The 57,671-nt window shown below is 44.7% G+C and carries 53 protein-coding genes and 2 pseudogenes (1 of these 55 running past the window's edge); 25 read left to right on the top strand and 30 right to left on the bottom strand.

What is annotated here, in order from left to right; all coding sequences use genetic code 11:
* Together EPL05_RS23060 and EPL05_RS23055 are read left to right on the top strand one after the other, a co-directional pair.
* Positions 1-583 carry the 3' portion of a hypothetical protein gene (locus tag EPL05_RS23060; protein ID WP_128536348.1) on the top strand. The gene continues 782 nt to the left of window position 1, outside the view, so only the last 583 of its 1,365 coding nucleotides appear in the window; its start codon lies off the left edge, out of view; its stop codon occupies positions 581-583.
* Positions 584-677: 94 nt separating this feature from the next.
* On the top strand, positions 678-1,463 hold the full coding sequence (locus EPL05_RS23055; RefSeq protein WP_128536347.1) for a TerC family protein: 786 nt from the start codon (positions 678-680) through the stop codon (positions 1,461-1,463).
* A gap of 153 nt (positions 1,464-1,616) precedes the next feature.
* Here EPL05_RS23055 and EPL05_RS23050 read toward each other — a convergent pair whose 3' ends face one another.
* Both EPL05_RS23050 and EPL05_RS23045 read right to left on the bottom strand, forming a co-directional pair.
* Entirely contained in the window at positions 1,617-3,893 is a 2,277-nt protein-coding gene (locus EPL05_RS23050; protein WP_128536346.1) for a Tex family protein, read from the bottom strand.
* Positions 3,894-4,029: 136 nt separating this feature from the next.
* Positions 4,030-6,207: a hypothetical protein gene (locus EPL05_RS23045; RefSeq protein ID WP_128536345.1), complete on the bottom strand. Its 2,178-nt coding sequence runs from the start codon at positions 6,205-6,207 to the stop codon at positions 4,030-4,032.
* 181 nt (positions 6,208-6,388) lie between these two features.
* Between EPL05_RS23045 and EPL05_RS23040 the strand changes: the two genes are divergently transcribed.
* Together EPL05_RS23040 and EPL05_RS23035 are read left to right on the top strand one after the other, a co-directional pair.
* A complete protein-coding gene (locus tag EPL05_RS23040) occupies positions 6,389-7,222 on the top strand; it encodes a transporter (RefSeq protein ID WP_128536344.1) in 834 nt (277 codons plus the stop codon).
* A 14-nt stretch (positions 7,223-7,236) separates the two neighbouring features.
* A complete protein-coding gene (locus EPL05_RS23035; RefSeq protein ID WP_128536343.1) occupies positions 7,237-7,893 on the top strand; it encodes a metal-dependent transcriptional regulator in 657 nt (218 codons plus the stop codon).
* A 14-nt stretch (positions 7,894-7,907) separates the two neighbouring features.
* Here the strand turns inward: EPL05_RS23035 and EPL05_RS23030 are convergent, their stop codons facing one another.
* Together EPL05_RS23030 and EPL05_RS23025 are read right to left on the bottom strand one after the other, a co-directional pair.
* Positions 7,908-8,141 carry a hypothetical protein gene (locus EPL05_RS23030; protein WP_128536342.1) on the bottom strand — a complete coding sequence of 78 codons (234 nt, stop codon included), beginning with the start codon at positions 8,139-8,141 and terminating at the stop codon, positions 7,908-7,910.
* A 105-nt stretch (positions 8,142-8,246) separates the two neighbouring features.
* A complete protein-coding gene (locus EPL05_RS23025; RefSeq protein ID WP_128536341.1) occupies positions 8,247-8,465 on the bottom strand; it encodes a zinc ribbon domain-containing protein YjdM in 219 nt (72 codons plus the stop codon).
* A gap of 191 nt (positions 8,466-8,656) precedes the next feature.
* Here EPL05_RS23025 and EPL05_RS23020 point away from each other — a divergent pair, with 191 nt between their 5' ends.
* Complete coding sequence (locus EPL05_RS23020; RefSeq protein WP_166727798.1) at positions 8,657-11,119, top strand: TonB-dependent receptor plug domain-containing protein; 2,463 nt, start codon at positions 8,657-8,659, stop codon at positions 11,117-11,119.
* Positions 11,120-11,200: 81 nt separating this feature from the next.
* Here EPL05_RS23020 and EPL05_RS23015 read toward each other — a convergent pair whose 3' ends face one another.
* A complete protein-coding gene (locus EPL05_RS23015) occupies positions 11,201-12,184 on the bottom strand; it encodes a pyruvate dehydrogenase complex E1 component subunit beta (RefSeq protein WP_128536339.1) in 984 nt (327 codons plus the stop codon).
* A gap of 126 nt (positions 12,185-12,310) precedes the next feature.
* Between EPL05_RS23015 and EPL05_RS23010 the strand changes: the two genes are divergently transcribed.
* Positions 12,311-14,206 (top strand): DUF4153 domain-containing protein, encoded by a 1,896-nt coding sequence (locus tag EPL05_RS23010; RefSeq protein WP_128536338.1) that lies wholly within the window; start codon positions 12,311-12,313, stop codon positions 14,204-14,206.
* Here EPL05_RS23010 and EPL05_RS23005 read toward each other — a convergent pair.
* The 8 genes from EPL05_RS23005 to EPL05_RS22970 form a co-directional block, all read right to left on the bottom strand.
* The gene (locus EPL05_RS23005) at positions 14,185-14,904 is read right to left on the bottom strand and encodes a peptidoglycan DD-metalloendopeptidase family protein (RefSeq protein WP_128536337.1); all 720 of its coding nucleotides are present in this window, start codon (positions 14,902-14,904) and stop codon (positions 14,185-14,187) included. The two genes, EPL05_RS23010 and EPL05_RS23005, sit on opposite strands and share 22 nt — an antisense overlap.
* A 5-nt stretch (positions 14,905-14,909) precedes the next feature.
* A complete protein-coding gene (gene rbfA / locus EPL05_RS23000) occupies positions 14,910-15,290 on the bottom strand; it encodes a 30S ribosome-binding factor RbfA (protein WP_191192138.1) in 381 nt (126 codons plus the stop codon).
* A gap of 232 nt (positions 15,291-15,522) precedes the next feature.
* The gene (locus EPL05_RS22995) at positions 15,523-16,749 is read right to left on the bottom strand and encodes an FtsX-like permease family protein (RefSeq protein WP_128536335.1); all 1,227 of its coding nucleotides are present in this window, start codon (positions 16,747-16,749) and stop codon (positions 15,523-15,525) included.
* A 3-nt stretch (positions 16,750-16,752) separates the two neighbouring features.
* Positions 16,753-17,388, bottom strand: a complete 636-nt coding sequence (locus tag EPL05_RS22990; protein ID WP_128536334.1) for an MBL fold metallo-hydrolase — start codon at positions 17,386-17,388, stop codon at positions 16,753-16,755.
* 94 nt (positions 17,389-17,482) lie between these two features.
* Complete coding sequence (gene gldD, locus EPL05_RS22985) at positions 17,483-18,064, bottom strand: gliding motility lipoprotein GldD (RefSeq protein ID WP_166727797.1); 582 nt, start codon at positions 18,062-18,064, stop codon at positions 17,483-17,485.
* Positions 18,065-18,068: 4 nt separating this feature from the next.
* The gene (locus EPL05_RS22980; RefSeq protein ID WP_128536332.1) at positions 18,069-18,860 is read right to left on the bottom strand and encodes a shikimate dehydrogenase family protein; all 792 of its coding nucleotides are present in this window, start codon (positions 18,858-18,860) and stop codon (positions 18,069-18,071) included.
* A gap of 85 nt (positions 18,861-18,945) precedes the next feature.
* On the bottom strand, positions 18,946-21,144 hold the full coding sequence (locus EPL05_RS22975) for a tetratricopeptide repeat-containing hybrid sensor histidine kinase/response regulator (RefSeq protein WP_128536331.1): 2,199 nt from the start codon (positions 21,142-21,144) through the stop codon (positions 18,946-18,948).
* A gap of 152 nt (positions 21,145-21,296) precedes the next feature.
* On the bottom strand, positions 21,297-21,947 hold the full coding sequence (locus tag EPL05_RS22970) for a class I SAM-dependent methyltransferase (RefSeq protein WP_128536330.1): 651 nt from the start codon (positions 21,945-21,947) through the stop codon (positions 21,297-21,299).
* Between the two features lie 147 nt (positions 21,948-22,094).
* Here EPL05_RS22970 and EPL05_RS22965 point away from each other — a divergent pair, with 147 nt between their 5' ends.
* The 3 genes from EPL05_RS22965 to EPL05_RS22955 all read left to right on the top strand — a co-directional run bounded on the left by EPL05_RS22965 (position 22,095) and on the right by EPL05_RS22955 (position 24,625).
* On the top strand, positions 22,095-23,327 hold the full coding sequence (locus tag EPL05_RS22965; protein WP_128536329.1) for a glycosyltransferase: 1,233 nt from the start codon (positions 22,095-22,097) through the stop codon (positions 23,325-23,327).
* A 15-nt stretch (positions 23,328-23,342) separates the two neighbouring features.
* On the top strand, positions 23,343-23,909 hold the full coding sequence (locus tag EPL05_RS22960) for a Crp/Fnr family transcriptional regulator (protein ID WP_128536328.1): 567 nt from the start codon (positions 23,343-23,345) through the stop codon (positions 23,907-23,909).
* A 68-nt stretch (positions 23,910-23,977) separates the two neighbouring features.
* Positions 23,978-24,625, top strand: a complete 648-nt coding sequence (locus EPL05_RS22955; RefSeq protein ID WP_208394822.1) for a hypothetical protein — start codon at positions 23,978-23,980, stop codon at positions 24,623-24,625.
* Positions 24,626-24,819: 194 nt separating this feature from the next.
* Here the strand turns inward: EPL05_RS22955 and EPL05_RS22950 are convergent, their stop codons facing one another.
* The 9 genes from EPL05_RS22950 to EPL05_RS22910 form a co-directional block, all read right to left on the bottom strand.
* On the bottom strand, positions 24,820-25,668 hold the full coding sequence (locus EPL05_RS22950) for a transglutaminase-like domain-containing protein (RefSeq protein ID WP_128536327.1): 849 nt from the start codon (positions 25,666-25,668) through the stop codon (positions 24,820-24,822).
* A gap of 4 nt (positions 25,669-25,672) precedes the next feature.
* On the bottom strand, positions 25,673-26,395 hold the full coding sequence (locus EPL05_RS22945; protein ID WP_128536326.1) for a peptidase: 723 nt from the start codon (positions 26,393-26,395) through the stop codon (positions 25,673-25,675).
* A 25-nt stretch (positions 26,396-26,420) separates the two neighbouring features.
* The gene (locus tag EPL05_RS22940; RefSeq protein ID WP_128536325.1) at positions 26,421-27,404 is read right to left on the bottom strand and encodes a transglutaminase family protein; all 984 of its coding nucleotides are present in this window, start codon (positions 27,402-27,404) and stop codon (positions 26,421-26,423) included.
* 108 nt (positions 27,405-27,512) lie between these two features.
* On the bottom strand, positions 27,513-28,448 hold the full coding sequence (locus EPL05_RS22935; protein ID WP_128536324.1) for an alpha-E domain-containing protein: 936 nt from the start codon (positions 28,446-28,448) through the stop codon (positions 27,513-27,515).
* 89 nt (positions 28,449-28,537) lie between these two features.
* On the bottom strand, positions 28,538-29,986 hold the full coding sequence (locus EPL05_RS22930) for a circularly permuted type 2 ATP-grasp protein (protein WP_128536323.1): 1,449 nt from the start codon (positions 29,984-29,986) through the stop codon (positions 28,538-28,540).
* Positions 29,987-30,357: 371 nt separating this feature from the next.
* Entirely contained in the window at positions 30,358-31,089 is a 732-nt protein-coding gene (locus EPL05_RS22925) for a hypothetical protein (RefSeq protein WP_128536322.1), read from the bottom strand.
* Positions 31,090-31,208: 119 nt separating this feature from the next.
* On the bottom strand, positions 31,209-32,867 hold the full coding sequence (locus tag EPL05_RS22920; protein ID WP_128536321.1) for an FAD-dependent oxidoreductase: 1,659 nt from the start codon (positions 32,865-32,867) through the stop codon (positions 31,209-31,211).
* A gap of 19 nt (positions 32,868-32,886) precedes the next feature.
* The gene (locus EPL05_RS22915; RefSeq protein WP_128536320.1) at positions 32,887-34,290 is read right to left on the bottom strand and encodes an ATP-binding protein; all 1,404 of its coding nucleotides are present in this window, start codon (positions 34,288-34,290) and stop codon (positions 32,887-32,889) included.
* The gene (locus EPL05_RS22910) at positions 34,287-34,763 is read right to left on the bottom strand and encodes a group II truncated hemoglobin (RefSeq protein WP_128536319.1); all 477 of its coding nucleotides are present in this window, start codon (positions 34,761-34,763) and stop codon (positions 34,287-34,289) included. The genes EPL05_RS22915 and EPL05_RS22910 overlap by 4 nt, the downstream gene beginning before the upstream one ends.
* Before the next feature lie 460 nt (positions 34,764-35,223).
* Between EPL05_RS22910 and EPL05_RS22905 the strand changes: the two genes are divergently transcribed.
* The 7 genes from EPL05_RS22905 to EPL05_RS22875 all read left to right on the top strand — a co-directional run bounded on the left by EPL05_RS22905 (position 35,224) and on the right by EPL05_RS22875 (position 40,903).
* The gene (locus EPL05_RS22905; RefSeq protein ID WP_128536318.1) at positions 35,224-35,538 is read left to right on the top strand and encodes an ArsR/SmtB family transcription factor; all 315 of its coding nucleotides are present in this window, start codon (positions 35,224-35,226) and stop codon (positions 35,536-35,538) included.
* Between the two features lie 97 nt (positions 35,539-35,635).
* Complete coding sequence (locus EPL05_RS22900; RefSeq protein WP_128536317.1) at positions 35,636-36,112, top strand: VOC family protein; 477 nt, start codon at positions 35,636-35,638, stop codon at positions 36,110-36,112.
* Between the two features lie 5 nt (positions 36,113-36,117).
* Entirely contained in the window at positions 36,118-36,480 is a 363-nt protein-coding gene (locus tag EPL05_RS22895; RefSeq protein ID WP_128536316.1) for an iron chaperone, read from the top strand.
* A gap of 7 nt (positions 36,481-36,487) precedes the next feature.
* Positions 36,488-36,982 (top strand): SRPBCC family protein, encoded by a 495-nt coding sequence (locus EPL05_RS22890; protein ID WP_128536315.1) that lies wholly within the window; start codon positions 36,488-36,490, stop codon positions 36,980-36,982.
* A gap of 64 nt (positions 36,983-37,046) precedes the next feature.
* A complete protein-coding gene (locus EPL05_RS22885; protein ID WP_128536314.1) occupies positions 37,047-37,862 on the top strand; it encodes a helix-turn-helix transcriptional regulator in 816 nt (271 codons plus the stop codon).
* Between the two features lie 76 nt (positions 37,863-37,938).
* On the top strand, positions 37,939-38,316 hold the full coding sequence (locus EPL05_RS22880) for a VOC family protein (RefSeq protein WP_128536313.1): 378 nt from the start codon (positions 37,939-37,941) through the stop codon (positions 38,314-38,316).
* A gap of 163 nt (positions 38,317-38,479) precedes the next feature.
* Positions 38,480-40,903, top strand: a complete 2,424-nt coding sequence (locus EPL05_RS22875) for an AsmA family protein (RefSeq protein WP_128536312.1) — start codon at positions 38,480-38,482, stop codon at positions 40,901-40,903.
* Positions 40,904-41,274: 371 nt separating this feature from the next.
* Here EPL05_RS22875 and EPL05_RS22870 read toward each other — a convergent pair whose 3' ends face one another.
* Entirely contained in the window at positions 41,275-42,549 is a 1,275-nt protein-coding gene (locus EPL05_RS22870; RefSeq protein ID WP_128536311.1) for a DUF3472 domain-containing protein, read from the bottom strand.
* 32 nt (positions 42,550-42,581) lie between these two features.
* The gene (locus EPL05_RS22865; protein ID WP_128536310.1) at positions 42,582-44,621 is read right to left on the bottom strand and encodes a beta-galactosidase trimerization domain-containing protein; all 2,040 of its coding nucleotides are present in this window, start codon (positions 44,619-44,621) and stop codon (positions 42,582-42,584) included.
* A gap of 4 nt (positions 44,622-44,625) precedes the next feature.
* Between EPL05_RS22865 and EPL05_RS22860 the strand changes: the two genes are divergently transcribed.
* Both EPL05_RS22860 and EPL05_RS22855 read left to right on the top strand, forming a co-directional pair.
* Positions 44,626-45,249, top strand: coding sequence for a 2OG-Fe(II) oxygenase (locus EPL05_RS22860; RefSeq protein WP_208394821.1), 624 nt, complete (start codon positions 44,626-44,628; stop codon positions 45,247-45,249).
* An 81-nt stretch (positions 45,250-45,330) separates the two neighbouring features.
* On the top strand, positions 45,331-46,518 hold the full coding sequence (locus EPL05_RS22855) for a PQQ-dependent sugar dehydrogenase (protein WP_128536309.1): 1,188 nt from the start codon (positions 45,331-45,333) through the stop codon (positions 46,516-46,518).
* 39 nt (positions 46,519-46,557) lie between these two features.
* On the opposite strand, the gene EPL05_RS22850 is transcribed toward EPL05_RS22855, so the two are convergent.
* Positions 46,558-46,776 (bottom strand): PEP-utilizing enzyme, encoded by a 219-nt coding sequence (locus EPL05_RS22850; protein WP_394342748.1) that lies wholly within the window; start codon positions 46,774-46,776, stop codon positions 46,558-46,560.
* Between the two features lie 472 nt (positions 46,777-47,248).
* Between EPL05_RS22850 and EPL05_RS22845 the strand changes: the two genes are divergently transcribed.
* A complete protein-coding gene (locus EPL05_RS22845) occupies positions 47,249-47,521 on the top strand; it encodes a helix-turn-helix domain-containing protein (protein WP_128536308.1) in 273 nt (90 codons plus the stop codon).
* Positions 47,522-48,275: 754 nt separating this feature from the next.
* On the opposite strand, the gene EPL05_RS22840 is transcribed toward EPL05_RS22845, so the two are convergent.
* Both EPL05_RS22840 and EPL05_RS22835 read right to left on the bottom strand, forming a co-directional pair.
* Positions 48,276-50,534 carry a PAS domain-containing sensor histidine kinase gene (locus EPL05_RS22840; RefSeq protein ID WP_128536307.1) on the bottom strand — a complete coding sequence of 753 codons (2,259 nt, stop codon included), beginning with the start codon at positions 50,532-50,534 and terminating at the stop codon, positions 48,276-48,278.
* Positions 50,535-50,893: 359 nt separating this feature from the next.
* Positions 50,894-51,514, bottom strand: coding sequence for a sensor histidine kinase (locus EPL05_RS22835; RefSeq protein ID WP_243837362.1), 621 nt, complete (start codon positions 51,512-51,514; stop codon positions 50,894-50,896).
* Between EPL05_RS22835 and EPL05_RS24130 the strand changes: the two genes are divergently transcribed.
* The 6 genes and pseudogenes from EPL05_RS24130 to EPL05_RS24535 all read left to right on the top strand — a co-directional run bounded on the left by EPL05_RS24130 (position 51,513) and on the right by EPL05_RS24535 (position 56,019).
* Positions 51,513-51,665, top strand: a complete 153-nt coding sequence (locus EPL05_RS24130; RefSeq protein WP_166727796.1) for a hypothetical protein — start codon at positions 51,513-51,515, stop codon at positions 51,663-51,665. The two genes, EPL05_RS22835 and EPL05_RS24130, sit on opposite strands and share 2 nt — an antisense overlap.
* Positions 51,666-51,944: 279 nt before the next feature.
* Positions 51,945-52,196 (top strand): hypothetical protein, encoded by a 252-nt coding sequence (locus EPL05_RS22830; RefSeq protein WP_208394820.1) that lies wholly within the window; start codon positions 51,945-51,947, stop codon positions 52,194-52,196.
* Complete coding sequence (locus tag EPL05_RS22825; RefSeq protein ID WP_128536305.1) at positions 52,193-53,359, top strand: acetate/propionate family kinase; 1,167 nt, start codon at positions 52,193-52,195, stop codon at positions 53,357-53,359. Before EPL05_RS22830 ends, EPL05_RS22825 begins: the two co-directional genes overlap by 4 nt.
* A gap of 25 nt (positions 53,360-53,384) precedes the next feature.
* Positions 53,385-55,769: a phosphoketolase family protein gene (locus EPL05_RS22820; protein WP_128536304.1), complete on the top strand. Its 2,385-nt coding sequence runs from the start codon at positions 53,385-53,387 to the stop codon at positions 55,767-55,769.
* Positions 55,732-55,857: pseudogene (locus EPL05_RS24565) on the top strand (hypothetical protein); the annotation flags it as partial. The gene EPL05_RS22820 and the pseudogene EPL05_RS24565, both read left to right, overlap by 38 nt.
* A gap of 33 nt (positions 55,858-55,890) precedes the next feature.
* Positions 55,891-56,019, top strand: coding sequence for a hypothetical protein (locus tag EPL05_RS24535; RefSeq protein ID WP_262708211.1), 129 nt, complete (start codon positions 55,891-55,893; stop codon positions 56,017-56,019).
* A gap of 270 nt (positions 56,020-56,289) precedes the next feature.
* On the opposite strand, the gene EPL05_RS22810 is transcribed toward EPL05_RS24535, so the two are convergent.
* The 3 genes and pseudogenes from EPL05_RS22810 to EPL05_RS22800 all read right to left on the bottom strand — a co-directional run bounded on the left by EPL05_RS22810 (position 56,290) and on the right by EPL05_RS22800 (position 57,519).
* Positions 56,290-56,538 carry a DUF6799 domain-containing protein gene (locus EPL05_RS22810; protein WP_166727795.1) on the bottom strand — a complete coding sequence of 83 codons (249 nt, stop codon included), beginning with the start codon at positions 56,536-56,538 and terminating at the stop codon, positions 56,290-56,292.
* Between the two features lie 164 nt (positions 56,539-56,702).
* A pseudogene (locus EPL05_RS22805) lies at positions 56,703-57,061 on the bottom strand (heavy metal translocating P-type ATPase); the annotation flags it as partial.
* A 50-nt stretch (positions 57,062-57,111) separates the two neighbouring features.
* Entirely contained in the window at positions 57,112-57,519 is a 408-nt protein-coding gene (locus EPL05_RS22800; RefSeq protein ID WP_128536302.1) for a hypothetical protein, read from the bottom strand.
* Positions 57,520-57,671 lie beyond the last annotated feature (152 nt).

The raw sequence follows: 57,671 nt of genomic DNA, 5'->3' as shown, positions 1-57,671 counted from the left end.
TAACAGATTTGGCGCTGTGGTGCTACCAGATCTTTCGGGTAAGTCTTTTATCAAAGTATCGTATGGCAACCTGATTGCCGGGCAGCTTTCAAACCCGCAAAATGAGATAGATTTGCGATTTGATGATGGTCACACTTCAACGGTAGAATCGTTTAACAACGGAAAAATAAGCATGGCCTACACCAAAATAAAATTGGGCAGTGCAAATAATGTAGACACTGAACTTAAGTTCTCTTCTATGAGTATTGACAGGCTTAAGGGATCTATTGATGCGAACATAAAATACGGCGACGGGCTCAGAATAGGCACTATTGATAAAACAGTAAAAAATATTAATGTTGATGCCCAATTCTCCAAAATTACCTTCGACTTCAAACAGCTTGAAAACGTGAACTTTGATGTTACTGTAAAACTTGGCAGCTTTAATTACGGCGATGACCGGGTAAAATTAATCTCAAAATCTCCATCGGATGACGACCACGGATTTTCGTCTACCAAAACATACAGAGGGTATATAGGCAACGCCAATTCCTCCAATAAAATAGTTATCAACGCCAGTTTTACAGGCATAAGCTTTAATTAAGCTACTTAAATAGCAACAAAAAACAGGTTTTTGCAGCACCCTTGCCATAATAGGCAGGGGTTTTGTTATTTTAGTGCGCATACAAATTTTACCCATGGAAATATTTACCGACCCGGAAGCGTGGATATCATTGATCACCCTTACTGTATTAGAGATCGTTCTTGGTATCGATAACGTCATATTTATCTCTATCCTGTCGGATAAATTGCCAAAAAGCCAGCAGGCCAAAGGCCGCCGTATGGGTTTGGCTGGCGCCATGATCACCCGCGTATTATTATTGCTCTCCATTACCTGGGTAATGAAACTCACCGCACCGCTGTTTAGCTTAGCCGGCCTGTTAGGCACTACCGACCCCGATTGGGTTGAGAAGCTCGCCATCTCCGGCCGCGACCTGATATTGATCATCGGAGGTTTGTTCCTTATCTATAAAAGCACCGCCGAAATTCACCAAAAAATAGAGGGCGAGGAAGAAGATGCTGATAAGGTAAAGCCAAAATCGTTTTGGGCAACCATTGTGCAGATTATGCTGCTGGATATCGTTTTCTCTTTAGATTCGGTGATCACCGCTGTAGGTATGGCGCAGCACGTAGAGATCATGATAGCCGCTGTAGTGGTAGCCGTGGGTATTATGATGTGGGCGTCAAACAGCGTTGCAGCGTTTGTAAACAAGCACCCTACCGTAAAAATGCTGGCCTTATCATTCCTCTTATTAATAGGGGTATCGCTGTTGGCGGAGGCCTTTGAGCAGCATATCCCTAAAGGGTATATTTACTTCGCCATGGCCTTCTCTATATTGGTAGAAATGCTGAACCTTAAAATGCGTGCAAAACGAGCGGCTAAAAGTGCAAAAGGAATAAAAGTGGTTCCAACGAAGAAGTAAGGATATATAAAATTCAAAAAAACTGTCATTGCGAGCGCAACGCGGCAACCTCATAGGACGCTCCGATAGGCAAAGCAGCCGTGTGCGCGGGCATGCTGAGATTGCCACGTCGCTATCACTCCTCGCAATAACAATGTTGTAAAGGTAAAGAGCCTACTTAAACTTGTTCTTCAGCGCCGCCAGCTTGCTCATCATATCCATCTCCGGTTCGGGTGCCGGTTTAGTAGCGGGATGTTGAACAAACGGTTTTTGAGCAGGCCTTTGTTGTTCACGTGGCTTGTTTACAGCAGGTGCTTCACGTTTTTCATTCTCTTTCATGGATAGCGAAATGCGCTTGCGGTTTGCATCGACCTCGGTAACGGTAACCTCCACCTTTTGATGCACTTTAAGCACTTCGTTAGGGTCTTTAATAAAGCGGTTGGTTATCTGGCTTAAATGCACCAAACCATCCTGATGTACGCCTATATCTACAAAAGCGCCAAAATTGGTGATATTGGTTACAATGCCGGGCAGTTTCATCCCTACCTTCAAATCATTAATACCATTTACGCCATCGGTAAAACTAAATGCCTCGAATTGCTCACGCGGGTCGCGGCCGGGTTTGGCCAGCTCGGCGATGATATCATTAAGGGTGGGTAAACCTACCGCATCTGAAATATATTTTTGCAGGGGGATAGATTTGCGAAGCATGTCGTCGCCCATCAAGTCCTGCACTTTGCAGTTCATGTCTTTAGCTATTTGCTCCACCAGGGCATAACGCTCGGGGTGTACGGCGCTTGTATCCAAAGGATTTTCTGCCCCGCGGATACGCAGGAAGCCGGCTGCCTGTTCGTATGCTTTATCGCCAAGGCGGGCCACTTTTTTCAGCTCGCTGCGGCGTTTAAAAGCGCCGTTTCGGTTGCGGTACTCTACAATGTTCTGCGCCAGTTGCGGACCAAGGCCGGATACATACGCCAGGATCTGTTTGGATGCAGTGTTCAACTCCACCCCTACGGCGTTTACGCAACTAACAACCGTATCATCCAGCGACGTTTGCAGTTTATTTTGGTCCACATCGTGCTGGTATTGGCCCACACCGATTGATTTGGGGTCTATCTTTACCAGTTCCGCCAATGGGTCCATCAAACGGCGGCCGATAGATACGGCGCCGCGCACGGTAATATCCTTATCCGGGAACTCATCCCTTGCCACTTCTGATGCGGAATAGATGGATGCCCCACTTTCGTTCACCATTACAATAATAGCGCCCGGCAGGTTAAGATTGCGCACAAACACTTCTGTTTCGCGGCCGGCGGTGCCGTTGCCAATGGCAATAGCTTCAATATTGTAACGCCCGAACAAGTGCTGAACGGTTTTCTCCGCTTCTTTTGCCTGGCCTGCGCCGGTATGCGGGTAAATGGTGGTGTTCTCCAATAGTTTGCCCTGCTCATCCAAACAAACCAGCTTACAGCCGGTACGGAAACCAGGGTCGATAGCCATGATGCGTTTCTGCCCTAATGGCGCGCCTAACAAAAGCTGGCGGGCGTTCTCGGCAAATACGCGGATAGCCTCTTCGTCGGCCTTCTTTTTTGTAAGCAGGCGGATCTCGGTTTCCATAGATGGCTTCAGCAGGCGCTTATAGCTATCGCTAACGGCTAAACCAACCTGCGATGATGTTGCGTTCCGGCCTTTAACAAACTCGCGCTCCAGCAGGTTAAGAGCGTCGTCTTCGGTTGGTTTAATATCCAGCCAAAGGATCTCCTCTTTCTCGCCTCGGCGCATAGCCAGTATCCGGTGCGATGGTGCCGATTTAACGGGCTCCGTCCAATCGAAATAATCCTTGTATTTGATGCCCTCTACCTCTTTACCATCGGCCACTTTAGATTGGAAGGTGCCTTTCTCGGTAAACAGTTCGCGCATTTTTGCGCGGGTTTCTGCGTGTTCGCTAATGTACTCAGCAATAATGTCGCGGGCACCGGCCAATGCTTCTTCGGTATTTTTTACGCCCTTCTCCTCATCTATGTATTTACCCGCTTCCAGTTCCGGGTCGAAATTCTTTTGTTCTAAAAGCACATCTGCCAGCGGCTGCAGGCCCTTTTCGCGAGCCGCAGTTGCGCGGGTTTTGCGTTTAGGGCGATAAGGCAGGTAAATATCCTCCAACAACACCATAGTTTCGGCAGCGTTGATCTGCGCCTCCAATAACGGGGTAAGCTTGCCCATATCGGTTAGCGATTTCAGGATGGCTTCGCGGCGTTTATCCAGATCGCGCAATTGTTGTACGCGGTCTCGGATGGCGGCCACCTGCACCTCATCCAGACTGCCGGTTGCTTCTTTACGGTAACGGGAGATGAAAGGCACGGTTGCACCTTCGTCTAACAAAGCTATAGTTGCGCTTACCTGCTTACTGCCAACAGAAAGTTCCTGCGCTATTTTAAGGTTGTATGATTCCATTATTTGGGATTACGCCGATTTCTTTTTTGATTTCACAGATTTTTTGTGATGCCGCAGATATTATCGGGATTGCGAAGTTGGGGGAATTGCAACGGATTTCAAAAAAAGATTGCCAACAAAAAAGGGGGAGTTTTCATTAATTGTCGAAGTAAGAAAAAGAATAGGGTTCACTATGTTTTGTTTTTAACAGCCCTTTCGCCTTTAGGTAGGCCATCCATTCTTTTGCACGGCCAGAAGCATGGCATCCGTTGGAGTTACCTGAATTGCATAATTTCCCGGGATAACCTAAGTGTGTTTCAAACTTCAACTCCAGCAGTTTAATAACGGCATAAACCTCATTATCTAATTTCCACCCCCCCCCGCCGCCCACAAACGCGGTAATTACGTTGTATTTTAAAATATCGTATATTTTATCGTAGTTCAGCGTTTGGTTTGGATTATGATAATCAACCCCAGCCTTTTTTAAATAGTATGCGTAAGTCTCGTATTCGCTGCGGCTCCTGAACACGCTTAGAAATTCTTTTCGCACATTTGCAGAGTTGAAATCTTCAAGAAAAAACCCAAAATCACGGTCCATAAAAGAGTACTTTTCCCCAGCCCATTTAAAATTAAAGTGTTCCACAAGGCAAAATGCCGTATCAATTTGTTTATAATTGATCTTGGCGAATAACTTTGATATACTGTCGTTCCTTGCTGTTGTGTCTTTAGCGTTTTTAATAGTCGCCTCAAATGCTTTCGCCAGGTTTTTTATCTCTGCATCATAATTTCCACCATTGTATTTTTGGGTTTCGGGCAAAAGTGCTTTTGGCGCTTGCACTATACCAATAGCTAAACGTTTCTGTTGCTCTATCTGCTCGTCGGCAGATGAAAGCCCTTTTAATGCTGCGAGGGTTTTTGCGTTTCCGTTGTTAAATTTAGCCAAGTAAGTATAGCAGAAACCGGATATCGATAAATTTCTGAATAGGGCGGTCTTTTTTAGGAAAAGGCTAAGCTGGCTCTTATCCGAAATTATTTTACCCCAATTTTTAGAATACCAGGTATCCAGCACTCTGCCCGAGGAATAATTTAAATTAGAAACAGATTCGTAAACCAAACTCCAATATTCCAATGCGGTTAGCTCGTTTGGCGTCAGCGAATTTATCATTGCATCTTCCATCCTTCGCCTTTTTTGAAATGACAACTCCTCGTTAAACGCGAAAATTCTTTTTTGCAAGTCCGCCGATCCAGAGAAATCAATCTTATTCTCCCGGCAATACTTGGTTAATAACGTCAATTGCTTAAGAAACCTATAGGGGGGCAACGCATAATTTGCCGAAATATTTGCTTTGTAATACACAGAGGTCAATGCCGAAACTTTTACCGGGTCGCAGTTTGTTAATTTAATAAATGCATTCATTGCAGTCGAATCGGTTTTAGACAGTAACATTTCAAAATAAACGGCCTCCGAGCTTACATTTGCCACCTTCAGCCCGCTGTTTACAAACCTGTGTTGCGCTAAATCCCATTGAAAAGCCTCATAGTTTTTAGCAAAATAGATCAGTAAGTTTTCCCTTGACGGGGTATAAAAATCCGTTTCTATATGGTGCGTTATTTCGCCCTTCTCGCTTTTTACGCCAATATCAACCCCAGTAAGCAATTGCAGTAGGTTGATGTAATCGGCAGCGTCATTATGGTATTCATCAAAACGATACCGGTTGCGGTAAAGTGCTGCCGCTATTTTGTACAGCGCGTATGGGTCGTGTTGACCAATGATCAGGTCTATATTGCCGCCCTTTAGCCAGGGGAGATTTAATAGCCTGCCAGACGCGCGATTTAAATCGCCGCGCCGAAGGTGAGTTATTTCCAGCGCTTCAAATTCAACACCCCGTTGCACCATTGGGGTTAGCAGAAATACCGAGGCATCTTTATCAAACTGAATTTTATTAAAATTGCCATTTAAAAAGGCAAGCCAATTAGCGGAAGAAAGTTTGTTCCCTAAGGTTATCTCACTCGGTAAAAAAGAAACATTCTCCTCAATCAGATCTAACGCTATCGAACCCTGCGTTGGCTTCAGGATATGGTATCCTAAAAATCGGGTTAATTGGTTTAAACTATCCAGATAGGGGGTAATAGCAAAAAGGGCATGCATATCGCCACGCCTTAGTTCATGGCCAATACTATCCAATCGGCTGCCGGTAAATGGCGGGGCTTGTTTAAACGACCGTTCAACCGCTTCCTTTAGAAAAGGCAGTTTCGCAGTGTCTTTTATTGTGATCTGCGCCATACAGCAAACCGGCAGGGCTATTAAGGCAAGTAGGTTTAGTAATGTTTTCAAAGGTGGTTAAGGTGTTGGGTTAAATATACTAAATGCAAGCGGATTTGATTTTTATAGGTCTGTAAACAGTAGATGAAAAGTTTAGTTATTTTCCATAAACAAACATATAAAATTAGCCTTGACTAATTTTATATGTTTGTTTATGCTAATTTATAATTAGCTTTGTTTCAAATCTATCACTATGCGCATTATTAATTTAGTCCTTTTATTCTGTTTTACCGCCTCGCTGGCCAGAGGGCAGTCTGATACCGTTAAACATAAATACACTTTGTTTAACCCGGTTCCGCGCGATAAAATGAAGGAAATGGAAACCGATCGGCCGGATGTTACCGAAAGCGCTTATACCGTGGAAGCCGGGCACTTCCAGGTGGAAACGGACCTGTTTAAACAGATCCGCGTAAAGGCTGATGGCGTGCAAAGTATCCAAACCGCCTACAACGTTGCCAACTATAAGCTGGGCCTTACCGAAAAGATGGATATTCAGTTGGTGGTGCCAACCTACGTGATAAATACCACCCGGGATGTTGCCACGCAAAACATCACCGATAAAGCAAAGGGATTTGACGATATCACCCTGCGTTTTAAGTACAACTTGTGGGGTAGCGGTGGAGGCAATTCAGCATTGGCGATCCTGCCTTTCGTATCGCTGCCGACATCTTCATTTGCCAGTAATGGCGTACAGGGGGGTATAACATTCCCATTCGCATTGGCCGTGACCGAAAAAACCAGCTTCGGCGCGCAGGCTACCATCAGTTTTGTAAAGGAGGATAACAATCGCTATTATACCAATATGCTTTACTCCTTCACCTTTGGGCATCCGCTGTTTAAACAACTGGACGGCTTTGTGGAAGGCGTGGCCACCTACAGCCCTTACAGTAAAACTACCGATACCTATGCCAACGGAGGGCTTATATTCTCGGCAAACAGTAACTTAAATATTGACGCGGGCTTAAACTATGGGCTTAATAAAAGTGCGGGCAACATCTATTTTATTGGCTTTTCATTCAGATATTAGCGCAATAATTGCCTATGCACACGCTATCGGAAGAAAACTATTTAAAATGCATTTACCGCCTTTGGCAGGACAGGGGGCAAAAAATAACGCCTACCGCCATTGCCGAATGGCTGGGCAATAACCCTGCCTCTGTAGTGGATATGATCCGCAAGCTTACTGATAAGCAATTAATTATATACGACAAAAAGAAAGGTGTGGAGCTTACCCCGCAGGGGCAAAAGGATGCCACGCTGATCGTTCGCCGGCACCGCCTTTGGGAAGTTTTTTTATTGGAAAAACTGGGTTACGACTGGGATGAGATCCACGATATTGCCGAAGACCTGGAGCACATTAAAGACGGTACTTTGGCCGACAGGCTGGATAAATTTCTGGGCTTCCCGGAGTACGACCCACATGGCGACCCGATACCCAGAGCAAACGGTAAAATGGCAAAGCGCCACTCCACAACCCTTGCCGATGTTAAACATGGCACCCTTTGCCGTGTAGCTGCTGTTAAAGATACCACGAGCGCGTTTTTACAATACCTGCAAAAGCTCGATATCAACATCGGCACAAAAATTCAGCTGATAGAAAAAATACAGTTTGATGGTTCGCTGGTGATCAGCATAGCGGGTGGTGAACGCACCACGGTTTCACAAAAATTTGGCGAGAATATCCTGATCGATATGTAAAAACAAGCGCGGAATTAGTTATCCAGTCTTTTTTCAGAGCCTTCTTCCTGCTCTTTATCATGGTATTTATATTTCATAATTACCAGAATAGTAGCCGCGCTAAACATTAGGGTAGGGATAACCGCTATAATCAAACGCCAGGTTTGGTGCGAATCGATAGCCTTGTTAATGGTATTAATACCCACCGCAACCATACCGATGAAGATCATCAGCGGGATTATAAGTTTGCGATTTTCTGGGGTTGCCATATTTAAAGGTACACAATTTTAGAATAAGTTAACATTTATTTTACAGATAAAGTTAATTACCAGTGGTATACAACACCGCTGGTTAAAGTGCTTCTGCAAAATCACCTACCTTTTCTTCAAAAATTCGGTGCGCAGCACAATGCTCATGCCATCTACTTTGCAATCCACTTCCTCGTGGTTATCCGTCAGCCGGATCTTTTTTACCAGCGTGCCCTGCTTTAGCGTGGTGCCGCCGCCTTTTACTTTCAGGCTTTTTATCAGCGTTACGCTGTCGCCGTCGTTCAGTTGGTTGCCGTTGCTATCTTTTACTATAAAATCGCTCATGCCGGTAAAGTTAGCAGATAATGTACATAACGCCTACTTCAACGAGCTTGCCTATAAGGCGCAGATCTTTAAATCTACCCCGTGCCATCATCTGCGTTTCATTTTACCATATTAATTGCTTAATTTGCTCAAAATCAGCAGTCCCGTTGCCGATGGAACCAATTTTTCACCGTACCAAAACTCCATTGCTTATGAAAAAAGTGATCGCCTGCATTGCCTGTGTTTTATTACCGGCCTGCTATGCCCTGGCTCAAACGGCCAAGCCCGCATCTTTAAAAGAACAGGCGGTCCGGTTGAAAACCTTTTTCGATCAGCACGAGATAGAGAAAGCATACCTGCATTTTGATAAGCCCTATTACGCCGCGGGCGATACCATATACTTCAAAGCATACGTGGTGGCTGGGGAGAAAAATGCCCTATCGCCCTTGAGCGGCGTGCTGTATGCCGACCTGGTAACCCCCAAGGGTAAAATTGCCAGCTCTATTAAGCTCCCCATAGGCGATGGACTTGCCTGGGGCGATTTCGCCCTGCCTGATTCGCTACCCGCAGGCACCTACCGCGTACGTGCCTATACTAAACTGATGCAGAATTATGGCAGCGAATTGTTTTTCGACCGGGAGATCCCCATTGCCGCTATTATCAGCGCACCAATAACTAAAGCTGTTAAACCGTTCTCGAAAATCAAACCCGTGGTAAGTACGCCCGATATCGGGTTCTTCCCGGAAGGCGGGGAACTGGTAACAGGCGTCTCTTCTAAAGTAGCGTTTAAAGCTTTAATTCCCGGCGGAACGGGTACAAATGCCAGCGGCACCATCCTCAACAACAACAATAAAGCGGTAGCCAAATTCGCTTCGGCGCATTTAGGGATGGGAGTATTTGACCTGATCCCTGTTGACGGTGAAACCTACCATGCCGAGGTAGTATACGCCAATGGCCATAAAGCTACAATTGCGTTACCTGTGGCGAATGCCAGCGGAGTGGCTATGGCAGTATATGATTCCACCTCAAAAATTTCGGTACATATTAATCCCTCTAAGGCTTTTTACGAACAACTTAAGGGGCAACCGCTGGGGATATTCATTTATTCGGGCGGCAGACTTACTACCGTTTCTGATGTACTGGACGGGACCGATATGCGCTTCGATATTCAAAAAACGGGGCTTCGGTCGGGCATCACGCAAATTACCCTGCTCTCGGCCAAAGGCGAGCCGCTTTGCGAACGGCTGATCTTTATTAATAAAGATGATAAGCTGGACCTGAGCATATCCACCAATAAAAAGGAATACAAACAGCGCGAAAAGGTAGGGGTAGATTTCCATGCAGAAGGTTTGGATTTTGATGCCGCACCGGCGCATTTTTCGGTAGCGGTTATTGACAAAGGCAAGGTGCAGACAGATGGCGACAAGGAGGAAAACATATTAACCTACCTGCTACTTACCTCCTGCCTTAAAGGGAACATAGAAGATCCTGGTTATTATTTCAATAATACCGATAACAAAAAACGGGCGGAGCTGGACCTGGTGATGCTTACGCACGGTTACCGCCGCTTTACCTGGAAGGCGCTCATTAATAATGAAGTCCCGTTTGCTACCATTAAGCCCGAGCGCTCGTTGAGTATTGCCGGCACCGCAAAATCTTTCGGTGGTAAGCCGGTAGATAACGGATTAGTTACGCTTATCCCGGTAAAGGGCGGTGGGGTTTTAAGCGAAAAAACCAACAAGGCAGGCGCCTTTAATTTTGGCGGGCTTACTTTTTATGACAGCACCCGTTTTGTATTGAACGCTGTTAACGCTAAAGGCAAAAACAGTACCCAACTAACCTACTTACCTGAATTACCAGCGCCAATTGATAATAAGTTCTACGCCAGCACCGATACTTCATCTTCCGCCATCATACAGGCTTACCTGCAAAACAGCAAAAACCGGCACGATCAATTTTTAAAATATTACGGCAGCGGCATTCAGCTAAAAGAGGTTAAAGTAAAGGCGGTAAAACAAGCCAATTATCGCACACAAAGCCTGGCGGGGGCGGGTAATGCAGATGTTTTAATAAAAGGAAGCGATTTGCCGCGTAGCGGCATGCTGGCTACTTTACTTTCCGGCCGTATTGGAGGGGTGTATTTTGCAGGCATCGATAACCCGGACGGTGGTGTACCGAAAATGCAAATTGGCAATGGCAGCGCAATGTTAGTGGTTGTAGATGGCGTACAACGTACTGCGGAACCTGGGAAACCAGTGGGTATTAATGATATTTGGCCCGGCGATATAGAAACTATTGAGGTACTCAAATATGGAAGTGCCACGGTATACGGCATGGGTGGCGGTAATGGTGTAATGGTAATTACTACAAAACAGGGTGCCGGGACAGCTGCTAAAGACATTATATCCCGTGGCGTTTTACCGCTAACGGTTACCGGGTTTTATAAAGCACGCGAGTTTTATGCGCCCAGGTACGATTACATAGATAACCGCACCCGCCCAGATCTCCGCAGCACCATCTTTTGGTTACCCGAGATCACAACCGATAAAAACGGAAACGCCTCCTTCGATTTTTATAATGCCGATGGCGCCGGGCAATACCAAATTATTATTGAGGGGATCAATAACAACGGTACCGCCGGTGCGGCAAAATTTAGTTATAAGGTAACGGAGTAGCTTTAGGTTACAGTTCTACCCCATTAAACAAAAAAGCCTCTCCAAAATTTGGAGAGACTTTCTAATATTTAGCGGTTACAATTATTTTGTAACGTACATAACTTCTTTAACGGCTTTAATTACGCGTTCCGGGTTTGGCAGGTATTCCTGTATCAAAGTTGGGGCGTAAGGCAATGGTACATCGCCACCCATAATGCGCAGAATTGGAGCGTCTAAATAATCAAACGCGTCTTTCTGTACTTTAAAGGCGATTTCTGTAGCAATAGAACCTAATGGCCAGCTTTCTTCTACAATTACCAAACGGTTTGTTTTCTTAACCGATTCGATGATACAAGGATAATCGATAGGGCGAACGGTACGTAAATCGATAACCTCTGCATGGATGCCTTCTTTTTCAAGCTCGGCAGCAGCGGCGTTAACCACTTTCATTATTTTACCGAAACCAACTAAGGTAACATCGCTACCTTCTTTAGTTACCGCAGCTTTACCAATGGGTATGTAGTAAGTTTCTTCTGGCACTTCGCCTTTATCGCCATACATTAATTCCGATTCCATGAAGATACATGGGTCCGGGTCGATGATACATGATTTTAATAAACCTTTTGCATCGGCAGGGTTTGATGGTACAACCACCTTTAAACCCGGACAGTTTGCATACCAGTTTTCAAAGCACTGACTGTGCTGTGAGCTTAGCATACCCGCGTTGCCGGTTGGGCCACGGAATACGATAGGCACAGAAAACTGGCCACCGCTCATGCTCATTATCTTGGCAGCGCCGTTGATGATCTGGTCGATAGCAACAAGCGAGAAGTTAAACGTCATGAATTCGATAATAGGTTTTAAACCATTCATGGCCGAACCTATGCCTATACCGGCAAAACCTAATTCAGAGATTGGCGTATCTATTACGCGTTTAGCGCCGAACTCGTCAAGCATACCCTGGCTTACTTTGTAGGCACCGTTATATTCGGCAACCTCTTCACCCATCAGGTATATATTTTCGTCGTTGCGCATTTCTTCCTGCATGGCTTCTCTAAGCGCTTCTCTGAATTGTATTTCTCTCATTACTTTTTAAAATGAAGTTTTTTGCGATGGCAAATATAATCAAAATGTGGAAAATGCAATTAGGCACATTACACACTTATTGTTTATATATTATTTGTTACATTGGCATAACCAAACCAGTCTCCAATGAAGTTCCCTTCCGTAAAAAACCTGTTCCAAAACGCAGGCCTTACCGTAGAACGTTTCCCGTTCGAATCATTGTTCGCGCTGGCAGGAACTATTGCCGCCACAGTAAAAATAGAACTTACCTACACCAGCCGGGTACAGGAAAACTGGAGCCTGCGTGCTATACTGGTTGCCAACCTGGGCCTCTTGCTGAGCCTATCGGCTACCTTGTATACCGAAAGCAAAGGATGGACTGGCGGTAAAAAATTATTGTTCAGGCTTATAGCTGCCGTCGTGGCTGTGCTGTTCATTTTCATCATTAATCCGGGCATTCACGGTTCAGATCATATCCGGTTTGTTTTGCTGAGCCTGTCTTTCCACTTGCTGGTAGCGTTCGCGGCTTTTACAGATAAGGCGCACATCAACGGTTTCTGGCAGTTTAACAAAACACTTTTCTTACGTTTTTTAACAAGCGCTTTATACGGCCTGGTGTTGTTTGCGGGCCTTGCCGCTGCAATTGGTGCCATGAATTTCCTGTTCAACTTTAAATTCGAATGGGACACCTTCTCGATACTTTTTACCTGGATAACGGGCATCTTCAGCACCCTGTTCTTCCTGGCCGGCGTACCAGCAAACTTTGAAAGCCTGGATGCCGATGTGAGCTACCCCAAGGGCTTAAAGGTTTTTACCCAATATGTATTAATACCGCTGGCAACTGTTTATGTGGCTATCCTGTTATCCTACGAAATAAAGATATTGGTGCAGTGGGAACTGCCTAAGGGCCTTGTATCTAATTTAATATTAGGCTACGCCGTGTTCGGCATTTTATCCCTTTTGCTGGTTTACCCTATTCGCGAGCAGGAAGAGAACAAATGGCTAAAAACCTATACCCGCAGTTTTTACTTTCTGCTTATCCCCTTACTGGCCTTATTATTCGCCGCAGCAGGCACGCGCGTTTTTAGATATGGCATCACCGAGATGCGTTACTTTCTAATCATGCTTGCCGCATGGTTGCTGTTTATCACCTTATACTTCCTCATTGCCAAAAAGCAAAGCATCAAACTTATCCCCATATCATTGTCTTTATTGATACTGCTATCGGTGTATGGACCACAAAGCGCGTTTTCGGTAGCTATGAGTTCGCAGCAAAGGGTATTAACCGGCTTGTTCAAAAAATACAATGCCTATAACAAGGGCAAATTAATGCCAATAGACAGCAGTAAAATAAGTAAAATAGATGCAGGCCGAGCTGTTTCTACCTTAGATTACCTCATCTACCGGCACGGGTTGTCATCTTTACAGCCATATTTTACAAACGACCTCGACAAAGTGGGCGATTCGCTTTCTGTGGAGAAGACTGCAGGGAATGTTGTGGTAAATGTGGGTGACTACGAATTGCGGTGGCGAAAGTTAGAATGGGTAAAAAAACGGCTTGGCCTCAGCAAATTTTCCCAATATGATTATCAGGATCCAATCTATTCAGATACAGCGGAATCCTATACCACCTATCGTTTCAAAATTAAAAACACCATCGCGTTAAGTACAACCGGGTATGATTTTGTTGCATCGGAAAATAAGAATTATGATGACACGGTAAGCTATACTGTGAAAGCAGACAACTTTATACAAACGGTAAAATACGGTACTTATTCTTTGCAGATAAATGGGCAAACAGCCTACTTTAGCGTAGAGAAACATTTAAAAGAACTGGCAAAAGTTAATCCAAAAGCGAAGATTGTTGTGAATACCGGTGCTAACACTGATACCTATACCCTCCCGGATAGTCTACTTACCTGGACGCAGAAAATTAAGGGCTACACTGTGGTTTTTAAGATCAGGCAGGTAAACTTCAATACAGGCAAAAGCGAGTTTTCCATACAATACCTTGATGCTAATTACCTCATAAAAAAAGAATAAAGTGCCAGCCCGGATGCGTTTAGCAATAATGCCGGATCGGGAATGTTTTGTAGATGTTTAGCCTTTTCTGAGTACTTCCCCACGCCGGGGTAATCTCCTTTGGCATCGCCAATATCCAGCATCAGTTGAAAATGCAAATGCGGCGGCCAGTGGCCGTTTTCGGTGGCATTGCCTAAGGTTGCAATCTGTTGCCCAGCTTCAATGTGCTGCCCAATGGCTAAACCAATTAGGCTTACGCGGCTTAAATGCCCGTACAGGCTATAAAACGTTAAACCATCTACATTATGCTGCAGAATGATGGTTGGCCCATAATCTCCAAAGTTATTATTATCCTGAAAACTATGAATAGTACCGGCCAAAGGCGAATAGATGGGCGTGCCGCTATCTCCCCAAATGTCAACCCCTAAATGCAGGCGGCGGGGTTCACCTTCCGTATCGAAATGAACGCTGCGAGCGTACATGGTACGGTGTTCCATATAACCGCCAATAGCATAGCGGGAATTACTCTCTGCCAGTTTTTGGTTAATGTATTGGCTAAAAGCTTCGGTATCGGCAACCATATCCGCGTCCAGTTCGGTATTGGCGGCGGTCAGGTCGAGTGGAAACAGCTTATCTACGGCGGGATCAAAATTCACAACTTTGCCAACAATGCCCTGGTAATTGGCCAGATATGCCGCTAATTTTTCGGTAGCACCCATTGGGTTTAGCTTTCGTCGGTAGTGTCGGGCTGGCGCTCTTCTTTGCTTATTTTGTCGAAGATCTTGTCCATACGCTCTACGTATTCGCTGGTATCATCCACAAAAAATTCCAGCTGCGGTATAACACGTACCTGGTCTTTAATGCGGGCGCCCAATTTATAGCGGATCTCTGAGGCATGCAGTTTTATAGCGGCCAGCGCGTGCTGGTTATCGGTACCGTTAAAAAAGCTTAAAAATATGCGGGCGATGGCCAGATCGGGCGTAACGCGTACTTTGGTGATGGTTACTAAGGTATTGGGCAGATAATTCATGCCCTCGCGTTGAAATATAGCGGCCAGGTCCTGTTGGATTACCCCGGCAAATTTTTGCTGACGTTTTGATTCCATGATGATTTATAACGCCGGTTAGGCAAATGAGTTTGAATTAAATATGTATATATCGGCAAAAAGATAAAGCTAAGGAATTGATGATGCGATGCAAATTGTTTTTAAAAAATAACCAGTTTGTCATGCTGAACGGAGTGAAGCATCTGTTCGCCGACTGGCAGGTAGCCGATATGCAAAGTGGCGATTAGATCCTTCGCTATCGCTCATGATGACAAGCGACCATACCACTTACCTACAAATCTTGCTTCATCTCATCAAGCCCTTTTACGCTTAGCCTTGCACTAATACCCGATGCGATAACCGCAATAACGCCCACTGTAACAACAACCAGCAAAAAATCGCTTGCTTTAAAAGCTACCGGGTAGGCATCCAACACGGAGAGCTTTGCCCCCATTTTAACAAAGTTGAACTCCAACTGAAGAAAACATACAATGGTACCGAGCACAACGCCGGTAATACAACCTATGGCGGATATCATCATCCCCTCAAAAAAGAAGATGCCTTGTATCAATCCTTTGTGGGCGCCCAGACTGGTTAAAATAGCGATGTCTTTCCGCTTATCTATTACCAGCATGGTTAACGAGCCGATGATGTTGAAAATAGCGATAATGAGCACAAAGGTGAGGATCATAAATATCGACCAGCGTTCATAATTGATAGTCTTATAGAGTTCTGTGTTTTGCTCTTTGCGGTTTTTTACAATGAAGCTATCGCCTGTTTTTTCCTGTATCTCTTTCTGCACTTTGTCAACATCGGTGCCGGGTTTAAAGTTTATTTCTACCGACGAAACGTTTCTCGGCTCGTCGAGCAGATCGCGGGTAAACTCTATCGGGGTTACCATCAATCCGTCAAACTCCTGCTGGATGCCAAACACGCCCGAAGGCAGTATGGTGCGAAATATAAAATCGTTCATCGGGTTGGTAGCGTTCCCGGAAGTGCGCCTTGGCGAATAGATCTGCAATGGCGTAAACTGGTCCTTTAAACTTACGCCGAGGCTGCTTTGTATAGTGGTGCCGATCACCGCAAACTGGTACCCGCTATCCTTTAGTGTAAATGAGCCGTACTGGATAGTGCTATCCAGGTTCTTGTTTTTCAAAAAATCGTCGCTTACGCCCTTAATGGTGCCAATAAAGGGCTTGTCCCCATATTTAATCAGCACTTTTTCCTGCAAAACGCTGGTGTATGAAAATATACGCCCGTCTTTGCTTAAACGCGTTAAGTAAGCGGTATTGGGGTCGAAGGTTTTGCCCAAGCGGGGCTCAATTTTTATTTCGGGTGTAAAATCACTGTAAAGGGAAAGGATCACCTTCTCGAACCCATTAAATACCGAGAGGATAATAATAAGCGCGGCGCTGCCTACCAACACCCCAAGCATTGATATGCCCGAGATGATATTAATAGCGTGTGTCTGTTTTTTGCTGAACAGGTACCGTTTGGCTATGTAGATGGACGTGTTCAAATTTTACAGGTAAGGGTTATGTTGTTTCTCGTAACCAATGGTTGTTTCGGGGCCATGGCCCGGATATACGGTACAATCATCGGGCAGCAGAAAAAGCTTTTCTTCTATATTTTTTATCAGCTGGCTGTAGTTTCCACCGGGCAGATCGGTACGGCCAATGCTGTTGCGGAACAGTACGTCGCCACCAATCAAAATATTAGCGTCCTTATCATAAAAACATAAATGCGCCGGTGAATGTCCGGGTGCAAATATCAGTTGGAGATTTGTTTTGCCGAAACTGATGGTTCCTGTTTCGGGTAAAAACTCATCCGGCAAGGGAGAGGCATCGTACCTGAAACCCATGGCCGGGGCATAAGCAACTACTGCGGCTAAGGTTTCCGATTCGCCTTCATGAAATTTTGGCTTCAACCCATACTGATCGAACACAAAACGGTTGCCCAGCACGTGGTCTACATGGCAATGCGTGTTTAAAAGCAATACGGGCTTTAATCCGTTTTCTTTTATAAAGCTTACAACAGTGTTTTGCTCCGCCGCGGTGTACATCCCGGGATCTATGATCACACACTCCTTACTATCATCAAACAAAATGTAGGTATTCTCCTGGTAAGGGTTATTTACAAAGGACTGAACGTTTGCCATGGCGCAAAGCTACTTGTTTAAGGTTAAAGGAGAAAAATTTAAATTCCCCGTAAAGACGCGATACTTCGCGTCTACATCAAGCAGGCAAGGGCGCTTAAGACTTTTTCCACTTAAACGTTTTTATCATTACGTCCACATCCTTTTTTAAAAAGTTAAGTACGGGTTGTATCGAATCTAAACGTGGTTCGGAATTAAAGTATAATGCGCCGCGCAGATAATGTTTGGTACTATCTGTGAGGAAAAACTGTGCCGATGATGCGGCATTGCCATCAATGGTATAATATACCCCGTATACCTTTCTTGCAGGGTAAGCAATAGCCGCTTCGTCTATAGAAGTGGCTTTTACGGTATGTTTAAAGCTTAGTTTATGCGCGTCTTCTACCAGCTCGTTAAACTCTTTTGGCGAGGTTACCGGCTGATAACTTAAATGTAGTGTAGCGTTAAACTGCGGGAACTGGATGTTTTGCCAGCAGGGCTTCGCCCCGCGCGATCTGTCGGGCTCAATGGTGCCATACTTAGGATAATCAAAAGTAAATGGGCAGCCTTCGGTATAGGCCTGATATTCTTTCTCGGGATAGACAATACGGAAATAACCCCTCGGCTTCGGCGAATAATCGGGCGTGCCACCGCAGGATGCGATCAATAAAACAGCTATAAAAAAGGCGGCGTACTTCATTTTATCAATCATTTGAGTTCCATATCTCCCATGCTTTTTCTGCCTGCAGCACCAGCATTTCGTAACCATTCTTGGTGGTTGCGCGGCGCTCGTCGCCCTTCTTTAAAAACATAGTAAGCGGTGGGTTATACACCAGGTCGAACAGCAGGTGATCGCTGGTTATGGCGTCATACGGGATAGGCGGGCATTCATCCACGTTTGGATAAGTGCCTATAGGCGTTGTATTAATAATGAGTTTGTACTCTTTAATATGTTTTTCCGTCAGGTCTGTAAACAAAATACAGCCCTTCCCGGGTTTGCGGGTTACCGATAAGTGGTCTATCCCTTTGTTTTGCAGCACGCATTTAACGGCTTTTGCCGCGCCGCCATCGCCCAATATCAATGCCTTATCATGGTAGCTGCTCAATAGCGGGCTCAACGAGCCTTCAAAACCATAAAGGTCGGTATTGTAGCCCTCCAGCCTGAAATCGTGCCCCTTTATACCCAACTCACCCGAAAAAGCCGCAGATACCGGGCTTTCTGATATCACCTTTATACAATTTACCGCGCCGGCATTTTTGGCATCATGCTCTATCCAGTCAAGGTGTTTCATTACGTTTACCTTATGAGGGATGGTCACATTCAACCCGCACAGGTTGGGGTTCTCGTGCAACAGCCGGGGCAATTCGTCAATGTTTTCCAGGGGGTGCAGGTCATAAGCTGCGTCGGTTATCTTTTCGGTAATAAATTTTTCTGTAAAGTATTTTTTAGAGAAAGAGTGCGAAAGCGGAAAGCCGATAAGCCCGTAATTTTTCATTTTTTGGCGTAAATAAACAGGATAAATTGATAACGGTAATATTAGCAACAAAGCACGAAGATTTATAATTTTTTATCTGCCGGCTTCAGGATACCTGTAGCAGCGCCATATACAGGCGGTCAATTTCGATGGGTTTGCGCAGAAAACCGGTGAAATAGTTTTTATAGTCTTCGTTACTTTCGGCGGTGATATCTGCCGTGAGGGCAAATACGGGCGTAGCAGTATTGGGGTTTGTATTATGCCGGATTTGCTCGGTGGCATCAAAGCCGTTCATCCCGGGCATATGGATATCCATCAATATAAAATCGAAGGTTTTTTGCCGCGCTTTTTCTACTGCTTCTATCCCGTTTACGGCATGCTCGGATACGATGCCCCAGTTGGCCAGCAGCTTGCGGGCGACCATAGCGTTGATCATGTTATCTTCGGCCAGCAGCACGGTTTTGCCTTTTAATCCCTCTACAGACAGCGGGACGGCCCTGCCGGGTATATTGGCCCGTTTTAGTTTAATATCAAATGTAAACTCAGATCCAACGCCTATCTTACTTTTAACAGTTACATTACTATTATAAAGCCCGGTAAGTTTTTTTACAATGGCGAGGCCAAGCCCGGAGCCGCCCTGTGCGCGGGTAGTAACAGATTTTGGCTGCGAAAAAGTTTCGAAGATCTCTTCAAAATACTCCTCGGGAATCCCTGTGCCGGTATCGGCCACGCTAAACCGGACATTGTCGAACTCATCAACGGCAGCCATTTTTCGCAGGTTTAATACCACCTTACCGTTATCGGTATATTTTACCGCGTTACTTATCAGGTTACCTAATATCTGCGATAGCTTGGTTTCGTCGAGTTCATAGCAATCGGCCAACGCAGGGTCTTTAGAGAGCAGTAGCTCCACGCCTTTTTTGTGAGCAAGGCTACCATAAGTTTTAATAACACTATCCAGCAGATCCTGAAACGGACAGGCACGGTTATTTAACTCTACCTTGCCCGAATCGAGTTTGGTAAAATCTAAAATATCGTTAATCACCAGCAACAGATTATTCGATGCCGATTTTAAGGAGTCCATCAATTCCTCATCATAGGCAGATTTGGCGGTTATCATGGTAGATATGGTAGTGACCGCATTTAGCGGCGTACGGATCTCATGGCTCATGGTCGATAAAAACTCCTGCTTCATCCGGGCAGATTGCTCGGCGCGTTTCTGTTTTTCTTCAATGGCCTCGCGCTCTTTCTGCAGCTTTGCTTCCTTCTCTAACGATTCCATTTTGGTGATGAGCTCATAATTCTCTATCACTTTAAGGGTTTGGGTATTAATAACGGCTTCTTTCTGGTGCAGGTAAAGTTCCAGGTACTCTAAGGACTTCACCGTGTCGTTCTCCATTTTACTTACCTGGTAAAGCAGGTAATTGCACTTAAAACGTATAATGGCAATATTATACTTGTTGCTAAATTCGAGGCCCTTTTGCAGGATGGCCTTGGCTTTATCTAACCTCCCCATGGCAATATACAATTCGCCCATTTTTTGATAGGCCATCCCCAGCCCCAGCTTTTCACCGGCATTGATATGGATCTCTATGGCGTTCCTGAAATCGTTCTCGGCTTCCTGCAACCGGCCGGTAAATGTGTAAACCTTACCCCGCCCGTATAAAGCAAAGGCCAGCCCGCGGATATCGCCGGTTTTCGATTTGATGGAGATAGAGTCTTGTATAATGCGCAGCGCCTTCTCTACCTTTCCCTGGTTAAGGTAAATGCCAGATAGCGGATTGTATGCATTTGATACCAGGTTGAGATCTTTTACCCGGCGGGCCGCTTCTATGGCCGATTCGTAAGAACGGACGGCGTTTTTGGGGTCGCCAAAGTATTCGTATATGGTGCCCAATGATTTGAGGGTGCGTGCCTGGTTGTGGTGATCCTGGTACTTGCGGTATATTTTAAGGCAATCGAAAAGGCAGATGAGCCCTAAATGATAGTTATCTGTTTTGTAGTAAACGCCGGCTATACTGTACTTGGCATCGGCAATACCCAGGTCATCCTGCAATTCTTCAAAATAACGGATAGCCTCTTTGGCCATGTGTACCGAACGCTTGTAAGCCCCCTGTATCATATAAAACAACGAAAGCTGGTTGAGGCTTTTACCAATAAGCGACTTGTGGCTATGCTTCCGGCTCAGCAGCAGGGCTTCGGTGGCTAATTTTACACTGTACTTTAAATTGTGGACACGATTACTGTAGGCATCATCCAATAACTGGTTGATGGTACCGTATTCTATTGTGTCTGCTGCCTCCATTATCCGTTTTATACAATACTAATATACTGATTATTAATTTACAAACCCCCGAGTTAAACACGTTAGCTATTGAAAGTTGGCGGGCACAAAAATAAAAAGGCCATACTATCCATTTACGGACTGTACAGCCTTTTAAGTTGCTTCTTGCTAAATTATTTTATGGCTTCAAATTTCACCACCAGCTCCCAGCGTTTTTTATTCTCAACGAGTTTAAACATTGGGTCGGCACTGTCATTAAATTCGCAACGGCGTATATTAGTAAAGCCGGCATCGCGCAGCTCTTTCTCTGTAGATTCCCAATCCCAAAGCCAAAGGTGCTCCAGGTAGCCAAAAAGGTGCTTGGTAACCGCCATAACATTACGTGGCCTTACTTCTACACCCATCATCATGCGCTTTATAAGGGTAATAGAAGCTTCCGGGTCTTTCTTTACATCTTTATCATTAATGTAATCGCGTATCAATACCTCCAGATCGGGCATAATAATACGGAAGATGCCGCCGGGTTTCAGCATTTTATAGGTATTGCGTAACGCGATGCGGAAATGCTCAAACGACATGTGCTCCAATACGTGCGAGCAGTAAGCACCATCAACGGTACCATCTTTAATGCCCGGGAGTCCTTCCGTAATATCTCCATAGCGCACATTGCCATCAAACACCTGGCCCAGGCTCTTTCTCATTAAAAAGCCCAAAACCGGCGTTTTTTGAATACGCAATGTTGGCGAAACATCGAAATTCTTCCACTCGGGAGGGGCGGCCTGGCCGCAGCCATAGTGTACGTATAATTTTTCTTCTATGGGCATTTTTAAAGATGAATAGGCTGTAAAATTGATGTTTAAAAGCAAAAACTATTTGCCGTTTTAAATATAATTGAATTTGATAAATAAAGCAGAAAATTTAAATGTTATTGTAACGTATACACTTATAGGTTGTAATTAATTGAAAATAATATGAGTAGTTTAGCAGAAACACCCATTGCCATGTTAACCAACCGTAATATACTATGCATAAGCGGCACCGAATGGCATGGCAACTACATTAAGGCGGTTGTTGAATTGATGAAGGTTCTATCGGCCAGCAATAAGATCCTGTTTGTAGAGAACGCCTACACCTATAAAGATGCCATTGCCGGCGTAAAAGGCAAAAATAAAGTAGATTATATCCAGGCCCTTGGCCTGAAAAGCCGCCTCAGCGAGATCCATCCCGAGCATGGCGGCAAGGTTTATATCCTCACGCCTCCCCTCGCTTTCCCGGTTAGTTTCTTATCTCCCGGCAAGTTTTACGAGGCTATGCTTAACTATAACGGCTGGTTGCTTCGCAGGAGCATCCGAAAGGCGCTAAAGGAGCTGGATATGAATCACGAGCTGATCAACTTCGTATCCTTTAACCCGGGCATGGGCGTTATGACAGGGCGAAGGTTTAAAGAAAAAACCCTGATATACCATTGTTACGACGAGGTAAAAGGCGCGCACCCCTGGTTAAGCAAGCACGGCGTAAAGCTGGAGCAAATATTCCTGAAAATGGTGGATGCCGTTATTGTAACCTCAAAAGGCTTATTTAACAGCAAACGCGCCCAAACCAAACGCTGCTACGTGGTAAACAACGCGGTTAAAACTTCGCTCTTCCGCAAGGGTTTTAACCCGGAGGTTAACCCCGATAAAAAGGTGATAGGCTATGTAGGCAGCGTGGACGACCGACTTGATTATGAAATATTACAGTACCTTTTCACCCAAATGCCCGATGCTACCTTCACTTTTGTGGGCCGCATTACCAGTGAGCGCGGCGCAGCTATCCTGAAAAAATACAAAAACGTAAAACTGGAGGGCGCCAAAGCCCCCGAACAGCTGCCGGCCTATTCCAAAGAGTTTTCGGTTGGTATTATCCCGTTTATAAAAGATGAGTTTACCAAAGGCATTTACCCTATGAAGATAAACGAATACCTGGCAGCGGGCCTGCCGGTAGTGAGCACCGATTTTAGCGACCTATCGGATTTTGAGGATGTCATCAAAATATCTGGCAATAAAGAAGGTTTTCTTAAATATCTTTTAGAAGAAATAAACACCGATACCATCGAGAAACGCCAAAGCCGGCTGGCCGTAGCCGAAGGCAATACCTGGGGCAAACGCGCCGAAGAACTAAGCGAGGTAATAGAACAGGTGGAGCGCGAACTTTACCCGGCATAACCCCAACCAATCATCATGTTAGGATTGCTGAAGCGTTATATCGCCCATAATATTTCCATCGACAGCGAGAAACTGGAGGTGATAACATCTAAATTTAAAAACCTCACCTTCAAGCGGAATACCACATTGCACCGGCAGGGCGAACTTTGCGATAAGCTTTATTTTATTAATTCGGGCTGCGCGAGGGTGCTTTACCTATCGGAACAGGGCGCAGAACGGACCAGGTATTTTGCCTTTGAGGGAATGGTGGTTACTTCCTTGGCGAGTTTTATATCGGGCGAGGCCTCTTTTGAATTTGTAGAGATACTGGATGATGCGGAATTGCTGGTAATATCACGCAAGGATTTTTTTGAGCTAACCGAATCGGTTACCGAATGGAAGGACTTTTATTGCAAGCTGCTGGAACACGCCTACATCAACAGCAACCGCCTGATAGAACGCCTGGTTACGCTTACCGCCAAAGAGCGCTATGAACAACTGCTAAGCCAAAACCCACGGGTGGTGCAGCAGATCAGCAATAAAATTGTGGCCTCTTATTTAGATATCAGTCCCGAAACGTTGAGCCGGATAAAATCGCGATAGGCATTTATTGATATAGGTCAATGCGCGGCTGTTTCGGTAGCTTTATCCTTGCAGAAAAACATACCGTTATGAATTTCGACCCGGAAAATAAGGTGGTGCAGCTATGCGCAAAAGGCATGCAGGCTGAAGCTGAAGGTAACATAGCTGAAGCCACGGATTGCTTTAAAAAAGCATGGGAGGCCGCCACCAACGATTTTGAGCGCTTTACCGCAGCTCATTACCGTGCCCGCAACCAACCCGACCCGCAAGTAACCCTGCAATGGAACCTGGCTGCATTAAAATATGCCGATGCCATCAAAAGCGATGAGCTAAAAACGCACTATCCATCCCTTTACCTCAACATTGGTAAATCGTACGAAACTTTAAATGATCTTCCCTCCGCAGCGAAATATTATCAATTGGCATCCGAGAGCGCTGTTCACCTACCGGATAATGGTTACGGCAAAATGCTGAAAGCGGGGATCAACGAGGGTTTAAAACGGGCGGGATTGAAGGGCTATTACAATACCACCATAGATGACTTAATAAATAACTGGTGCGACCGAAAGGATTTGCGCCCATTGAGCCTGGTATTGCCCACCTACCTGCAAAATTTGGGTACCGGGGAGGATATTAATAAATTGATAACTGCCCTAAGTTTTTTAAGCGCAACGCGCTGTTTAAATGCGGAAGAACAAGGGAAAATAGAGGAGGTGATAGCGGAATTGGCGAGATAAATAGCCGGTAAGGATTTTAAAACAACCCCACTCGTCATCCTGAATTTATTTCAGCACCCCACAGGACAGGTAGCCATCCCGCCGCCACTGTGTATATCGTTCACCATGCATGTGGGGTGCCGAAAAAATTTCGGCATGACGTGACGGATAAATAAGCGCGATCAAAAAAATTTGAAAAATCCGCTTAATCCCGGTTATAGGTACGTCACCCCGTCAAATATCGATCGGGTGTAATAAATGGGTTTAAACGGGGCTTCGTCTACATATTGGCAGGCAGCGCGGATATTGGTGCAGTATACATCGCCAAAAATGCTGGCGATAGCGGCATCGGCGGCATCCCGACCGGTGGCTATTTTAACCAGGCCGTTTAAGGGTATCAACCGCGTAGCATCAAATAAAACCCAATCGCCTCCCAAATAAGCTTCAAAACACGCATGAAAATCGGGCGGATTAAGCTGGTAGGCATAGCCCGTAAAGTAGCGCGCGGGTATGGTTAACGCGCGGCAAAGTGCTATACCTAAATGCGCAAAGTCGCGGCAAACGCCGGCCTGTTGGGTAACCGTGTCGTAGGCAGATGTTTCGGAATTGGTAAAACCGCTCAGGTATTCTACATTTTTGTAGATCCAGTCGGTAATGGCAAAAACCTGCTCAAACGAGGTGCGGATATTGCCGAAGGTATTGTTGGCTAAACGGTATAGCTTATCCGATTGGCAATACCTGCTGGGGTTTAAGTATGGCAATACCGACGCATCGAATTTAGCTACCGGGATCTCCTCTACATTGGAGTGATCTTTCACTTCGTAGTAATTATCAACCAAAGCCTCGTACTTAATACTAACGAGGCCGGTATCGGGGATATCCAGGCGCGCAAAACGGTTCTCGCCGTTCATGGCGTTTAGTTCTTCAATTTTTACGTAGGGGGTAATAAGCAGCTTCTCGTCCAGTATGGTTTGGTGTGCTGTTCTTAGGGCGTGTATGTTTAGTATTAGGGTGCTCGGTGCCTTTACATCATATTCCAACTCCGCCGATACTTTAAATTTCATTGTGCTATTCCGGTAATTTTTTAAACGCTTTATCCATCCATTCGCCCGGTATATTTGCCAGGGCATTTTTTAGCTCCTCGTCCCATTGGTCGGATATCGCCGCCATTTCTTTTTGGGTAAAACGTTGTTCTATAATTTCAAACGTGCCTTTTTTATACAGTGCCACATCAATCGGGAAATCTACATTATTACTGCTTACACGGGTGCTGTCGAAGGATAAAAACCCGGCCTTCAGCGCCAGTTTCATGTCCGAATCTTCATTCAAAACACGGTTGAGTATTGCCTTGCCATGCCCAGAGTTGCCTATCACTACAAACGGTGCGCCAAGCCCAAGTTCTACCCAGTTCCCTTCGGGATAAAGCAGGAATAATTTATGTTCCTCATCATCTTTTAGCTGCCCGCCGATAATGGTGTGGAGATCGAACTTAAAGCCATTCTTTTCCAGTGTTGCCCTGTCTTCATCGGCAACGCGGCGCACCTGTTGGCCAAAGGCGTTTACGGCTTGGTAAAGCTTACTAAATTCTTCGGTCTCCAGCAACTCGTCGAAATAAACAATGGCCTTGTCCCTTACCGAGCGCAGCCCGCTGGTCATTACAAACAGCGAGTAATGCTCCTTTTGAATAATGGTGATCTTCTTTTTAATGGTAGTATCGGTACCTGTAGTAATGCGGGTATCGGCTATAGCTACTAATCCTTCTTTAACCTTAATTCCTAAGCAGTAAGTCATTCTAAAAATATGTTTACAATCCCGTTTATTGCTGCTGCTGTTGTTGCTGCTGCTGAATTATCTCCATATACCTTTCATAACTATTGCGAGATACGGTAGTTTTTTCGGGCGTTGGAAATGTTGAAACGGTAAATATATCTTTTTCCTGCGGTAAACCGCTTTCGTCTTCGTAACCTACCGAAACTGATACCTCCAATATATGCCTCGCCGAACCTTTGTACACGCCCTTCACAGGCGAGCAGTCGCTAAAGTTGCGGCCTACAGCCAAACGCACGTGCATTTCGTTTGCTAAACAATTGTTGGTTGGGTCTAAACCCAGCCAACCGTAACCGGGCAGGTACGCTTCGGCCCAGGCGTGGGTTGCGCCTTCGCCACGCATACCATCGCGGTTGGGGCAAATGTAACCGCTCACATAGCGGGCCGGGATGCCTACCAACCGCAGCATTACCATTAATAAGTGCGCAAAATCCTGGCAAACGCCGGCTTTAAGCGCCCAGATCTCATCGAGCGTGGTCTCCACAGTCGTTACACCTTTTATGTATTCAAAATTCTTATAAACGTATTCGGTAAATTTTAAAGCGGCCCGGTAAGGGGTATCGTTGGTTTGGCGTTCGCCCTCCACTATCGGGAACAGCTCGCTTAATCCTTCAAAGTATTCCTGCTTTAAAAAATCGATGTAAGGCACAATGTATTTAATGCTGTATAACTCGTCCCACTGCGCTATCGAATCTACCGCGTCTGTTGGCAAAGGGCGGGGGTGGGTATTTACCGATACCTGCGAATTGATCACCAGCATATTATGCGGCTCGGTGTAGGTAAAACTGCCTACCTCGTTACCATAGTAATCCACATAAGTGTCTATCTGCGGGTGCCCGGTAATAATAAGGTCGTGCTTCAGCACATCCTGGTAAATATCCACTATCGGGAACAGGATGATCTTATTGGCGCTATCTCTTACAAGGTTATCGTACGAGTATTTGGTAACGTGCTGGATCTTAAATTCGGGCATAGCTTATCAATGTTTTAATTTGGAAATTTGGTAATTTGAAGATTTGAAAATGAACCCTGCAAAAGGCATTTTCAAATCTTCAAATCAACTCATTTTCAAATTGGTTAATTAGGAGTTTGCAAAGTAGTATTCGTTTAGCGAATTACCAATTTTATAAAGGTCATCTTTTATCAACGTTAAAAATTGATGCAGCCCCTGGTTGGTAATACTTTTTACCGAACTGTATTTGATATTGCTTTGCAGCTTCCCTATCTGGAAGGAGATCTCGCGGTAATCGTTCACGTTGCTGTTGTTCTTCAACCTGTCGAAATACCGTTGGATGTTGTTCACCGAATAAATAACGGACCGCGGAAAGTCGTTATTTAAGATAATCTGCTCAATTACGTTCTGTGCTTCTAAACCGTCGCGGTATGTTTTTAGGTACAGTTCGTATCCGCCTATGGATAGTAAAAGGTGTTTCCAGTAAGTAATATCCGTTAGTAAAGTTGGGTTAGCGTTAGCGGGCTTGTATTTGATATCCAGGATATCGATGCTTTGGATAGAGCGCTCGAGATACTTGCCAATATTCATAAAACTCCGGCCCTGGCCACGCTCCATGGTAATTTCGGCGGTGCCGTAATAAAGCATCACCTGTTTAATAATAACATCCAGCACCGTAATGGGATCCTCCTTTTGCAGGCGGATGTCCAGTTTGGGATCTTTAACGGTGTGGTAATACTCGTTTAGGCATTGCCAAAGATCTTTCGGGATATGCTCCTGTACACTGCGGGCGTTTTCCCGCGCAAAGGTGATGATGTTGAGGATGGAGTTCTGGTTACTCTTATCAGTAATCATATAGCGCAAAACCGTGCGACTATCATTTCCCAATTTTTCTTCCAACTCCTCATCCAAACCCGAGGATATACGGATAACGGGGGCCCATGTAAACCCCTCGGTAGAATCCTGGGAGGAATTATAGTTGATCTTCAGCATCCTTAAGATCCCATCACTCCGCTCGATGTACCGGCTTAACCAATAAAAACTTGCTGCTACCCTGCTTAACATATTGTCTCTTTATTTCGAATATCGAATGTTCAATTTCGAATTTACTTTTTTTGTCTGTCTTGATTCTTGCTTCTTATTTCTTGCTTCTTTTAGGAAAGCACCCACGTATCCTTGCTGCCGCCGCCCTGCGAGCTGTTTACTACCAGCGAGCCCTCGGTAAGTGCAACACGGGTTAAGCCGCCGGGCACTATCTCAATGCCATCCGGGCCGCATAACGCATACGGGCGAAGGTCTATCCGCCTTGGCTGTAATATGCCGCCGATATAACATGGTGCTGCCGATAAGCTAATGGTTGGCTGCGCGATAAAATTGCGTGGGTCCTTTAATATCTCCAGCTTATAATCTTCAATTTCTTCCTCCGTAGATGCATGGCCCATCAGCATGCCATAACCGCCGCTGCCGTTGGTTTTCTTCACCACCATGGTGTTGATGTTTTTGAAAACATGCTCGCGTTCGTCCGGATCGCTCAGTCGATGGGTAGGTACATTCTTTAGTATAGGCTCTTCGTTAAGGTAATATTTGATCATATCGGGCACGTAAATGTACGTCGCCTTATCATCCGCTACGCCATTGCCTATCGCGTTTACAATAGCCACATTGCCTTTACGGTAAGCACCCATCAAGCCTGCAACGCCCAGCACACTGTTGGGGTTAAACACCAATGGATCTAAAAACTCGTCATCAACCCGGCGGTAGATCACATCTATCTGTTGCAAGCCGGTAGTGGTTTTCATATAAACCTTGTGATTGTTCACCACCAGATCACGCCCTTCTACCAGTTCCACGCCCATTAAACGGGCAAGGGTAGTATGCTCAAAATACGCGGAGTTATAAATCCCCGGGCTCAGTAATACAATGGTCGGGTTACTGATCTGCCTTGGCGATAACGATAAAAGGTTTTTATACAAAAGAGAAGGGTATTCGGTAACACTACGCACGTTGCAATTCGGTAGCAGATCCGGAAACAAACGTTTGGTTATTTCGCGGTTCTCCAGCATATAGCTTACGCCCGATGGGGTGCGCAGGTTATCCTCCAGCACATAAAACGTACCATCGTGGTCGCGGATCAGGTCGATACCGGCAATGTGGACATATACATCGTAAGGTACATCCACCTGGTACATTTCGCGCAGGAAATGAGGGCAGGAGTAAATGATATCTATCGGCACAATGCCGTCCTTAATAATAAACTGGTTGTGGTAAATATCCTTCAGGAATAAGTTGAGCGCGGTAAGGCGCTGCTTGATACCTTTTTCCACAAACGCCCATTCCGCAGCGGTGATGATGCGTGGAATAATATCGAACGGAAAGATCTTCTCGATACCCTCGCCGCTATTGTAAACGGTAAAGGTGATACCCTGGGTCATGAAGAGCCTTTTGGCCAGTTCCTCTTTTTTATTGAGATCATCCGGCGATTCCTTGGCCAGATATTCAATTACTTTTTGATAATGGTCTCGAACAATGCTGTTTTGATTGTACATTTCGTCCCATACGCCATTTATTAGATTATATTTTTTAAAATGTTGCGATTTGTACATAAAACTTCTCCTTATTGCATAAAAATATCACAGAAACAGGCTATACGATTGTAATTATAATGAATAACCATATCAAACTCGCATTTTTTTTGGTAAATTATGAAAAAAATAGGGTAATTAATACAAGTTTAATATTATAAAAAATATAAAATGTTAAAACGACGATAATTTAAGGCGAAAAATTGCCCGTGTAATTATCCGTTAAAAACAGCCTGAGGATCTTCTAAAAATTTATAATTGCCCAGCGGCCATAAGGAGCCTTGCGTAGCACCATAATAACGCCATTTAGTCCGGAAAGTTTAAGACAGGATCCGGTTAAAACAAGAAATGCCCCGCTAACGGAGCATTTCTTGTTGGGGTTGATTAATATATTACTTATGATGTTTCTCGAAATGCCTGGCAGCAAATGCTAACAGTACGTTTAATTTAATATGTGCATAAAGTATAGGGTTGCTGCTGCTGCTGATGATAATAGTGCCGCTAGTACGGGTGGCGGCATCAATTTGCGCAGAGGTGAGACCGAAAAGCAATTTATTTAAATGGATATTGGTGCCGGCGGTTACGTTATTTGTACCATCAATCGTAACGTTCTCTGCTTCGAGTTTAATAAGGGCATCCTCGTTAAATTCGTACTGGATGGGCACCACCGCGCCGCCTTTGCTGGTAAAAGTGCCTTTTAGCGTCAAGGGAATATCGGTGCCGGTAGATTTCACCAGCAGGATGCGCAGTTCTATTTCTTTATAAGTGCCGGTATCCACGTTGGCTTTCACAAACGCCGGTACGGCAGCAAACAGGTCAACATTGGTTAAATTGCTGGTAGAAATTTCTTTCTCCACGCCGTTCTTTTTGGCTTCCAATTTAAAGTGGGCAATGTTGGCGATGCCTGATGTCCATGTAACGCCCGCCGTTATTGCGGTTGTGCCTGTACTTTGTACCTGCGGACCGCCTACTGCATCCAGCGTGGTAGTAGGGTTATCCGGACTAACAGCGAATGTCATTTCCGACGTGGCTGAAGCGCCGGTACTGGTGCTATCTTTTTTACAAGACGATACGGCTAAAGCTATAAAAGCTACCAAACCAAGGTTAAATAATTTTCTTTTCATTTTATAGGGGGTTTATAATGATGATTACGAAGTACTACAACTAATAGTTGCCTTAAAATGCCGCCTTACAAAACAACAGGCTTTAAATCAGTCAATTATATTTTATCAAAGGTAACGCCTTATATCTCGCTTAAATATTTATGCACAAAGCTTATTGCCATGGAGCCTTCGCCTACGGCGGATGCTACACGGTTCATAGCGCCGGCGCGTACATCACCGGCGGCAAATATGCCGGGGATACTGGTTTCCAGCAAATATGGGTCGCGGTTCGACTTCCACATCTTCTCAAAATCCTGGCAGCTGTTCAGGTCCCGGCCGGTTTCTACAAAGCCTTTATCGTTTTTAATAACCGCCTTGCCCAGCCAATCGGTAAAGGGCTTCGCGCCTATAAATATGTAAAGCGCATCGGCATCAACGGTGCTGCTTTCGCCGTTATCCAAGTTTTTTATGTCCAATTGTTGCAGACGGGTGTCGCCTTTAGCTTCGGTAATTTCGCTGCAGGGCATCAGCGTAATGTTGCTTACCCCGCCTATCTGGTCGATAAGGTAGGATGACATGGTAGCGGCCAAACTTTCCTTCCTTATCAATATAAAAACCTGTTTAGCAAATTTAGATAGGTACATGGCCGCCTGCCCTGCCGAATTGCCTCCGCCTACAATGTATACGTTGGCATCTTTGCAACTGGCGGCCTCCGTCATGGCGGCACCGTAGTAGATACCCGCGCCCGTAAATTTTTCTATCCCGGGCGTGGTGAGCTGGCGGTAATCTACCCCTGTGGTAATCACAACCGACTTGGTCAACACCTCGGTATTGTCATCCATCACAACGGTTTTGTAATTATCTTTCAGCCTAATTTCTTTTACAGATTGGGGCGACAAAAAATCGGTACCAAAACGGGTAGATTGTGTAATGGCCCTGCGTGTAAGATCCGCACCGCTTAAGCCTGCCGGGAAACCAAGGTAATTCTCTATCCTTGAACTGGTGCCCGCCTGCCCGCCGGGTACTTTTCGTTCTATCAGCAAGGTTTTCAGCCCTTCGGATGAGCCGTAAACCGATGCCGCCAAACCTGCCGGCCCGGCACCAATAATCACCACGTCATATAATTCATTCTTGGCCGACTGGCTGAGGCCAATTTTGGTTGCTATATCTTTTACCGTTGGCGTTTTCAGCAATGTGCCGTCCGCGAAGATTATCGCTGGCAGGTCCTTAGCTTCCAGTTTGTTTAATTCTGATAGTTTTTTTGCTTCTTCTGAGTTCGCATCCAGCCATAAGTACGGGACCAGGTAGCCAGATAAAAACTCTTTAATATCGTGCGATTTGGGCGAAAACTGGTAACCGATAACTTTAATACCTTTAAAATCGGGGCGGTAATGGCCCTGCCAGTCTTCCAGCATATCGGTTATTACCGGGTACAGTTTTTCCTCGGGTGGATCCCAGGGTTTGGTGAGGTAATAATCCAGCTTTACATCGTTAATAGCCTTAATAGCTGCATCGGTATCGGCATACGCGGTAAGCAACACCCGTTTAGCATGAGGGAAAAAGGAGAGGGCTTTGCACAAAAAGTCTATTCCCTCCATCTCCGGCATGCGCTGGTCTGATACAAACATTGCAACCACCTCGCCTTTGTTCTTTAATTCCAGCAGGCTGTCTAATGCCTCCTTAACGGAGGTTGTGCTCAGAATGCGGTAGTCCTGACGGTAATGGTTCTTCAGGTCTCGCGTAATGGCCCGCAGTACCTGCGGGTCGTCGTCAATAGCAAATATGATAGGTTGATCCATGTTGATTTTAAATTCTTAATTAGTCATCGTTAATAGGGAAACATATTACAAATTCTGTATTCCCGGGCACCGAATGTACTTTTACGGTGCCGTTGTGCTGGCGGATGATCCGGGTAACCACATCCAGCCCCAGGCCGGTACCTTTGCCCATATCCTTGGTGGTAAAAAACGGGTCGAAGATCTGCGATTGCATTTCCTCGGGTATACCGGGGCCATCATCCTTGATTGTTATCTCCACAAACTGCCTGTCTTGCCGGGTTTTTATTTCCAGTGTGCCGCCGTTGTTTACCTCCATGGCGTCAATAGCGTTATCTATCACGTTTGTCCACACCTGGTTTAGTTCGCCGGCCATTGCTTTTACCTGCGGCAGGTTCAGGTCAAAATTTTCTGCTAATTTAATATTGCCTTTCTTTAATTTATAATCCAGCATGGTAAGGGTGTTGCGGATGCCGGTGTGAATATCCAGCAGTTGCTTATCGCTGTCCCTATCCATGTGCGTAAAATTCTTTACCGAAGTAACCAGCTGCGATACCCGCTGCGATGATTCCTTAATATCAGCTATCATTTTGGTAGCCAGCAGGTAATTATTCACCCAGGCAAGCACTATCTCTAACTGTTGCGATACCGGCGTGCAAGCGTTCATGTGATCCAGGTCTTCGGGCTTAAAATCAAAATCGACCAGGTTTTCGGCAAATTCCAGTTTTTTTATTTCGTGGTCCATCAGCCAATCAGCCAAATCATCTTCCCGGTCGGCTTTATCCATCATGCTCAATACCGGCCTATCGGTTTGGTTTGCGCGGGTAACCAACAACTCGTTTATGGTGTCCACCTTTTCGGGCGTCATATTCAGGCTTACTATAGCTTTAAACATTGCCGGCAGGTTTTGAATCTGCGCGTTTAAAGATGATGCCCCCCTGCTAATGGCTGCCGCGGGGTTATTCAACTCGTGTGCCAGCCCGGCCGATAGTTTACCCAGCGCAAACATCTTTTCGTTTTGTTGCTGCAGCGATGTAAAATCGCGGATGCGGCTGGTCATGGTATGTACCAGCGCTTCAGTCAGTTCGTAGTGGAGCTGGGTTGCTTCTTTTATTTTCTCGGATGGCACCCTAAAGATGCGGCATTTTTTAACGCATTCGCCAAAGCCCGGTGTTTTCTTGGCCCGGGAGAATGGCAGGTAACCCGTGATGCCCTGCTCGCGGATAACGGCAATCTCGCGCAGTTTGCCGCCCTGCACAGCGCAGATTCGGATGCGACCTTCCAATATAACGGTGGTCATGCTTACCGGGTCGCCAAATTCAAATACGCGCTCGCCTTCCTCAAAGGTCACAATTTCGCCGGCATCCATAAACCATTGCAATTGCTCATCGGGCACCTCGCTTAATACGGGGATGGCTTTTAATTCTTCTAAGGTTACTTCGTTCATTCCTCTGGTATGTATGGGCCGCCGGGCACTCCCCATCCCCATTTGGGCATAGGTGCATCCTGCTGTAAAGGGTTATCGGTTAATTTTGAATTGATGACAGCTATGCGGCTACCCCATTCCAGGTACGCTACCAATGCCGACCGAAATTCCGGGTCGTCTGCAAGTTGCAGCTCATCCACACTTTGCAGCAACAGAGCTATCCAGCGTTTGCGCTGCTCTTCGCTCAATAGCTTACCCACGTGGTGCGCCACCATTTTGCCGTGGCTGCCATCGTCGCCCTGCGTATATAACGGGGGACCGCCAAAAACTTCGGCTATAAAATGCGCCACGTGTTTGGTATGCACTGCCGACATGTTTTTAAAAACCGGCTCCAGCAGATCATCATGCAATACTTTTTCGTAAAAAACTTTGGTGAGGTTTTCTAAAGTCTCATTACCGCCCACCCAATCGTACAAGGTTGGTGTGTTTTTCATAGATGATAAAATTAGTAATAAAAAATGCTTGGTTGCATATAGTCGGGCGGTGAAAATGTTTCGGGGGTTATAACTCGTCGCTTCCGGCCGGTTCCGCAAATCCGTATCATTATTTTCGGGCGTGCCGGCAAGCGTTTTCACTACATTGAGCACGTAATTGGGTTTACAAAAGTTTACACTATTCAAAAAATATTTTTGTAAAAAATTAATAACCAATGAGTTGAACTTTTAACAGGGTTTACACTTTTTTGCTTCTTTACCGATAGTTTTTTGTTTGTAAAGTTGCGGCACCATACCCCGAAGCTTGCTCCACACCATACCTGTAAGACAGGCAGCCGACATACAATCCGGCAACTGCCGTGCAGGCAGGTTTATATCGATCAAAATTATTTTAAAATAAATTTGCGTAAGCAAATGCTTACCTATTATATTTGTAAGCGAACGCTTACATAATGTATTGATGAGAAGAGATGTTTTCCAGGCCATTGCCGACCCAACCCGCAGAGATATTATCAATTTAATAGCCTATAAGCCCTTAAATTTAAACAGCATAGCCGATAATTTTGAGGTGAGCCGCCCTGCCATCTCGCAACATATTAAAATATTGATGGAATGCGGGCTGATAGAAATGAAAAAGCAGGGCCGCGAACGGTATTGCGAAGCAAAGCTGGAACAATTAAACGAGGTATCGGAGTGGATAGAGCGATACCGCAAGCTTTGGGCCGATAAGTTCGACCGGATGGACGATATTTTAGATGAACTAAAGGCTAAATAATAGGTGCGGCGCTTTCAGCCCGTTAAATGGTCGCATTACCACCCCGCGGGAGTAAAGGAGCGACAGTATTTTTGATAACAAAATAAACTAAAATATTATGCAAAAGATATCACCGTTTTTATGGTTCGATGGCAAAGTAGAAGAGGCTATCCATTACTACACCTCCGTTTTTAGAAATTCAAAAATAAAGGATGTCCGTAATCACCCCGATGAGCGCCCAGGGAAAAAAGGGCAGGTTTTCACAGCTACATTTGAGCTGGAGGGAGTAGAGTTTATGATACTGGATGGCGGCCCATATTATAAGATAGAGAACCCGGCCATATCCTTTTTTGTAAAATGCAAAGACCAGGCCGAAGTGGACGAGCTATGGGATAAAATTGCCGAAGAAGGTACACCCTCAAGATGTGGCTGGATAACTGACAAGTACGGCGTTTCATGGCAGATCATTCCCGATGCCTTAGGCAAATGCCTTGGCGGTGCCGACCCTGCCGGGGCACAACGCGCCATGCAAGCCATGATGAAGATGGTAAAATTAGATGTAGCCGGATTGGAAGCTGCGTATAATAATAAGTAAGCACCATGAGAACCCCAAAAGATGTTGAAGAGTATTTTAGCTGGTTCTCTGAAGCAACACAAAACGCAATGCGCCAGGTAAAAGATACCATATTGAAAGTGATGCCGCAGGCCGAAGAAAGCATCAGTTATGCAATCCCTACCTATAAATATAAAGGCTTGCTGGCGCATTACGCGGCTTACGAAAAGCACATAGGTTTTTACCCGGGCTCGTTAGCCGTGGAGGTTTTTGCCGCCGATATCGCAGGTTACAAAAGCGCAAAAGGCTCCATACAATTCCCGTTAAATAAACCCATGCCATTAGAACTGATCACCAAAATTGTTGAATTCCGCCTGAACGAAAATTTGAATAACACAAAAACTAAATAATACCGCTATGGCAAGCAAAAACGAAACAACCATAAAAGCCGAACCCGGCAAACAGGACCTGTTTATCACCCGCGAGTTTGATGCTCCGCGCGAATTGGTATTCAAAGTATTTACCGACCCCGAACTGGTGCCACGCTGGCTTGGCCCGCGCGAATTAACTATGAAAATTGATAAATGGGATGCCCGCAGCGGCGGCTATTACCGTTACGTACATTCCGACGCGCAGGGTAATGCCTACGGCTTTCATGGCGTAATGCACGAGGTATCCGCCCCGGAACGCATCATTCAAACTTTTGAATTTGAAGGGATGCCCGAACCGGGCCACGTATCATTAGAAACCGCAAGGCTGGAAGAACTGCCCGGCGGCCGTACCAGGGTGGTCGTGCAATCTGTTTTTCAATCCGTTGACGATAGGGATGGCATGATCCAATCGGGCATGGAACGCGGCCTTAAGGATTCGCACTGGCGCCTGGATGAGCTATTTGAAGAACTGGCGAAATAAACATGGTTGCTTTTCTGCAGATGCTTATATTTGATACAGCTAACGCATAAGCATCTGCATTTCAATGAACTACTACACCATCCCTTGCAAACCTACCCTATCGCAATACGTGCGCTTTTTTTGGGTGCTGGAGCATGACGGTGTTACCCCGGCCCAACCCTATACCCACCGCTCCATGGCCGATGGTTGCTGCGAGTTGGTTTTCCATTACAAAGGGCGCTTTACCGATATTGCTGCGGATGGTTCGTCCAGCCCATCCTTCACTTCGGGTGTTGGCGGTCCATCCCAAAGTTTCAGCCGGTTTCATACACAAGAAGCATTTGGCATTTTTGGTGTGTACTTGTACCCTTATGCTATTGCCGCGCTGTTTGGCGTCCCGGCATCGGCAATTACCAATCAACAGGTGCACTTACCAGCTTTATTAGGCCAGGCCGGCAAGGATATCGAAGAAAAAATAATGTTGGCAGCTGATAATTACGAGCGTGCCGCCATCCTAATCACTTTCTTCGAATCGCAGCTAACTCGGTACCATAAACAACCACCCCCGGTTTTTAAGGCAATTGGCTATATCATTAAAAGTAAAGGCACGGTTACTGTTGATGCACTGGCGCAAAAACATTTTCTCTCCACCCGGCAGTTCGAACGTAATTTTAAGGAGTTTGCGGGCTTCAGTCCCAAGCTGTATTCGCGCATTATCCGCTTCCAGGCGGCTATAGAAAAGTATCGGGACAAAAACCGCTCGCTTACCGAGATCGCTTACGATTGCGGTTATTACGATCAATCACATTTCATTCACGATTTTAAGGAGTTTTCGGGCTATCATCCCAAAACATATTTCTCGGGCAATAACGAGGGCACCGAATGGAAAGAGGCGGAATGATGTCGTGTTTTTCCAATTTTGGCCCCTCGGAGCAAGCTACTTTTGATGTATTATTTAATTAATCAACAAAAAAACAATGGAGATCCCAAAAGTACACCAGGCTATTATGCCTTACCTGATGCTGAAGAACGCAGCCGGGTTTATCGATTTTACCCAAACGGTTTTTAATGCTGATGCCGGCATGAAACGCTTGCGCGATGATACCGACAACATTATGCACGCCGAACTCATGATCAGCGGTTGCACCATTATGTTCTGCGAAGCCAGCAATCAATGGGCAGTGGCCAATGCCAACCTTTTTATTTACGTAGACGACGCGGATGTAACCTACAAACTTGCCACTGAAAACGGCGCAACCACGGTAATGGAACTAAGCGACCAGGATTACGGCCGTACCTGCGGCGTAAGTGATCCGTTTGGTAATACCTGGTGGATCACATCTGTAAAAAAGTAATGTCGCATTTGATCTAACGAGGTGGTCACGATGTGACTGCCTCTTTTATGCCCTTTTTCTTCAATATTTCTAAAAATGGTGCATAATAACGTAATATGTTAGTTACCACGACATAAACTAAAACAAAATGGCCCAATAACCTTTGTAAGATAAATTATTCGTGATGCCTAAGTGGTTAAAAATTTCATTGAAAATACTGGGAGCCTTGATCTTGCTGTTCATCCTACTGGCTGTAGGCGTAACTGTTTATGTAGCCAACAATAAAGAAAAAGTGCTGGCGCAGGTAATCAAAAAATTAAATGAGAATTTAGACGGCACCTTAACCGTAGGCGATATCAAACCTTCGTTCTTTTCCAACTTCCCGGATGTATCGCTGGCCCTCAAGAACGTGGTTATCCGCGACAGGCAATTCCCCAAACATCATCATACCCTGCTCGATTCTAAGGATTTTAACGTATCGGTAAATGCAGGGGCATTGTTCCGCGGCGTTATCAGCATCAATTATATCGGCATAAACAACGCATCCATAGACTTATATACCGATAGTACCGGCTATAGCAACACCGCTGTTTTTAAGAAAGGGAAAAAAGATAGTATTAAAGCAGATGCCAACGAGGGCGGTTCTTCAACTCAATTAAAAAAGTTCAGCCTCAGCAATGTTGATTTTACCATCAACAATCAAAAAAGCCATAAGCTGTTTAATTTTGCTGTGGATGATCTGAACGGCAAAATGACCTATCCGGATACCGGCTGGCATGCCAATGTTCATTTAAATGTATTGGCCAAAAATCTCGCGTTTAACACCAAAAGAGGCAGTTTTATAAAAAACAAACAAATAACTACCAATCTGGATGCGGGCTTTAATGAAAAAACCGGGAGAATAACCGTCAAGTCGAACGATTTTGATATCGGTGGCGATGTTTTTGGGCTGAATACTATGTTTGTTACCGGTAAAGGCGACGACAGTTTTGCCTTCCATTTAACAAACGACAAGTTGCTTTGGAGCAGGGCTGCTGCCTTGTTAGCACCCAACATACAGCGTACGCTAAATAAATTTAACTTAGATAAACCCATCGGTGTTAAAGCAATTATCTCCGGCAGTTTTGGTGGCGGCGACCCTTACTTTTATGTAACCAGTGTGGTAAATGACAACCGGCTCACTATACCGGGCGCAATTATTGATGCCTGTAACTTTAACGCAGTATTTACCAACGAGAACATCAAAGGCAAGGGCTTTTCTGATGCGAACTCCATTATCCGTTTGAACAAATTTAAAGGAAGCTACAGCCATTTACCTTTTACCATTGATACGGGTAGCGTCACCAACCTGGAGGTACCGATAGCTACAGGCAATTTCAGATCTAAGTTTCCTGTGACCAACTTTAACAATTTACTGGGCAGCAATGTGGCCAGGTTTACCGGCGGTAATGCCGAAATGAACCTGAAATACAAAGCCGACATCGTAAACCTTAAGCTGAATAAGCCGGTAGTAAGCGGAACCATCGACCTGAGTAATGTGGGCATCAACTATATTCCCCGCAACCTTAAGTTAACTAATTCGTCCATCTCGCTTAATTTTACGGGTAACGATCTGCTGCTAAAAAACATTCGCCTGCAAAGCGGGCAAAGCATTGTGCGGATGGAGGGACAGGTGAAGAACTTTTTGAACCTGTACTACAGCGCACCCGAAAAAATACTGATCAGCTGGCAGGTAACCAGTCCGCAATTATACCTGGCGGAGTTCCTGGGCTTTTTAAACACTGCCAAACCATCGGGCAAACCGGCTAAACGGGCAAATAGCGATAACGTGATTGAACAATTAGCTACGGTACTTAACAACGCCAAGGCAGATATGCACATGCGGATCAACGAACTGCATTACCGCAAATTTTTGGCTACCAATGTAAATGCCGATCTGCTGCTCTCTGAGGACGGCATCCGCATTAATCAGGTTAGCCTTAAAACAGCTGGCGGCTCGTTAAAACTAAATGGCAATTTGGTGCAAAAAAACAAAGTGAACGATTTTATAGTGGCAACTACTATAAGCGATGTAAACGTGAGCCAGTTCTTTTATGCTTTTGACAACTTTGGGTTAACAGATCTGACCAATGAAAACCTAAAAGGCCTGCTTTCGGCCAGAACAAGCACCACCGGTTCCATCACCAATACCGGTGATATTGTAAAGCACTCTATAAGAGGTAAAGTATTGATCAATTTAAAGGACGGTGCGCTATTAAACTTTAAGCCAATTAAGAGCGTTGGTAAGTTCGCGTTTCCTTTCCGCGATCTTGATAACATCACCCTTTCCGCCCTAAACGGCGATTTTGATTTAATGGGGGATAAGATCACCATTAACCCTATGGAGATCAGTTCAAGCGTGTTAAATATGGATGTAGCCGGGGTGTACGGGCTCACCAATGGTACCGATATAGCTTTAGATGTGCCATTACGTAACCCTAAAAACGACGCGGAGATAACCGACAAAGAGGAATTGAAAAAGAAGCGCTTTAAAGGGATCGTTCTCCACATCCGCGCGCACGAAGAAGAGGGTAAACTTAAAATAGGCTGGAATAAAAACCACAAATAATTTGCATACCAATTGGTATATTTTACACTTTGCTATTCCACCGCAAACACAAAACAAGTAGCGGCATAAAAATTTAAACACTCAGGAATTTAAAAATACCAATTGGTATAATACAGCGTCGCCCTTAAAAGACAATTTCTCCGTCAGCCAGACTGTTTCTGGCTCGTCATTTATAATTTTAAAAATTCACACAATCAGGTATATATCAACTTCTTATATTACTTATTTAAAGCACAGGGGCGTTCCAAAGTGTTTCACAAAAAACTGTAAAATACTGACAGTCAACATTGTTTTTAAAACAAGTGTTCTCCATTGAAAGTGAAACAACAAGCGTGGGAAAACCGGGAGCAGCAAAGCGCTAAGGGGATGAATTATTCGCTGGGTAAACTCTTTATATCGATAACCGACGCATGTCCGCTTGTATTTCTTTTAAACGGCGTGTTCAATGGCACCAATTCATCAAAAAAGCCGCCATTTTTTAAAAAGAACATCGCGCCATTGCTACCACCGGCGTAATCTTTACGGTAGTTGGCCTTCGCGGTGGCATCGCCGGTGTAGGTAGCGCCGGTGGTTTCGTGCCAGTTATTGTTGCTATCGCCCAGCCATTGGTTTTTAAAGTTTGCCAGGCGTACCTGGTTGCCGCTATCTGGTTCAAAGTTCTCTACAAAAGAATAGAGGCTGGTTAAATAGGCATTGGTTTGCGGCCTGCTGAAACTGGCTACCAACAGCCATTTGCCCGCGGCAACATCATTAAACCATGCGGTATAAGTGGTATGCTTGCTGGCTTTATCAGGTTCTGCACGGAGCAGAAACGCGTACGTTTTTCCGGCTTGCCATGGGTAGAGCATATAGCTTTGCCCGCCCGAGCCTTCGTCGCCAAACTCTCCGCCGTGTACGGTGCTGCCCTTCTTCAAAAGTTTTACTTTAAGGCTGTCGGGAATACTTTTAGGGTCGTCAGTAGTGAAAGGGCTCCATACCGAAAACAGCAGCCGACGCTCGGTTGGGGAATTTACCTGCATCCCAAAGTAGCCGCCGCTAAAACCATCGGCCATAAAATACGAGCCTACCACATCCATTTTTGGGGGAACGCTTATCTCGTTATAAAACCATTTTACTTCTTTCTTTATCTCTCCCGGGATATCGTACCGCAAATGCACCGACGGTCCCCTCCTGCCGAAATGGTACGAGGAACCCACTCTTACATAGGTAAACTTATTTGCGTCAGTCGCGCTTGTAAGGATAAGATCGGTTACATCAGCATATCGGGCACCCGTTCTGTTTAATCCTTTCAGACTAACTTTTACATAACCCGCCTGCGCGATATTTACTTTACCAATGGCTATGGTGTCGAAAGCGGCATTACTTAACTCTTTTGTGAACGCTGTTTTGCCAATGGTGATGCTGATGGTGCTTTTACCAGCCGGGACACGCAGGCGTAACGACAAGTTAAGCTGTTGCGCGGATGGCACCCTGAAATAAATATCAGCGGCTGATTTTGGGCTCGTCCACTGCATCAGCCCATCGTCGGTTATTAGCGCGCTGCCGTTCACCCAGGCATTGCCGCCAAGCGGGATGATGATCTTCGGGGCATCCGCTAACGCGATGGTGCTTATAAAACAGGTAATGATCAGCAATAATTTTTTCATATCGAGGGCAAAATCAAAATGCTAAATTAAAATTATTCCCATTTGATAACCATAGTTTCTTCTGTATCAATGCTGATATGATTGCCGCCGGTTTTGCCGCCCTTGTTGGCAAACAGCACCGTCGGCTCCGGGGATGCAACTTGCGTCAACAATTTAACCTCCCTTCGCTCAGCCGATTTATTAATGATGATGGTGATAATACTATCACCACTCCGCATTGTTTTCATCAGCATCTTTTTTTGCGGGGTATCGAAGATAAAAGCACTGTGTTTGGTGGAGTGATCGAGCGCCTTTTTCAGGAACCGGTTCAAATGACTATAATCTTCCAGTACCCGGCTGCCCAGTCCCAACAATGAGGGAATCCACCAGGTAATACCTTTGCCATATTTGTTTTTAATGGCCAGTGCAGCATTATTCTCGCTTGCTATCGCTGTGCCGGTTGTTGGGCGCAGCAGCCCTACCCAGCCAAATGCGGGCAGCGTAATGCCATCAATGGTAATATCCTGCACTTCCTCTATGGCTTTATATTCCAGTATATCGGCACCAAACAGATCCCTCATAGGGAACCCCAGGCGCATGGTGCCAACCGCGTTCTCATCGTAATAGCCCGTTAAGCCGTCGGCAATTAATTTGCCCCCCTTTTGCACAAAGGCAGTTAGCAAAGGCCAATATTTAGATGGGATAGCTATTTGGTGCGCGAGGATAATACTGATGCCGCTGTAGTTGGCTTTAGCGAAATCAAACTCGCTTATCTCTTTAAAATTGGCCTGGAGCCCGCATTCGCTTAATGCCTCAAAATAGCCCAGGGCAGATTTCATCACTCCACCCTCATCCCGGCTTTCATAACTTTTGCCGCCTATCTGCAGTTTCCTTTCCACCCAAAGCGATTCGCGGGTGTAAAGGATGTTGATGCCCGATTCTACCTCCTTAGCGTGCTCAAACAGCTCAGCGTTTTGGCTAAGCACTTCGGTTATTTCGGTTGCCGCCAGCATCCGGTCGCTTGGTTCGTTCAGGTAGTTCAGCATGGCCCATTCCCCTGCCTCAATGCCCGAGGAGCGCGGGTTAAGGCACCAGAATATAGCGCCCTTGCTTTCTGTACCGATGGCTATCCACAACCACTGGCTTATTTCTGCCGCGGTTGGACAGAGCGATAAAAAACCACTGTAAGTATTGTTTCCTCCCTGTAACTCCGTCATAAACCAGGGGATCTCGCCCGCACCGGAGCGGATAATGGCGCAATTGGCTGCCACAGCCATTGCATATTGCCGGCGGTTAAAATAGCCAAAGTGCCAGCTGGCGTGCGCCGAACCGCCCAGGCTCGTTAAAAAATTCCGCCACGCGGTAAAATCGTACTCAGCTACGTGGTTAAATATGGCGTGGTTATTCACATGGATAATGCTACCCGCATCGTATTGATGGATCTCATTAGTCAGCCATTGCAAAAACCAAGTGTTGTAATACAGGTGAAAACGCTCATCGGCAAAATCAAAATGATCGTACCCGTTACTGTTATATTCGGGGTTTGCCTGCGCGGCCTTCCACTCTCCATATTTATCTGTGGCGAACTCCTCCTGTGGGAAATGACCCAGGCCCGGCTCATTCACCGGCACCCAGCCGTAACATGATTTAAACTGTTTAAAATGCGTCACCACATTTTTAATGTAGTTTGCTATTGAACGCAAATGCGTCTCATCGTTGGGGAACTTCAACCCGCCAAGGTCGGTAAAAGCGGTAGCAGGGAACAGGTTGCCATATATTTTAATGCCATACTTTTCGGCTGCCTTATAGGCCACATCAAACAACGTATAATCCCAAACCCCATTGGGCTGGTGCATATAGGTTTCAAAGAGGCGGATCCGCGTAACTACCATGCCTGCCTCCTTCAGTCGCAAAAACCAGGTATTTATCTCTTCCGCCGTTTGCCCCGGCTCTATAAAAACCTCAGCACCTATCATAATGGGCGTAGCCTGTTGTTTGGATGAATATTGCATACCCGTAAACAACTCCCTTAAACGCAAATGGTTTGAACCGGCGGGCATACCAGCAATACCGTTTATTAAAACTACCTTCACCAAAATGCAGGATCGCGCTTTGCGATGCACCCCCTTGGAACAAACCTTTAGCGATCTTATCGACACCTATCTGGATACCCAGGTGGGTATCTCCGAAGATTTTTTGAGCCTCGCCTTATCCGGCCACCTAAAAGACAACCTCATTGGTTTATTTAAAGATAAGCTGATGCTTGCCGCCGGCACCGGGAACGATAAACTAATAGCGCACAATAAACTGGTACGGGGCGACAGCATTTACTGGCTGGGCCGCGAGCATAATGACCCGCACGAAAACGCTTTCTTCGACTTGATGGACAGCTTCATCGAATACCTTAACCGCACCTGTTACACCGGCATTACCGGCTATGAATTTCATTATACCCTGTACGAAAAAGGTGCCTTCTACAAAAAACATATCGACCAGTTTCAAAATAACGGCAGGCGCGCCTACTCTATGATCATGTACCTTAATACAGACTGGGTGTTGGCAGACGGCGGCGAGCTGTGCATTCACCATTCAGATCGTGAACAACGTATCTCGCCAACCAATGGCAAAAGCGTGTTTTTTAAAAGCACCGAGATGGCGCACGAAGTAATGGTTACCACTAAATCGCGCATGAGCATCACGGGGTGGTTAAAGGTAAATTAAGCCTGCTTTTATATTTAAAAATTCTTGTCGCGTCCCCGTCCTTTCCTCTTTTATTTTGATAAATTGCTGCAAAGAAAAACGATGCTTTCCCGCTTTGCTACAACCACCCTGCTGCTTTTTATTTATTTGAATACCGCCGCGCAGGTACAGCTTGAGCAGCAACGCGTAGCCCTGAAGAAAGGCGTTACCATGGATCTTAAAATCCCAAAAGGGTACCATATCGCTATCGCCGCCGAGGGTTTGCGCCGCCTGCGGTTCCTGACCAAAAGCCCGGATGGCCGGTTGTTTGGTACCGATATGCATAGCCTGGCAGATAATAAGCGCGGTAAAATTTACCTTTTCGAGAAATGGGATAACGGCAGCAAACAGTTCAAAAAAACCACCCTTTTCGCAGAGAAACTGCATAACCCCAACCAGGTAATGTTTTATACCGATAAGGGCGTAAACTACATTTACATAGCCGAAACCGGCAAACTCTCTCGTTACGAATACCACGCCGGTGATAGCGCATTGCGTGGAACACCAAAAATCCTGGCGCGTTTCCCCGAGCAGGGCCTCGATTATAAATATGGTGGCTGGCACCTCACCCGCAGCCTGGCGCAGCATAACGGTAAAATTTACGTGAGCGTAGGCAGCAGTTGCAATGCCTGCATAGAAAAGGAAGCGATAAGAGCCTCCATCATAGAAATGAACCCGGATGGCAGCGGACAAAAAACCTATGCAAGCGGTGTACGAAATTCGGTAGCTATTAAATGGGTGGGCGATAAGCTTTGGGGTACTTTTATGAGCCGCGACTTGATGAAGCCCGACAATCCCGAAGACCTTTTTGGCACCATTGAGCAGGGCAAAAACTACGGCTGGCCTTGGTACGCACAATATAAACAACAAATTTACCCCGACCGCCAAATGATGGATTCGGCCAAAATTCAAAATATAAAAGTGCCAGCTAAGCCACCGCTTGCCTATTGCGGTTTTAAAGCACATTCCGCCCCTTTAGGGTTCGATATGTTCGGTAATTTTAATGATCCGCAGTTAAACGGCAATTTCCTGGTAGCACTCCACGGTTCTACGAGTACCTGGCGGCAGCGCGGCAACGCCGTGGTGATGATTACCGGAAAGGACAAGTATGTAGAAATTGCAACCAACTTCCAGATGGGGAAAAAGAAGAGCGACCGACTTGGCCGCCCCTGTGATGTAATGATGAATGATGCCAACTCCTTTTTTATCACCGACGACAAAAACGGGGCATTGTATTATGTGTGGCGATAAATAGCACTCGGGAACCACTATCGGAACTTCCCTCTCCATTTATAGTACTTCTATAAATCCGTCCGTTCCGTTCACCCTTATCCTTAGTCCGTCTTTGATCAGCCTGGTGGCGTTATCCACCCCAATAACCGCCGGTAAGCCATACTCACGTGCTATAACCGCGCCATGGGTCATCAGCCCCCCAACTTCGGTTACGAGGCCTTTTATGGACACAAACAATGATGTCCAGCTGGGGTCGGTGAAAGTGGTAACCAGTATATCCCCCTCTTCCGTGTTTCGGAAGAGGGTTTTTAAAACTCCGAACTTTCACGCGATAACAGCGCATTACGCACCAAATAAAAAAAGCGCTTAGATCTCTCTAAGCGCTTTTTTTTTTCTGCGGAATGGACGGGACTCGAACCATGACGCTATCGTAAAGACTATCAATAATTTATGTTTTTAAAATATGCCTTGGTAACCGATTAAGTAACCGAATATTTTAATTTCATTTGACTGGTTTTGAAAGAACTGTAATTTAAATATCGCTAAAATAAGCTTAATATCAAAATTAACTTCTGTATTTTAAAAGTTAAAGACTGTACTACTTTCATCACGTTTAACGCTTCGAGCACGTTTTATAAAACGACTATATTTCCATGTATTAAAAATTAAAAAAAACATCGGTACTACCGAAAAGCTTGTCAATTTAAATTAAATCTTTAAGGCAGTTTTGTACTTCAATCATTTAATTATGGCAACAGAAATTATAACTAAAGAAGATCTAAACGAGTTTAGGGAACTACTTTTAAATGACCTTAAAAATTTATTTCAAGGCAAGCCCATTTCGGAGAATTCCAAATGGCTCAAAAGCTATCAAGTAAAAAACCTGCTAAAAATTTCACCTGGAACTCTTCAGACGCTAAGAGTAAACGGTACGCTGAATTATACGAAAATTGGAGGTATACTTTACTACAAATACGAGGATATTCAGCGCTTGCTTTATGGTAACCGCAAAAGCAAATAATTGAAAACTAAGTACCTACGATTTAAGAGTTGTAAGTTCGTATATCAAGCAGGTAAAACAAATCTACATCCGGTATTAGCATAATAAAGCAGCCTATTTAAGACGAAATAGATAAAAAAATCTCCTTTGCTTTCAAAAGCGAATTAGTTGCCTGTGGTTTGAATTTTTAACTTTTTTAAAGTGATTTGAAATGTTTCGCTGGTTAATCGCATCGTAAAACACTCAGTCCAAATTGGACAATTTTCGAACTATTTTATGGAAGATTTAAGGAAATTATCGAATATTTTCATCAATAAATGAATGTGATGATCTTCCCCTTTGCCAGCCCGTAGGGGAATAGTCTCGAACCATTTTATCAAGGATTTGAAGCGTTTAGCAGGCTAACCGAATAGACAATGATCCAGCCCACACTGGGCAATTCTCGAACTATTTCTTGGAAGATTTAAGAAAAATATCAAATATTTCCATAGGCATATGAATGCGTCATTCTCCCCCCCGGCACCCCTTAGGGAGAGCCTCGAATCATTTATCAAAGATTTGAATAGATTTGTTTGTTAAAAGTATCCAATGATTATTCTCGCCCATTCCGTGGATAGAGGGAAGTTTTTTTCGGGAACCGCAAAGGATTTGCAAGTTGTGAATCTCTATTTTTAATATTAGCCACGAAATATTGTTGATGCTGAAATTTGAAGTCCTCTACGTCCTTTGATAGATATTCCGACAGAGTTGCGCATCGAGCTTTACAAAACTCGCATTAAGCTATAGGCAAGGTAAACCAAAACGTGCTTCCTTTGCCCAATTCGCTGTTAACGCCAATCTGACCGTTGTGCTTTTTGATGATTTCAGCTGATATGTACAATCCAAGTCCTAACCCGGAATACTGACTTCCGCTACTATCTACCCGGTAAAAACGATCAAATAAATGAAGTAATTTATCCGGCGGAATACCTGGCCCTTTATCTATAATCGATACTTTAGCCATATCATTTACTTTCTCAATAAAAATTCGGATCTCTTTTGAATCGGCTGAATATTTTATAGCATTATTAACAAAATTGATCACCACCTGGTCTATTCGCGCAGCATCAGCATATACCTCAACATCCGTATCCCCTTCCGTTATGATGGTATAAATACCTTCAGTGCGCACATGCGGGCAGCACTCTTCTATCAATTCAGAAAGATTGATCCGTTTTTTGTTGATGTGGAGTTGCCCTTCATTTGCAATACTTGCATTTAACAAGTCATCCATCAGAACGCTAACTTTGTCTAAACTTTTATTTGCTTGTACAATAAGTTTAGGCAACATAATGTTAGTAGGGTTATCCTTTATTCTGTTCAGCAATTGCAAAGAAGCTTTTAAACTGGTTATAGGTGTTTTAAGTTCATGGCTGGCAATGCTGATAAAATCATCTTTTTGTTGTTGCAGCAACTTAAGTTCTTGTATATCAGTTGCTGTACCAATCCATAATTGCACTTCTCCGGTATCATTTTTTATTGGCGTTAAACGGATCAAATGCCATCTGTAAGATCCGTCGGCACTCTTACCACGGATTTGAAACTCTCCGCCATCGCTTGTTTCACGAATTGAACGATATTCGTTTAAAGCAATTGGTAAATCATCAGGGTTAATGACCGTTTTACATCCTAATAAATTGGTTTGCTTATGATCTAACCCGGTATAGTCATACCATCGTTGATTGTAAAAAGTTATTTCGCCATCAGTTGTATTTGTCCAGGCTATTTGAGGCATGGTATCTAAGAGCTTCCTAAAAAGTTCTTCGCTTTCTTTTATCTTTTGGTTTAACAGTGCCTCCGGAGTTACCTCCCTGCCGATAACCGCCACGCCACTTATATTACCCCCTGTATCTCTTTGCGCCTGGTAAATAAATGTATAATAAGATAATTCCATTTGACCATTACGCACAAAATAAACCGGCATTTCGTAAGCATAATGGGGTTGGCCGGTTGTATAAACCCCGTTAAATAAATCATCAAACCCATGTCCAACCAATTCCGGCAAAGCGGTTAACAATGGCTTGCCTATCACATTTTTTCCTTTCCCCCAGGTTTCTAAAATAGCATCGTTGGCTACCTCGATTATCATTTCTTCCCCTTTTAAAATGGCGATAAGGGAAGGGGAGGAAAATATCATTTCCTGATAGCGATGTTCACTTTCTTCTATTTTTTTGCGGGATGTTACCTGCTCGGTTACATCGTAAGCAATTGTGGTCACGCCGGATATAGTCCCATCTTCTTCGTGAAAAGGCTGGTAACCAATATTAAAATATCGATCTGCCATTTTATCGTCATATCGCAGATGGGCAATTATTTCATTCGCATAGACAGGGGTGCCTGTTTTTAGAACGGACAATATCATTTCAGGGAATGGTTGATCTTTTACTTCGGGTAGTACCTGAAGCAATGTTTTACCTTCCACATCTCTACCTTTCCCCCAAAAATCTTTCATCAGGTCATTGGCAAGGGTGATTACCATATCTCCACCCTTCATGATACAAAATGCAAATGGAGACTTCATCAGCATCATGTAATACCGCTTCTCGCTGGCCGCGATCTGTTCTAATGACTTTGTTTTTCGTTCGAGTAGCCCCTTCAATGTTTCTATTTCTGTTACATCTTCAAGCCGTTGGGTGATATATTTTATATTACCTAATTTATCCAATACAGGTGAATGTGTAAGCCGAAATTGTTTTAGGTTAATAGCTATTTCAGGTGTGACCTTGGTATAAATAGGGATGCTAATGGTGTCAGTAGTTTTAAATTGCACGACTCGTTTTAAAGAAGACTGCATGTCACCTATGCTACCGGCAACAGGTTCGTTGGCCGCATTCGTCAACACTTCAAAAATATTTTTACCCGCAATGATTGCGTTTAATTTGTTAACTACTCTTAAATAAGCATCTGTTGCAGAAAGGATGGTGAGCTCTTTATCAACAATTAATAGTAATACCGGAGAATTATCGAATAAAGCTTTATAATCAGGAGTCTCCATTTTTCATTTTTTGTGGTTGTTGAATCAACAAAAATGAAAAAACAAACTTTCACTAATTTGCTTTCTTTCCTCGTATTGAAAGTAATTATTGTGGTCGGAGCAGGATTTATCCTGCTTAATTTTTAGCTAATTGACTTTTGTAATAAGTATTTATACTAGTGTCCTGTGTTAATGTTTAAAAATAACTCTCCAATTATTATCGCTTGATTGATAGACAGTTTAAAACAAGTTTTGTTTTAAACAAGGAATTGAAAGTGAAGACTTAAACGTATAAGAAATGGTGATGATGGTCGAGTATCTCCTCTCTCAACTCATAAAATATTTAAAGATCGGGAAGCACCTATCACTATAATAGAATATTATGAAGTCGGCAAAGTGAACCAAAATGTACTTCCTATCCCTATTTCGCTATCTACTCCAATCGTCCCGTTATGTTTTTTAATAATTTCAGAACATAAATAGAGCCCAAGCCCCAGGCCTGTATAAGTATCCCCACTGTGATCTACTCTATAATATCGGTCAAATAGGGAAGGTAAGTTTTTTGCCGGAATTCCGGCACCCTTATCAATAACTGAAACTTTTACCATGCCGGGAAATCTTTCGATTTGAATCTTGATGTCTTTAGAATCAGGGGCATATTTCATCGCATTAGTGACAAAATTTGTAACGACTTGTTCAATGCGGGAAATGCCAGCGTAAACTTCCAGGGTGGCATCACTTTCAATACTATAAGTGAAATCGGTTTCTTTAAGCACATTTTCACAACACTCGCTAGCTGATGTTTGGCTAAACAATCCAAGGATGTACCGGGAAGCTTCTGGTACAAGTGGCATGGCAGCAGCCATGAACTGTGCCATCAATCTATCGATGCCAGATGGCTGGGTACCTGAGTTTGCCAGGGACAAAGAAAACTGTTTTGTCATATAACCGGCAGCTGACCAATCAGCTAACGATAAAGACAAGCTGGAATACGAAAGCATGATGGCCGTTTTAGAAAAAACCGTACTTCCTACCTATTATAGCGATCAACCGCAATGGCTAAATATAGTTAAGCAGGCAGCGACGGACATCGTGCCGGCATTCGAGGCCAGCCGTCTGGCCGATCAATATTATCAGCATATGTACAACTAATTAAAGCGATGAAAAGAAAGCGATTACCGGCAAACAAATAACCTGTCGAACGGTTGGATAATCATAACATATACCGCATGTAAATTGATAAATTCTGTATATATCTACTTATAGCCGTTTGGGTTCTCAACGGTGATATTTAAGCATTAAACTCATATGTCCAATAGCACTTGCACACGGTATTTCCGTGTCTTTAGGAATGAGACATCGGTAACCGAAGTGTTTGGCAACGCTTCCCAATTACCTCGATCCGAGAAATTAACAACAGTCGATAAGTCCTTGCCTGATGGTAAAACTTGGAAGGATTACAGCCTGCGCTCCGAAGCTAAGGAAATGGCCAAGGCCGGTGCTTTAAAATATATTGACGAACTTATAGGTCAGGGAGAATCGGGTTTGGGCACCGTGCTGCAATACCGGATGTACCATTATGAGGATCTGAACATCAATCTGATCTATTCGAACATTGAGAATGTGAAAAGAATCGAAGAAGGCTTACCATTAGTAAACATCACGTCAGATCATTTGGTATGATATTAACGGTCAACGGCGGATCATCCAGCATTAAATTCGCGCTTTATCAGACTAGGAACCCGTTGGTCAAAATTATGAGCGGGCAGGTGACTCGAATCGGTTTACCTGGGGTTCAGCTAATATTTAAACAAAAAGAGGAACAGGATACATTATCCATCAAAGCCACTGATTATCTATCAGCTATCAATCATTTGATGGAATGGCTGGATTTAAAGGTGGATCCAAAAAAAATAAAAGCCATAGGACATCGTGTGGTACATGGGATGGAGCATACCGCCCCGGCTTTGATCACGCCTGCTTTACTTGCAGACCTAAAAGAAATTATTCCCTATGATCCTGATCACCTGCCCAACGAAATCAAACTGATCGAGGCCTTTCAAAAGCGCCACCCTAAAACACGGCAATATGCCTGTTTCGATACTTTCTTTCACCAGGATATGCCAACCGTAGCCAAACTACTGCCCATTCCGCGCCGCTTTGGAAAACATGGTGTACATAAATATGGCTTTCATGGCATTTCTTGCCAATATCTAATGAACGAACTGGAAAAGATAGCCGGTAAAAAAGTAGCGCATGGTCGTGTCATTATCGCACACTTAGGCAACGGCGCAAGTTTGACTGCGGTATACAAAGGCAAAAGCATCGATACCAGTATGGGCTTTACCCCAGCTGGTGGTTTACCCATGAGCAGCCGTTCCGGCGATCTTGATCCCGGTGTAGCCTGGGTAATGATCATAAAAGAAAAACTAAGTCCCAATCAGTTCAACCACCTCATCAACCATGAGTCCGGTTTGCTGGGCATATCCGGCACCAGTGGTGATATGGGCGACCTGTTGCAACAGGAAGACAACGATACAAAGGCTGCTGACGCTGTCAATCACTTTTGCTACCAGCTCAAAAAATGGATCGGAGCCTATTCGGCGGTATTGGGTGGTTTGGATACGCTTATTTTTTCCGGGGGGATTGGCGAGAACGCTCCGATCATTCGGTCGCGAATTTGCGAAAATATGGACTTTTTAGGCATTGAACTGGATAAAAAACTGAATAACAAAAATAACGACCTCATCTCGACAGCTACCGGAAAGGTAACAGTTCGTATCATCCCTACGGATGAAGAATGGATGATTGCCAAAACCGTCAGCGAAATGACCGCCCGGAAATAATTGACTTCTACAAAAAAAATCAAAGATGAATATCGTACCCGAAACTGCAACAAATCAAGCCGCGCCTTTATCCGCGAGTCTGTTAAAAAACATTCATGCCTATTGGCGCGCCGCTAATTACTTATCGGTTGGCCAGCTTTACCTGCGCGATAACCCTTTATTGAAGAAGCCGCTTAAACTGGAGCATATCAAAAACATGCTGCTCGGGCATTGGGGCACTACCCCTGGCCAAAATTTTATCTATACACACCTAAACCGGACCATTAAACAGCACGACCTGGATATGATCTATATTTCCGGGCCTGGTCATGGTGGTCCGGCTGTTGTGGCCGGTACTTACCTTGAGGGAACTTATAGCGAGGTATATCCTGCGATCACTGCGGATGAAGACGGATTAAAAAAACTATTTACCCAATTCTCCTATCCTGGCGGTATTTCCAGCCATGCTTCGCCGCAAACGCCGGGATCAATCCACGAGGGTGGTGAATTGGGTTATTCTTTGAGCCATGCTTTTGGCGCAGTTTTGGATAACCCCAAATTAATTGTTGCCTGTGTAGTTGGAGATGGTGAAGCGGAGACCGGGCCTTTGGCAACCGCCTGGCATTCTAATAAATTCTTAAACCCGCTAACAGACGGTACCGTATTACCAATACTCCATTTAAACGGTTATAAAATATCAAATCCAACGGTTTTAGCGAGGATCACACACGAAGAGTTAGAGCAACTGTTCCGCGGCTATGGCTGGAATCCGATTTTTGTAGAGGGTGACGACCCTATGGTGATGCATCAACTGATGGCCGCGGCTTTGGACGAAGCTATTACTCAAATTCAAGCGATCAAACAACGCGCCGATAATAATGATCTGGCAAGACCACGCTGGCCTATGATCATCCTGCGATCTCCCAAAGGCTGGACAGGCCCTAAAACGGTAGATGGCCAGCAGATCGAAGGGACATTCCGTTCGCACCAGGTACCAATATCCGTATCTGCTTCGGCACCTGCCGAACATTTGCAGCAGTTGGAAAGCTGGATGAAAAGCTATCATCCGGAAGAACTTTTTGATAATAACGGTACCTTAAAAGCTGAACTGACTGACCTTGTACCAAAAGGCAACCGCCGGATGGGGGCCAATCCGCAGGCGAACGGTGGATTGTTAATGCACGACCTCCGGATCCCGGAATTCAGGGATTACATGGTTGATGTGAAAGACCATGGCATCACCGGTGAAGGTGATGTGCATGTCAGCGGCCGTTTTTTGCGGGACCTGATTAAGCTGAACCCGGATAACTTCCGCATTTTTGGGCCAGACGAAACGGTTTCCAATCGCCTGGAAGAAGTATTTGCTGTGACCGACCGGCAATGGAACGCTGGCATAAAAGAACATGACGAGTTCCTGGCTCCAGCAGGCCGGGTGATGGAAATGCTGAGCGAGCACCAATGCGAAGGCTGGCTGGAAGGTTATCTGCTTACCGGTAGGCACGGGCTATTCAATTGTTATGAGGCTTTTATCCATATTGTTGATTCGATGTTCAACCAGCATGCTAAGTGGTTAAAGATGACACTGGAGATTCCATGGAGAAGAAAAATTGCCTCACTCAATATTCTACTGACTTCGACGGTATGGCGTCAGGATCATAACGGCTTTACCCACCAGGATCCTGGTTTTATTGATCATGTTATCAACAAAAAGTCGGAGATCGTGAGGGTTTATCTGGCACCGGATAGCAATTGCTTATTGTCCATTATGGATCATTGTTTGCGCAGCAGGCATTATGTCAATGTAATCATCGCGGGCAAACACCCTTCGCCGCAGTGGCTGAATATGGAAGAAGCCGTGGATCATTGTACCCGGGGTATCGGTATCTGGGATTGGGCCAGTAATGACCAGGACTGTGAAACCGACTTAGTGATGGCCTGTAGCGGCGATGTACCTACACTGGAAACTTTAGCAGCTGTGGCTATTTTGCGCGAGCATTTGCCGGAACTAAAAATTCGTGTGATCAATGTAGTCGATCTGCTCAAACTAGAAAGACAGGTTGATCATCCGCATGGCCTGAACGATAAAGACTTTGATTCGTTATTCACCACAAATAAACCTGTCATTTTTGCCTTCCACGGCTACCCGTGGCTAATTCACCGTTTAACGTATAACCGGACCAATAACCATAATATTCATGTCCGGGGCTACAAGGAGGAAGGAACGATTACTACGTCATTTGATATGACGGTATTAAATGAAATGGACCGGTTTCATTTGGTGATGGATGCCATTGACCGACTGCCACAGACCGGAAGTAGGGGCACTTACCTCAAACAATCGTTACAAGATAAGCTAACTCAACATAAGGAATACATTGATTTAAACGGGGAGGATATGCCCGAGATCAGGAACTGGAAATGGCAGCAATAACACAAACAGAACAGAAGCGGCGGTCCGGCTCAAACAGTTTGGCATAAATACGTTAAAAACAACAGCAAACAGCTCTGGTTTCTTACTTTTATTGTCCCAATTCAAAAGCCCGATCACAATCATGCTGATTGTTGCTGCGATCTTATCTGCTGCCCTGGGCGATGTATTGAATACTGTGATCATCCTGACAATTGGGCTGATTAGTAGCTTGCTCGGTTTCCGGCAGGAAAGGGTGCCGCCGATGCTGTAGTAGAACTAATGAAAATGGTACAATTATATGGCGCAGCGCTCCGGGATCAAAGATTTTAGCAACTTCAAAAGGCAGTTGATGAAAGAAACTGGCCCCAAGGAATCGCATGGTCAGGCTTTCCGGAATATCCCAATAATAGACATTAATAATATGAACGTGCTAGTTTCACAATTCGGAATACTGATTTTTATTTAATTGTTATAGAGGTATAAGCCGCCCCTGTTAAAGAGCGGCTTATACCGTTATGATAAGCGAGATGATAAGTGTGAATTACATTTTCATCTTATCATGCATCATACCTTTTTTCATGGGCATTTTCATCATTTTGCCACTCATCATAACGCATTGGCCTTCTTTTAACATCATGGTTTTACCGTCTTTCATTTTTACGGTACCGTCTGCCATCACCATAGTTCCATTTGTCATGGTCATTGTTTTGGTCATGGGCATACTTTTACCATGCATCATCGTCATCATTTTGCCATTCATCATCATCACCGAGTGATTCATTTTTTTCATTGACCCGTGCGACATCTTATGCATGGAAGTGTCGGACATCTTGGTTTGTGCCATTGCGCTACAACTTAATGTAACCGCAGTTAAAGCGATCATAATTCTTTTCATGTTTTCTTTGGTTAGTTTTACTAATATCAACACCCATTAATTAGGCCACGTTTATGAATTCATTCATTTATTTTCAGCATACTCGCATTAATAGCTACTACTATGGTACTTACCGTCATCAGTCCAGCACCAGCCGCCGGACTTAATACTATGCCTGGATTTATAAAAACACCTGCCGCGAGCGGCAGGGCAATGACATTATAGCCTGTTGCCCAGATAAGATCAGACTTACAATATCCTTTGGATTATTGTTCACTAAAACTATTCCTGCTGTTTCTGCCGCGATATCGCTTCCTGAACCCACTGCTATTCCAAGGTCTACCTGGGCAAGTGCAGGCGCATGGTTAACGCCATCGCCAGTCATCGCTACAAATTCGCCTCTGCCTTGCAATTCTTTGATTTTCTCTAACTTCTGATGTTGCCTTATTCGGTTGTCTTCATCAGTACCGGCGATAAGCAAAACACTTTCTATTCCTTGCATAGCGTTATCCAGGGAGTTGATATCGTCATAGCCCCATTGATGTAGATCCTGAAATTGGTGAGCATTACATTGCTCCACCCCAAAAAGTTAACATCATCTGTAGGTATGTTAAAAGTGATAGTTCTATCGGTCTTAAATTTTTGAAATTGCTCTTGCCGGGCATCGGGCAGCAACTTTATCATCACATCTGTAAGTTGTTGTTTTGGGTCGCTATACGTGTTTATCTTAGTAATAATGTCGCCTTTGAGTTTAGAATGCGCTAGTCCTAAACCTGTGAATGAATCGTCGGTTATATTCAACTTGTTATCTTGCTGCGCCCAATAAATAAAGGCGCGGTTTTCCTGGTGAATATACTTTAGCACAAAGCTTTTAAAATCCTGGTACAGGGCGTACATAAAACTTCTGTAAGTAATTAGCCCGGGTACATTTCACTTGCTATCTGCGCTTTTATACGGTCCAGTTCTTCTTGTTTCTGTTCAATTTTAGCTACTATGGCCAGGTACTGTATTGCCATGTTAGTATACTCAAAAAGTTTTACGTTACGCGC

Origin of the sequence: Mucilaginibacter gilvus, assembly GCF_004054195.1 — a bacterium.
GTDB lineage: Bacteria > Bacteroidota > Bacteroidia > Sphingobacteriales > Sphingobacteriaceae > Mucilaginibacter > Mucilaginibacter gilvus.
Note: the sequence above shows the minus strand (reverse complement) of the source record. Positions and strands in the feature narration are given on the sequence as shown.

What these genes read in the sequence shown, in the direction of transcription:
- EPL05_RS23055 (WP_128536347.1), top strand. Translation starts at nt 678, where the DNA reads ATGGAAATATTTACCGACCCGGAAGCGTGGATATCATTGATCACCCTT.
- EPL05_RS23050 (WP_128536346.1), bottom strand. Translation starts at nt 3,893, where the DNA reads ATGGAATCATACAACCTTAAAATAGCGCAGGAACTTTCTGTTGGCAGT.
- EPL05_RS23040 (WP_128536344.1), top strand. Translation starts at nt 6,389, where the DNA reads ATGCGCATTATTAATTTAGTCCTTTTATTCTGTTTTACCGCCTCGCTG.
- EPL05_RS23035 (WP_128536343.1), top strand. Translation starts at nt 7,237, where the DNA reads ATGCACACGCTATCGGAAGAAAACTATTTAAAATGCATTTACCGCCTT.
- EPL05_RS23030 (WP_128536342.1), bottom strand. Translation starts at nt 8,141, where the DNA reads ATGGCAACCCCAGAAAATCGCAAACTTATAATCCCGCTGATGATCTTC.
- EPL05_RS23025 (WP_128536341.1), bottom strand. Translation starts at nt 8,465, where the DNA reads ATGAGCGATTTTATAGTAAAAGATAGCAACGGCAACCAACTGAACGAC.
- EPL05_RS23020 (WP_166727798.1), top strand. Translation starts at nt 8,657, where the DNA reads ATGAAAAAAGTGATCGCCTGCATTGCCTGTGTTTTATTACCGGCCTGC.
- EPL05_RS23015 (WP_128536339.1), bottom strand. Translation starts at nt 12,184, where the DNA reads ATGAGAGAAATACAATTCAGAGAAGCGCTTAGAGAAGCCATGCAGGAA.
- EPL05_RS23010 (WP_128536338.1), top strand. Translation starts at nt 12,311, where the DNA reads ATGAAGTTCCCTTCCGTAAAAAACCTGTTCCAAAACGCAGGCCTTACC.
- EPL05_RS23005 (WP_128536337.1), bottom strand. Translation starts at nt 14,904, where the DNA reads ATGGGTGCTACCGAAAAATTAGCGGCATATCTGGCCAATTACCAGGGC.
- rbfA (WP_191192138.1), bottom strand. Translation starts at nt 15,290, where the DNA reads ATGGAATCAAAACGTCAGCAAAAATTTGCCGGGGTAATCCAACAGGAC.
- EPL05_RS22990 (WP_128536334.1), bottom strand. Translation starts at nt 17,388, where the DNA reads ATGGCAAACGTTCAGTCCTTTGTAAATAACCCTTACCAGGAGAATACC.
- gldD (WP_166727797.1), bottom strand. Translation starts at nt 18,064, where the DNA reads ATGAAGTACGCCGCCTTTTTTATAGCTGTTTTATTGATCGCATCCTGC.
- EPL05_RS22980 (WP_128536332.1), bottom strand. Translation starts at nt 18,860, where the DNA reads ATGAAAAATTACGGGCTTATCGGCTTTCCGCTTTCGCACTCTTTCTCT.
- EPL05_RS22975 (WP_128536331.1), bottom strand. Translation starts at nt 21,144, where the DNA reads ATGGAGGCAGCAGACACAATAGAATACGGTACCATCAACCAGTTATTG.
- EPL05_RS22970 (WP_128536330.1), bottom strand. Translation starts at nt 21,947, where the DNA reads ATGCCCATAGAAGAAAAATTATACGTACACTATGGCTGCGGCCAGGCC.
- EPL05_RS22965 (WP_128536329.1), top strand. Translation starts at nt 22,095, where the DNA reads ATGAGTAGTTTAGCAGAAACACCCATTGCCATGTTAACCAACCGTAAT.
- EPL05_RS22960 (WP_128536328.1), top strand. Translation starts at nt 23,343, where the DNA reads ATGTTAGGATTGCTGAAGCGTTATATCGCCCATAATATTTCCATCGAC.
- EPL05_RS22955 (WP_208394822.1), top strand. Translation starts at nt 23,978, where the DNA reads ATGAATTTCGACCCGGAAAATAAGGTGGTGCAGCTATGCGCAAAAGGC.
- EPL05_RS22950 (WP_128536327.1), bottom strand. Translation starts at nt 25,668, where the DNA reads ATGAAATTTAAAGTATCGGCGGAGTTGGAATATGATGTAAAGGCACCG.
- EPL05_RS22945 (WP_128536326.1), bottom strand. Translation starts at nt 26,395, where the DNA reads ATGACTTACTGCTTAGGAATTAAGGTTAAAGAAGGATTAGTAGCTATA.
- EPL05_RS22940 (WP_128536325.1), bottom strand. Translation starts at nt 27,404, where the DNA reads ATGCCCGAATTTAAGATCCAGCACGTTACCAAATACTCGTACGATAAC.
- EPL05_RS22935 (WP_128536324.1), bottom strand. Translation starts at nt 28,448, where the DNA reads ATGTTAAGCAGGGTAGCAGCAAGTTTTTATTGGTTAAGCCGGTACATC.
- EPL05_RS22930 (WP_128536323.1), bottom strand. Translation starts at nt 29,986, where the DNA reads ATGTACAAATCGCAACATTTTAAAAAATATAATCTAATAAATGGCGTA.
- EPL05_RS22925 (WP_128536322.1), bottom strand. Translation starts at nt 31,089, where the DNA reads ATGAAAAGAAAATTATTTAACCTTGGTTTGGTAGCTTTTATAGCTTTA.
- EPL05_RS22920 (WP_128536321.1), bottom strand. Translation starts at nt 32,867, where the DNA reads ATGGATCAACCTATCATATTTGCTATTGACGACGACCCGCAGGTACTG.
- EPL05_RS22915 (WP_128536320.1), bottom strand. Translation starts at nt 34,290, where the DNA reads ATGAACGAAGTAACCTTAGAAGAATTAAAAGCCATCCCCGTATTAAGC.
- EPL05_RS22910 (WP_128536319.1), bottom strand. Translation starts at nt 34,763, where the DNA reads ATGAAAAACACACCAACCTTGTACGATTGGGTGGGCGGTAATGAGACT.
- EPL05_RS22905 (WP_128536318.1), top strand. Translation starts at nt 35,224, where the DNA reads ATGAGAAGAGATGTTTTCCAGGCCATTGCCGACCCAACCCGCAGAGAT.
- EPL05_RS22900 (WP_128536317.1), top strand. Translation starts at nt 35,636, where the DNA reads ATGCAAAAGATATCACCGTTTTTATGGTTCGATGGCAAAGTAGAAGAG.
- EPL05_RS22895 (WP_128536316.1), top strand. Translation starts at nt 36,118, where the DNA reads ATGAGAACCCCAAAAGATGTTGAAGAGTATTTTAGCTGGTTCTCTGAA.
- EPL05_RS22890 (WP_128536315.1), top strand. Translation starts at nt 36,488, where the DNA reads ATGGCAAGCAAAAACGAAACAACCATAAAAGCCGAACCCGGCAAACAG.
- EPL05_RS22885 (WP_128536314.1), top strand. Translation starts at nt 37,047, where the DNA reads ATGAACTACTACACCATCCCTTGCAAACCTACCCTATCGCAATACGTG.
- EPL05_RS22880 (WP_128536313.1), top strand. Translation starts at nt 37,939, where the DNA reads ATGGAGATCCCAAAAGTACACCAGGCTATTATGCCTTACCTGATGCTG.
- EPL05_RS22875 (WP_128536312.1), top strand. Translation starts at nt 38,480, where the DNA reads ATGCCTAAGTGGTTAAAAATTTCATTGAAAATACTGGGAGCCTTGATC.
- EPL05_RS22870 (WP_128536311.1), bottom strand. Translation starts at nt 42,549, where the DNA reads ATGAAAAAATTATTGCTGATCATTACCTGTTTTATAAGCACCATCGCG.
- EPL05_RS22860 (WP_208394821.1), top strand. Translation starts at nt 44,626, where the DNA reads ATGCAGGATCGCGCTTTGCGATGCACCCCCTTGGAACAAACCTTTAGC.
- EPL05_RS22855 (WP_128536309.1), top strand. Translation starts at nt 45,331, where the DNA reads ATGCTTTCCCGCTTTGCTACAACCACCCTGCTGCTTTTTATTTATTTG.
- EPL05_RS22845 (WP_128536308.1), top strand. Translation starts at nt 47,249, where the DNA reads ATGGCAACAGAAATTATAACTAAAGAAGATCTAAACGAGTTTAGGGAA.
- EPL05_RS22840 (WP_128536307.1), bottom strand. Translation starts at nt 50,534, where the DNA reads ATGGAGACTCCTGATTATAAAGCTTTATTCGATAATTCTCCGGTATTA.
- EPL05_RS24130 (WP_166727796.1), top strand. Translation starts at nt 51,513, where the DNA reads ATGATGGCCGTTTTAGAAAAAACCGTACTTCCTACCTATTATAGCGAT.
- EPL05_RS22835 (WP_243837362.1), bottom strand. Translation starts at nt 51,514, where the DNA reads ATGCTTTCGTATTCCAGCTTGTCTTTATCGTTAGCTGATTGGTCAGCT.
- EPL05_RS22825 (WP_128536305.1), top strand. Translation starts at nt 52,193, where the DNA reads ATGATATTAACGGTCAACGGCGGATCATCCAGCATTAAATTCGCGCTT.
- EPL05_RS22820 (WP_128536304.1), top strand. Translation starts at nt 53,385, where the DNA reads ATGAATATCGTACCCGAAACTGCAACAAATCAAGCCGCGCCTTTATCC.
- EPL05_RS24535 (WP_262708211.1), top strand. Translation starts at nt 55,891, where the DNA reads ATGCTGATTGTTGCTGCGATCTTATCTGCTGCCCTGGGCGATGTATTG.
- EPL05_RS22810 (WP_166727795.1), bottom strand. Translation starts at nt 56,538, where the DNA reads ATGAAAAAAATGAATCACTCGGTGATGATGATGAATGGCAAAATGATG.
- EPL05_RS22800 (WP_128536302.1), bottom strand. Translation starts at nt 57,519, where the DNA reads ATGTACGCCCTGTACCAGGATTTTAAAAGCTTTGTGCTAAAGTATATT.